The sequence below is a fragment of the Streptomyces sp. NPDC047917 genome (assembly GCF_043204345.1).
GTDB lineage: Bacteria > Actinomycetota > Actinomycetes > Streptomycetales > Streptomycetaceae > Streptomyces > Streptomyces sanglieri.
The window spans coordinates 480077-533273 of sequence record NZ_JBIDCA010000006.1; the positions used below are offsets into that span (position 1 = coordinate 480077).

Consider the following 53197-nt stretch of genomic DNA (forward strand, 5'->3'; position numbering starts at 1 on the left):
CAGGGCGGCCAGTTCGGGTCCTGCCGGGTCGGCGGCGGCGTACTTCGCCTCGAAGTCCGCCCAGTCGCCGGTGGTGCGCCCGGGGTGGGCGGTGAAGAGGCGGTGGTAATGGGCGTGGCCGAGCTCTTTGTCGACATGTGGCCACACATCGCGCCGGAAGTCGACCGGCCGGTCCGCCGCGAGCAGCGCCCCGGTCCGCTCCGGGCCGAGGAAGCGCGGCAGCGGCGGCCGCTCGCCGTCCCAGGTGTAGCCGATCTTGGAGTGGTACGGGACGCCCCGGCGCGATCCGACGTGGAGCACGGGTTCCCGGCCGGACGGCACGTACTCGCCGTCCTCGTACCGTCCGCCGCGGCCCTCGGTGAGCAGCACCATGAGGTCGACGAAGGCGAGCCCGAAGCCCCGTACGACGACCGGTTCGCCCGCGGGCACCGCGGTCAGGTCGTTGTCGGCGGTGAAGTCCGGTGGCAGGTGGAGGAGTCCGTGCCGGTCGGCGAAGTCGGCCAGCCGGAGGTGTTCCGGCTCCGGTTCGGCTTCGAGGTGGCCGATGGTCACGGCGACGGCATCGGCGAGCAGCGGCGTGCCGCGCCCCGCCAGCCAGACCCGCTGGCGGCCTTCGCGCGGGCCGGTGACCCGCAGGGCGCTGCACCGGTGCCAGTGCACGGTGATGCCCTCCGGGAGGGCGGCCACGGCCTGCCCGTACACCCAGCGCAGATAGCCGCTCTGCAACCGTCTGCTGGGGAAGTCGGTGCCCTCCAGCGCCTTGATCTCGTCGAGGAGTCCGGGGTCGGTGCCGGCCCCTTCGGGGAGGTCGAGCAGGCCGTCCCGGACGCCGGCCGCCCAGGTGTGCAGCGCGGGGCCCGGGCGGGTCGGCCCCTCCTGGCGGACGGTGTCGTCGGTGAACATCGTGACGTCCTCGGCCATGGAGTTCATCCGGAGCAACGGCGACTGGTCGTGCCGCCAGATCCGCCCGCCGCCGGGCGGGTACGGATCGACGAGGTGGATGGTCAGCGGGCGGTCCCCGTACAGGGCGGGGGCGTTGGCGGCGATGCGCTCGATCAGGCCGGTGCCGCGGGGTCCGGCGCCTATGACCACGAGCGTCGGCGTCCCGCTCACCGGGCATCCGCCGTGCCGCGTGCGTAGTGCCGCTCGACGTAGTGCTGGCCGACGCTCAGCAGTGAGGTGACCACGGCGTACCAGATGGTGGCGACCAGCAGCAGCGGGATGACCTGATAGGTGCGGTGGTACACGAGCTGCACGGAGTACAGCAGGTCCTGCACGGCGATGACGCTGACGATCGAGGTGCCCTTGAGGGTGCCGATCAGCATGTTCCCGGCGGGCGGGACGATGGAGCGCATCGCCTGCGGGAGGACGATGCGGTGGAACCGGCGCCAGGGTCCGAGGCCGAGCGACTGGGCGGCCTCGATCTGTCCGCGTTCGACGGAGAGGATGCCGCCGCGGACGACTTCGGCGGCGTACGCGGCCTCGTGCAGGGTGAGTCCGACGACGGCGACGGCGACGGGGCCGAGGAGATTCACCGTACGGACCCCGAGGATCTGCGGGTAGAGCGCGCCGATGTTGAACCAGAACAGCAGCTGGACCAGGATCGGGGTGGATCTGAACAGCCAGACGTATCCCCAACCGACCGCCCGCAGAACGCGGTTGGCGGAGAGTCTGAGGACGGCCAGCAGGGTGCCGAGGGCGAAACCCAGCACCATGACCAGCGCTGTGAGCCAGAGGGTGAGGCCGAGGCCGCGCAGCACCGCGGCGGTGGTGAAGTAGTCGGCGACGACATCCCACTGGAAGGCGTCGTTGCGGATGACGGAGTTCAGCACCAGGGCGAGCAGCGTCAGTACGGCAACGGCCGCTGTCCACTGGCCCGTTCGGCGCACCGGGACGATCCGGAGCCGGTCGGTTCCGTCGCTCTTCTCGGGCGGGACGGGGGAAGACTGAAGGAGGGTGTCTGTCTGCGCGGACATGCGAGGGCTCCGTGGATGCAGAGATCGAACACGGGGCGTGCCTTCGGCCCGGAACACAACACGGACCGAGCCCCTCAGCACCGGTCCGCCTCCGAGACAACCGCTGTCCGCCGCGCGTTGTCAAGCCCGTCCACACTGTGAGCCGTGCGCCGGGAGCCGGTTGACGGACCACCGGATGCCTGTTCCACTGGGGCCATGCATTCGCAGCAGTGGCTGGTCAAGCGCTCCCACATCGACTTCGGTCGCGTGTGGTCCGCCTCCTGTTGAGCCGACCCCCTGCCTTTCCGCGTGTCTTCGCCCGGCGTCGTGTGCGGCGCCCGGGCGCCTTTCCCCGCGTGCCCTCCCCCGTGCACAACACCGTTCTCCCCTCCCCTCGCTCCGCCGCCCTTCGCCCCGACCGTGGGGTCGCCGTGTGCTGCCCCGGCATCGGCACGACCGCTCACGGCCGATGACTCTGGAGAACCACACCTCATGCCCCGGACCCGGCACACCGCTGCCTTCGCACTGATCACCGTCGCCGCTCTCGCCCTCACCGCGTGCGGGTCCGGTGATCCGGCGACCGCACCGGCCGGCGCCGCGGCCGCCGAGGGGAAGGTGCCGACGACCGATGTCGTCTCCTCGGTGCGCAAGGACGAGGCGGCGGCGAAGCTGCTGCCCGCCGGTGTCCGCGCCGCCAAGACCCTGACCATCGCCGCGAGTGTCGGCAACCCGCCGGGCTCCGCCTACCTCGCCGACGGGAAGACCGTGGCCGGCACGGACATCGACTTCGCGGACGCGGTCGCCCGGAAGCTCGGACTGCGCCTCGATCGCGAGGTGGCCTCCTTCGAGGCGATCCTGCCGGCGCTGGACAGCGGGAAGTACGACGTGGGCACCGGGAACTTCGGGGTGACCGAGGCGCGCCGCAGGACGATCGACTTCGTCACGTACATCAATGACGGCCAGGGTTTCGCTGTCCGTGACGACAGCAAGCTGAAGGAGGTCACCGATCTCACCCAGCTCTGCGGCCTGACCGTGGGCACGGGCGCGGGCACCACCTTCGAGGTGACCCTGGAGGAGAACCGGCACCGGTGCACCGACGCGGGCCGCGAGCCGTACGACGTGAAGACGTACAACGACCAGGGCGCCACCTGGGCCTCGCTCCAGCAGGGCCGCAGCGATGTGGTCATGTCCACCATCAACGGACTGCGGTACGCGGTGGGACAGCAGGAGGGCGTGCGCTTCCTCAACGAGTTCAAGCGCCTCGACGTCGGCTTCGCCTTCAAGAAGGGCACCCCGCTGGCGCCCGCCTTCCAGGCCGCTGTGAACGGCCTCAAGGCGGACGGCACCTACGACCGGATCCTCAAGAAGTGGGGCATCGGCGCATCCGCGATCACGACCTCGCAGATCTCGCCGCCCGAGATCAAGTGATCCGCTCCCCCGTCCTCGCCCGCTCCCCCGTCCTCGCCCGGTCCCCCGTCCGGTCCTCCGCCTCCGCCCGGGTCCCCGTCCTCAGCAGCTGCAGTCGCAATCGCAGCAGTCGCACCCGTCGCAGCAGTCCCCGCAGTTGCTGCAGCAGTCACACGCATCGCAGCAGTCACCGCAGTCGCACTGGCTGCACAGACCCTCGCGGCGCTGGTGGCTCCACGGGTCCTCGAACGTGCCGCAGCACATCTGGCAGGTGCAGGCCAGCCCCGCCCACACCAGGCAGCCCATGATCAGGCCGCGCCGGTCGCGCGGGGGCTCGGGCGGCGGCTGCGGCGGACTGCCCGGACCACCCGGACCCGGGGCGTACGGGTTGCCCGGCACCGGCCCGAAGGACCCGGCCGGCCGGGCGGCTGACGGACCGGCAGCTCCGTCCAGGAGCACGGCGCCGGCCCGGTGCGAGCACGCCGTGGTGCCGAAGGCCCGGTCCACCGACTGGCGCAGTTCGTGCGCCAGCAGCACATGGGCCAGCTTGCCGTCGGTGAATTCCGCGTCGCGCAGCGCCAGCCGTACACCGTGCAGCGCGTCGTCGCACAGCCGCCGGGCCTCGTCCCGCGAGGTGCCGGTGGCGGTGAGCGGGTTCCAGGCACCCGACACGGCGTCAGCTTCCTGGTCCTCCACGGCGTCCAGCAGATGCGCCAGGCGCCCGAAGAGACGGCCGGCCTCGGCGAGCGGCGCCGCGTTCTGCGGCCTGCCGGCCAGCACCGCGGTGTGGGCGAAGGCGGCCGCGGTGGCGGTCTCGGTGGGTTCGGTGACGGTGAGCAGCGGAGTGCCGGGCCCGGCGATCAGCTCGATGCCGGTCTGCCGGTCGACGGCGTCCACGAGCAGCGCCGTGTCGAAGCCGAGCTGCGCGCCGGTGCGCGCCCCCGCCCGGTCCCAGCCCGCGGCGACCCGGCGCGCGGCGGCGGCGACCGGGCGGCGCCTCAACAGGCCGTCCCCGTCGGCGACGTGGTCCCGGACCTTGGCCGAGGCCAGCACCAGGGAGACGGCGGCGGCCAGTCTGGCGCCCTCGCCGCGGGCGACCGGCGCGGTCCGCATGGCGCGCAGCGGGCAGGGCCCCGCCGTGCGCCGCCACCCGGTGGTGCGCTCGGACTGAGCCTCCGTCAGAACGGAAACAATCAGACCGTCATAGTTCGTGACGATCCGGGCGAATTGCCCGTGATCCGAGCGAAGTGCGAGGCAGAGCCCGCAGAGATGGGCCATCCACTCGGTCCGGAGCCCCTCGGACAACCGATGGGCACAGGGCCTGACTATTCCGAACACGACGGTCCCCCGAGAGTCGTTCACCTTCGCGCCGCACCCCTGCGGCCGCGCGAGGGGCATCGTATCGAGCGGCCCGTTCACCCGTACGTCCCCCATGTCACCCGTACGGCCCGGGGCATCATATTTTCTTTCTTTCCGACCCCTTATGCGGGAGGAACCCTGACATACCGCCACATCTTCTGCATCAGTACCGTCACGAACACCCTGCGCGCCGACTATCCACTTGGCGCACGATCCGCATCATGGACGACCATAGGGATACGAAAGAGATGCGGAACGCCACGGAACCGCGGTGAGAGGAGGCGTCCATGGGATCGGTGCGCAAGGCGAGTGCCTGGCTGGGCCTCGTGGAGGACAACGACGAGCGGTACTACGACGACGAGTACGCCGAGGGCGCGCAGACCGGGACCGGTGGCCACGCCTGGGTGACCGACCCCCGGGTACAGGTCGCGTCCGAGGCGGCCGAGGAGACGGGCCGCCGGATCGCCACCGTCACCCCGGACAGCTTCCGGGACGCACGGGCCATCGGAGAGCTCTTCCGGGACGGCGTCCCGGTGATCGTCAACCTCACGACCATGGACCCCACCGACGCGAAGCGCGTCGTGGATTTCGCCGCCGGGCTGATCTTCGGACTGCGCGGCTCGATCGAGCGTGTGGCCACCCGGGTCTTCCTGCTGACCCCGGCCGACACCCAGGTGGTGACCGAGGCCGTCGGCCGGCCGGCCGACGGCTTCTTCAACCAGAGCTGAGCAGGGCGCTCGCCGGACGGTCTAGCGGAACGCGTCGAAACCGGTGAGCGCCTTGCCCAGTACCAACTGGTGCATCTCCACGGTTCCCTCGTAGGTGAGCACCGACTCCAGATTCGTCGCATGGCGCATCACCGGGTACTCCAGCGAGATCCCGTTGGCGCCGAGGATCGTGCGCGAGGTACGGCAGATGTCGATCGCCTCCCGCACGTTGTTGAGCTTTCCGAAACTGACCTGCTCCGGGCGGAGCCTTCCGGCGTCCATCCGCCGGCCCAGGTGGTGGGCGAGCAGGATGCCCTTGTGCAGTTCCACGGCCATGTCCGCGAGCTTGGCCTGGGTGAGCTGGAAGCCGCCGATCGGCCGGCCGAACTGCTCCCGTGTCCTCGAATAGTCCACGGCCGCCTCGAAGCTGGCACGGGCCGCGCCCATCGCTCCCCAGACGATGCCGTAGCGGGCATGGCTGAGGCAGCCGAGCGGGCCGCGCAGACCGGTGACGCCCGGGAGCACCGCGTCGGCGGGCAGCCGCACCTCGTCCAGCACCAGCTCGCTGGTGACCGAGGCGCGCAGCGACCACTTGTGCTTGATCTCGGGCGCCGAGAAGCCCGGAGTGCCGGTCGGCACCGCGAACCCGCGGATTCCGTCGTCGGTCTGCGCCCAGACGACGGCGACCCCGGCGACCGAGCCGTTGGTGATCCACATCTTGCGGCCGGTGAGAACCCAGTCCCCGCCGTCGCGCCTGGCGTGGGTGCGCATCCCGGCCGGGTCGGAGCCGTGGTCCGGCTCGGTGAGGCCGAAGCAGCCGATGATCTCGCCGGCCGCCATGCCCGGCAGCCACCGCTGCCGCTGCTCCTCGGAGCCGAAGCGGTGGATGGCGTACATGGCGAGCGACCCCTGCACGGAGACCAGGGAGCGGATCCCGGAGTCCGCCGCCTCCAGCTCCAGGCAGGCCAGTCCGTACTGGACGGCGGTGGCGCCGGCGCAGCCGTACCCCTGGAGGGACATGCCGAGCGCGCCGAGCGAACCGAGTTCACGGGCCAGCTCCCGGATCCCGGGCAGTTCGCCGCTCTCGTACCACTCGGCGATGTGCGGCAGGACGCGGTCGGCGGCCCAGTCCCGGACGGTCCCGCGGATCGCGAGGTCCTCGGCGCTGAGCAGATCGTCGATGCCGATCGGGTCGGCGGGGTCGAAGGGCGGGAGCTTCGAGGACTCGGTGGTGGACATGAGGGTGCCTCCGGCGGCTCGCACGATGCTAAAACTAGCAGTGGTAGTTATGGCGTCGCACCGACGTTACGGCTCAGTGTGCCGCTCGTCCAGAGCCCGTCGCCTCGGCGGGTCGGCGCCGGGCCGGGCGCGACAGGGGCCGCCGCGCACGGTCCGGTGCGGGCACCTCGTGCGGCGCGCGGTGCTCCCGTGCCTCACCCACGTCCGCCGTCCGCTCCGCCTCGTCGGACACCGGCGCCGGACAGTCCATCGCCCTCGGCAGCCGCAGCGCGGCCAGCGCCCCGGCCAGCAGCAGCGCGGCACTGACCAGCAGCGTGACATGCAGCCCGGTGATGAATGAGTGGCGCGCCGTGGAGCGCAGCACTGCACCCAGCGGGCCGCCCAGCCGGTCGGCCACCTGGTAGGCCTCGCCCAGCGAGCGGGCGGCGGCCGCGTGGGCCCCGGCCGGGACACCCGCCCCGGGAAGCTTCGAGAGTCCGGGGGTGTAGGCGGCGTTCATGACACTGCCGAGCAGCGCGATCCCCATGCCCGCACCCAGCTGGTACGAGGTCTCGCCGATGGCCGCCGCCCCGCCCGCACGGTCGGCGGGGGCCTCGCTGAGCATGGATTCGTACGCCCCGAAGAGCGTGGTCTGCAGTCCGAAGCCCAGGGCGACGAAGGCCGCCGTCAGCAGTGCGGGCCGGTCGTGCTGCCCCATCGCGGTCAGGATCAGCACCGAGACCGCCGTGAGCACGAAGCCCCAGCCGACCATCCGGCGCGGGCCGATGCGGCGCAGGGTGTACGAGCCGGTGGCGCCCGCGGCCATGGCCGCGAAGGTGAGCGGGAGGAGCCGCAGGCCGGTGTGCAGCGGGCTCAGGCCCAGGACGAGCTGGAGGTACTGCACGGCTATGAGCTCAAGACCGACCAGGGCCAGCATGGCGATGATGATGCAGCCCACCGCGGTGGAGAAGGCGGGCTTGGCGAACAGCCCGATGTCGATCAGCGGATGCGTACGCCGCTTCTGCCGGCGCACGAACACCACGATCAGTGCCGCCCCGATCAGCAGCGGAGCGAGCGTGGCCGGGCTGAGCACGCCCTCGCCGGTGCCCGCCCGCTTGACCCCGAGGACCACCCCGAGCACCCCGGCGGCGGCCATCAGCGCGCCCAGCACGTCCCACGGGCCGTCGTGGCTGCCGCGCGACTCGGGCAGCAGCAGCCGTCCGACCGGCAGGATCAGCGCCATCAGCGGGACGTTGATCAGGAAGACCGAGCCCCACCAGAAGTGCTCGACGAGGAAGCCGCCGATGACCGGACCGGTGGCGGCGCCCACCGCGGCGACCGCGGTCCAGATGCCGATCGCGACGGCCCGTTCCCGCCGGTCGGGGAAGACCTGCCGCAGGATCGACAGCGTCGCCGGCATGATCATCGCGCCGCCGACCCCGAGCAGGGCGCGCGCCACGATGAGCACGGCGGGGCTGTCGGCCATCGCGGCGATCGCGGAGGCGACCCCGAACAGGACGTAGCCGAGCAGCAGGACCCGGCGGCGGCCCACCCGGTCGCCGAGGGTGCCGAAGAGAATCAGCAGCGAGGCGCAGACCAGCGGGTAGGCGTCGACGATCCAGAGCAGACCGACCGCGCTGGGGTTCAGGTCCTCGGTGACGGCGGGCACGGCGACGTGGAGCACCGTCGAGTCGAGCGCCACGAGCAGGAGGCTGAGGCAGAGGACGACGAGGACGACCCATCGATTGGCACCGTCGGCCGCCGTGCGCAGCCGGAGTCGGGCTGCCGTCGTCCCTGACATGCATGTACCTCCCAAAGGTTCCTCGCGCTCGGCGGGCCAACCGGGGACGCGGCGGTTCGCCGCTCCTCATGGCCCGGCATCGACGGGCGAGTGGCCGTCAGCGTACGCGAGTTCGGACCCCTCACACGTGGCCCACCTCATACCCGGTCGGGCCGCGGGGTGTGGCGTACGCCACGCCGACCCGCCGCCCGGACCTGCGAGGACACCTGGCACACCCGGAACGGGACGGTACCCGGCCGCCCCCGCGGAGCACCCGCCGGGCCCGCACCGAAAGCGGCCAGTAACCGGATCGGCACGTTCCGTTTGACCTCCTCCCGGGCCCGGATAAATTCATACCGGCACCTCCTGCGCTTTTCTGTCCGGGCCCAAACACCCTTCCGAAATGCGTGCGAAATCAATAGCTCGAAGTGTCGCCGAGACGCTTACGCGGATCAGGAATTAAGACCCCGCTGAGACATAGTCCACATCACATCGTCATCACAAAGAGACCGGATCGACCTGGCCGCTCACTAACGCGCTGTAACGTCGATTGGGTGCGTACCGACATCTTTGCCCGGCTGGACCGGGAGCCGGAGCCGCCGAAGATAGAGCCACCGCGGATGAGCCGTCACCGCATCGCGCTCTTCGGCGGGACGTTGGCGTTCTATCTCGCCATCGTCATTGCCGTGCTGGTCTCGTCCTGGCTGGTGACCCTGGACTGGAAGGTCATGCTCTTCCGGCCGTATCAGCAGTGGCCGGAAATCCATGCCTTCCTCGACTACTACATCGTGCTCGGCCAGCGCGGCCCCACCGCCACGATGGTGGCCTGCTGGCTCGGCTGGCGCTCCTGGCGGCAGCACACCCTGCGCCCCCTGCTGACGCTGGGCGCGGCGCTGCTGCTGCTCAATGTGACGGTCGGCGCGGTCAAGATCGGCCTGGGCCGCCTCGGCCCGCACTACGCGACCCAGATCGGCTCCGCCGAGCTCTTCGCCGGCGGCGACATATTTCCCTCCGGGCACACCGCCAACGCGGTTGTGACCTGGGGAATCCTCGCCTATCTGGCCACCACCCCACGGGCCCGGCGCTATCTGTCGGCCATGTCGGCGATCGTGTCGCTGGGCGTCGGCCTCACCACCGTCTATCTCGGTACGCACTGGCTCAGCGATGTCCTGCTGGGCTGGGCCGCGGGCCTGCTGATCATGCTGGGCCTGCCCTGGGCCGAGCCGCTGATCACCCGGGCCGAGGCCTGGATCTTCGCCCAGCGCGAGAACCTGCGGGGATTCGGCCGCCCCGTTCCCTCGGCGCCCGTCGCGACCGGAGGCCCCCGGCCCGTGCTGCTGCCGCAGCCGGACGGCGGCGAGGCCCCGGCCCGGGAGCCGGTCGTCTCGGCGGCCGCGGGCAGCACCGGCACCCGGCCCCGGGCGCACGCCTCGCATCCGGCGCACGTGGTGCGCTCGGAGCGGACCCCGGTCACCCCGGCCGGCAGCCGGCGCCCGCCGCACGCCGATCGCACACCGCGCGGCGGCTCGACGACCCCGGCCCGCCCGGTGGCCGGCGGCTGAGCCACGGCCGGGGAGCCGGTACGCACAGCCGCTCCCCGGACACGAGTGAAGGCCCCGACCGGCGTCGGGGCCTTCACTCGTGTCCGGGTCCGGGTTCTCGCGCCGCGGGGGCCTCAGCCCACCCAGCAGCGGGTGACGACGGCTCCGTCGACCTCGAAGTTGATCCGGCCGCCGCGGAACTCCATGGTGATGATCGCGCCCGGCGGCAGCGATCTGACGGTGGTCCAGCCATGGCTGCGGGCCCGTCGTTCGGCGGCGTCGGCGGCGAGGCCGACGTACTCGTCGGTCGCGTCGTCGGGCTGGGCGGAAGGAGTCGGTATGGGTGCCATGCCCCTCACCGTAGGCGGCCTCGGGCGGCGGCGGAAGCCGGGGCGCCCACCGTCGCAGGGCATCCTCACGTTCCCCGCCGGTCACACTTGTGTCACAGGATCACGACACGTGCGCGGTATGAATCACGCCAGCCGAACAGGCCGCCCGAGACCCGACGCACAGTAATCACACAACCCGGATAATGATCATTCGGAAAGCCCGGAATCGGAGCGGAATATCCCGTATCGAGCGGTTGTAATTCCCGCACCGAATAACCCGCGTAAATGAGCATGTCGCCGGGAATTCACGCTTCCTTATGGCAGCCTTATCCTTTGGTCACAATATTCACTCCGTGGTACGGGACAGCCGTCGACCACCACTGGTATAGCGGGCGGCCCCGGCTGTCCGTATGCCGTCGCCGCGGCCGGCGCTCAGTCCAGCGCCCTGGTCAGCCGGTCCCTGGCGACCTTGATCGCGTCCTTCAGCTCCGGCGGTTCGACGACCTCGAAGTCGAGGCCCAGCAGCATCACATGGACGACCATCACGTCCAGGCCGGTCGCCCCGGTGCGCAGCAGACAGGTGTCGGCGTCGACCGCCTCCAGCACCCCGGCGGCGGGCGAGATCCGCTCGGCCACGTGCTCGATCCCCGCCTTCAGCCGGATCACCGCGCGCATCGGGTAGGCGCTCGTGGAGATCCCCTTGGCGACATAGGCGGCCAGGTCCTCGGCGGGTGGCTCGCGGGGGACGAACCTCGGGCCGTGCGGCGGCGTGGGGGTGATCCGGTCCGCCCGGAACGTACGCCAGTCCGCGCGGCCCAGGTCCCAGGCGACGAGGTACCAGCGGCGCTCGGTGCACACCAGCCGGTGCGGTTCGACGGTCCGCCGCGAGACGGAGCCGGAGTGGTCCCGGTACTCGAAGCGCAGCCGCTCACCGTCCCGGCAGGCCCCGGCGAGTTCGGTCAGGACACCCGCGTCGGCGACCGAGGCGCCGGGCCCGCGGAGCAGCGGCACGGTGAAGGTGTTCAGCGCGTTCACCCGGCGCCGGAGCCGGTCCGGCAGCACCTGTTCGAGCTTGCTCAGGGCGCGTACGGAGGTCTCGCCGATGCCCTCGACCCCGTTGCCCGCCGCGGTGCGCAGGCCGACGGCGACGGCGACGGCCTCCTCGTCGTCCAGGAGCAGCGGCGGCAGCTGGGCCCCGGCGCCGAGCTGGTATCCGCCGCCGGTGCCGGGGCTGGCGTTGACCGGGTAGCCCAGCTCGCGGAGCTTGTCGACGTCGCGCCGGACGGTCCGCGGCGTGACCCCGAGCCGGTCGGCGAGATCGGCGCCGGACCAGTCGCGGTGTGCCTGGAGCAGTGAGAGCAGACGCAGCAGTCGTGCCGAGGTCTCCAACATGACGGCGAGTCTGCCAGGGGTTGCGGACAGCCCGGGTCCGCAACCGCCCCGGCGGCCCTCAGGGGGCGGGTTCCGGTTCGAGCCGTACGCAGAGGTCGTTGTCGGTGGTGTAGCAGGGCGTGGCCCGGCTGCCCTCCCCGGTGCTGCGGCCCGGGTAGACGAAGATCTTCTTGCGGTCCCAGATGTCGTCGAGGATGCGGGAGATCCGTACGCCGCCGGCCGGTCCGTCCTCCGTCGCGCCGGGGATCAGCCAGAGCGTCCACAGCCGGGGCTCGGTGACGGCCCCGTCGGCCAGTTCGTCGAGGGGGAGCGTGAAGGCGAAGCTGCCCTCCTTCCCCGTGACCGGCACCCGCAGGACCCGGCCCTGCGCGCCGGGCGCCCGTGCCTCGACACGGGCGCCGGCGCCGAGGCCGGTGCCGTACAGCGTGCCCTCGACGGTCATCCCGTGCCCGTCGAAGGTCACCGGCCCGGCCTCGGCATGCGGTGCGCGGAGCCAGCAGCGCACGGCGAGCCGGCCGTCGAGGGTCGGGTACGGGATCCGGACCGCGATCCGCCCGCTCTGCGGGACCTGCTCGACGAGCAGCCGCAGATCCCGGATGCCGGGCTCGACGGCCACCTGCGTACCGTCCTGCGCGCCGGGCTCCCGCAGGTAGACGTCCCAGCGGCCCTCCGCGGGCTCCAGGGTGCCCGGCAGCACCGCGCGCAGCCGCCCGTCGCGCAGCGGGCTCAGCGGCAGCCGTACGGTGTCGCCGTCGCCGCCCTTGCCCTTGGCGCCGCGCAGCCGGAGCAGCAGTTCGGGCGCCTCCTCGTCCTCGCGGCGGCCGAGGTCGAGATCGAAGGTGATCCCGCCGCCCGGTCCCACGGTGCAGTCGGCCCTCGGCGTCCTTCGCCCTGTGGAGACGGTCATGCGGTCTTCCCCTTGCGGATCACGGCGGCTGCCTTGTAGCGCAGGGCGTACGCCCCGTCCAGCACGGTGCCCCTGGCGCGGTGCAGTGTGGTGCTCAGCGCGCCGTGCGAGCGGTCGCGCGGGCCCCGCGAGGCGAGTTCGGTGAAGAGCCGTTCATGGCGTTCGGCGATCCGTGCCGGGTCGAACCGCTGCGACGCGGCCAGCGCGGCGCGTCCCGCGCGGCGCCGTGCCTCGTCGTCGCCGATCAGGCCGAGCAGGGCCTCGGACACGGCCGCCGTGTCGCCGACGGGCACCAGCCGTCCGTCGGTGCCGTCGTCGATGATCTCGCGGGGGCCGTGCGGGCAGTCGGTGGCGACGACCGGCAGGCCGCAGCGCATCGCCTCGACGATGGTCATGCCGAAGGACTCGCGGTCCGAAGTGACCGCGGCGATCGACCCCTTGGGCCACTCGGCCTCCAGCGGATTGACCGGCCCCATCAGGAACACGTGGTTGTGCAGCCCTAGTTCCTCGATGAGCGCGAGCAGCACCGCCCGTTCGTTCCCGGTCGCGTCACCGCCGCCGTAGATGCGCAGCCGCCAGTCAGGGCGGACCGCGACCACGTCGGCGAACGCCCGGACGAGCAGGTCGTACCGCTTGACCTTGTGCAGCCGGCCCGCGGCGATCACCCACTTGCTGTCGCCGTCGGCGGCCGGGACGGCCGGTTCGGGCACACTGTTGGCGATGGCCTCGATCCGCACGCCGGGGAGTTTGAATCCGGCCCGGTAGGCCTGGGCGTCGGCCTCGGTGACGGTGGTGATCGCGTCGAGCAGGGGGTAGCGGTGCGCGATCTCGCGGCGGAGCCGGTAGCTGTGGCTGTCGAGGGTGAGGTGCTCCTGCCCGATCCGGACCGGGCCGCGGCGTGCCTGCCTGCTGATGTGCACGTTGAGACCCGGCCGGGTGCCGACCACGACGTCCGCCTCCAGCGACCGCAGATGGTCCGCCACCCGTGCGTCGGACAGCCTGCTGTACTGCCGGTACCTGCTGTCGCCGCGCGGGAACACCGTCGCCGGGCGGGCGTACTCGGCGGCGTCGCCGTCGTACGCCGGGCTCTTCTTCCGCAGGTCGACGAGGTGGCTCATGCGTACCCCCTCGGGGGCGCCCAGCGCGGGAACGTCACGGTGCCGGAAGACCGACACGATCTCGATGTCGTGGTGCCCGGCCAGTGCCCCGGCGAGATTGAACGTCGTGCGGATCGTGCCCCCGACTCCGTAGGCGTTGTGGAGCAGGAAAGAAATGTGCATGAAACGCCATGTCTCCCGGTTCGGCTGATCAGCGGCAGGCTGCACTTGCCATGACGGCACAGGCCGGTCCGCGGTTCACTCCATGTACGGGCGAATTTCGGCCAGCGGTAAACCCGCTCACTTTCCCGCTTTGTCGCTTTGTTGCCGTATTCGGTGCGCCGCCGCACCGTCGAGTCGACCACATCGCGGGCCCCCGGACCGGCCCGAACGGCCCCCAAGTGCACTCCCGGGCCCCGGGATTCACCCTCTGGGCCGGTTGGTTCGATTACGTTCCCTTTCTCGCGTGACCCCGGCCGCGGCTCGCCCGTTGTCATTTCCATGAGCCGGGAACCGCCCGGCGCACGTACCGAGTTCGAGGAGCCACCCGTGCCGCGCATGCTCGACGTCAGCGAGGACGTACGCGCCGAGATCGGCGATGCCGAAGCCGACCGGCTGCTCGTCGGCGACAACGCCCCGGGCAGTTACGACTGCACTTCCTGCCGCACCCCCGGAGACTCCGAGCAGGAACGCACCAGCACCGTGCTCTTCGTCGGCGACGAGACCGCCGTCCTCGCCTTCGCCCACGCGACGTGCATCCCCTCGCAGGTCGTCCAGGTCGCCGAGGAGCAGCTCCAGGGCGCCGTACGCAGCATCACCGGCGGCGAGGGCCCGCACATCGACGGTGCCGCCTCCGGCGCCGACCGGCCGCAGGACGCCCCCACCGAACAGGCCGTCCTCGGCATCACCAGCGGCCTCGTCCTGATCGACGACGAGCTGCACCCGGCCCTCGTCGTGGAGCCGACCGGCGCGATCGCCCGGCCGGGCACGGACGGCAGCCGGGGCGACGAATTCCTCCAGCTGCTGCTGGAGCAGGGCTTCCATCCGGTCCACCGGACGGACCAGGTGCCCGCCGTGCTGCACGGCTGGTCGATCCTGCTCGCCATGGGCCAGCTGCACGCCGTGCTCCAGCCGGGCGCCGGCGGCGGCGCGCCGGTCGCCTGGTGGCAGGCGCACGCGCCGCTCCAGGTCACCGAGGGCTGGCGGACCGCGGCCAACAAGTCGCAGACCGTTCTCGTCTTCGCCGCCCCGGCCGGGTCGATCGGCCAGCAGCCCCGCGAGGACCTGCTGCGCGACGCCCTGGACAGGGCCGCGGCCAAGGGGCTCCTGGTCGCCGCAGCGATGCCGCTGGCCGGTACCTGATCGTGGCCGCCGGCCGCTCGCACCAGCGGCGAACAGCTAATTCTCCGCCGCGCCCGCATCCGACCGACACCGGTGTCGTTGGCACATACGTGCACTCATACGACTCCTCCCACCAGCGCCCGAGCCCGATCCCTGCCATGCGGCCCTCGCAGGAGCCATCGGGCGGTCAGTCCCACACGCCGATCTACGACGCGCTGTACTCCGAGTACCGCCGCTCGTTCCGGGCGCTGCCGGGTGATCGGAGCGGCGAGGAGAATCTCGGCTTCCTGGCCTTCGGCTCCGGGCTCTTCGGCAGCCGCCTCCCGCTGAGCGGCCACTCGGGCCACTCCGCCGGTTTCTCCACCGGCCTCGCCGTGACGGGAGGCGCCACCGGACACAGCACCGGGACCGGCAGCGGAGGCCTCGGTTCCTGGCAGCGGATGGGCCGGCACTCCGGACGCACCCAGCCGGCGGCCCTGCCGCCGGGCTCGCGGGGCGCCTGACCGTACGTCCGCGGGGCACCCGGCCCGTGACTGAGCCCCGGGCCGTCTCTCGTCGGGGACGGCCCGGGGCTCTGTCGTGCGCCCGTGGGTGCTACTTGTTGCGGCCGCGCTTCTCGCGGACCCGTACCGAGATGTGGATCGGGGTGCCCTCGAAGCCGAACTCCTCACGCAGCCGGCGCTCGACGAACCGTCGGTAGCCGTGCTCCAGGAAGCCCGAGGCGAACAGCACGAAGCGCGGCGGCTTGGTACCGGCCTGGGTGCCGAAGAGGATCCGGGGCTGCTTGCCGCCGCGGACGGGGTGCGGGTGGGAGGCGACGATCTCGCCGAGGAAGGCGTTCAGCCGGCCGGTGGGGACACGGGTCTCCCAGCTGGCGAGGGCGGTCTGGATCGCCGGGACGAGCTTCTCCATGTGCCGGCCGGTGACGGCCGAGACATTGACCCGCGGCGCCCACGCGATCTGCGCGAGCTCCGTCTCGATCTCGCGCTCCAGGTAGTAGCGGCGCTCCTCGTCGAGGGTGTCCCACTTGTTGAACGCGATCACCATGGCCCGGCCCGCCTCCACGGCCATGGTGATGATGCGCTGGTCCTGGACGCTGATGGACTCGCCCGCGTCGATCAGTACGACGGCGACCTCGGCCTTCTCCACGGCGGCGGCGGTACGCAGCGAGGCGTAGTAGTCCGCGCCTTCCTGGAGGTGGACGCGGCGGCGGATGCCAGCCGTGTCGATGAACTTCCAGGTGATGCCGCCGAGCTCGATCAGCTCGTCGACCGGGTCGCGGGTGGTGCCCGCGAGCTCGTTGACGACGACGCGATCCTCGTTGGCGACCTTGTTCAGCAGCGAGGACTTGCCGACGTTGGGACGGCCGATGAGCGCGATCCGGCGCGGGCCGCCGATCGCGGTGCCGAAGCGCTGCGCCGGGGCCTCGGGCAGCGCTTCGAGCACGGCGTCGAGCAGATCGCCGGTACCGCGGCCGTGCAGCGAGGAGACCGGGTGCGGCTCGCCGAGGCCCAGCGACCACAGGGCGGTGGCGTCCGCCTCGCCGCTCTGTCCGTCGACCTTGTTGGCGCAGAGCACGACGGGCTTGCCGGCCCGGCGCAGCAGCTTGACGACGGCCTCGTCGGTGTCGGTCGCGCCGACGGTCGAGTCGACCACGAAGACGACCGCGTCGGACGCCTCGATGGCGTACTCGGCCTGGGCGGCGACGGAGGCGTCGATGCCCAGCACGTCCTGCTCCCAGCCGCCGGTGTCGACGACCTTGAAGCGGCGGCCGGCCCACTCCGCCTCGTAGGTGACGCGGTCGCGGGTGACGCCGGGCTTGTCCTCGACGACGGCCTCGCGGCGGCCGATGATCCGGTTCACCAGGGTCGACTTGCCGACATTGGGCCGGCCGACGACGGCGAGCACGGGCAGCGGCCCGTGACCGGCCTCGTCGATGGCGCCCTCGACCTCTTCGAGGTCGAAGCCCTCCTCCGCGGCGAGCTCCATGAACTCCGCGTACTCGGCGTCGCCAAGCGCTCCGTGCTCGTGGTCCGAGCCGTCGGAGTGAATCTGGTCGTTCATGAAGTCCGTTCCTCTTTGCATCATCATCGATGGACCACTACTGCGCGGCCCACTACTCAAGTCTTACTTACCCGGCCGCCCGGTGAAGCGCCTGGCCTCGTCCAGGTGGGCGGTCAGCCGCGCCTGGATCCGTACCGTCGCCTCGTCCAGCGCCTTGCGCGTGCGCCGCCCGCTGCCGTCGCCCGCCTCGAAGGCGTCGCCGAAGACGACATCGACCCGGCTGCGCAGCGGCGGCAGTGCCGATATCAACCGTCCGCGGCGCTCGGTGCTTCCCAGGACGGCCACGGGCACGATCGGCGCTCCGCTGCGTACCGCGAAGTACGCGAGCCCGGCACGCAGGGAGGCGAAGTCGCCCTCGCCCCTGGTGCCCTCGGGAAAGATCCCGAGGGCCCCGCCCTCCTCCAGCACGCCGAGGGCGTGGGTGATGGCGGTGCGGTCGACGGTCGTGCGGTCCACCTTCAGCTGACCGATTCCGCGCAGGAACGGGTCGAGCGGGCCGACGAACGCCTCCTTCTTGATCAGGAAGTGGACGGGCCGGGGCGCGGTGCCCATCAGCATCGGACCGTCGATGTTGTGCGAGTGGTTCACCGCGAGTATGACGGGTCCGGAGGCGGGAACCCGCCACGCGCCCAGGACCCGGGGCTTCCACAGCCCGTACATCAGCCCGATACCGATCCCGCGCCCCACCGCCGCTCCGCGCGGTGAGGGGCGGTCCGTGGCCTGGGTCACTTCGTGGCCCGCTTCTCCTCGACGAGGGTGACGACACACTCGATGACCTGCTGAAGGGTCAGCTCGGTGGTGTCCACCTCGACGGCGTCGTCCGCCTTGGCCAGCGGGGAGGTCTTGCGGCCGGAGTCGGCCGCGTCCCGCTTGATCAGCGCTTCCCTGGTGGCGGCGAGGTCGGAGCCCTTGAGCTCTCCGCTGCGCCGGGCGGCGCGTGCCTCCGGGGAGGCGGTGAGGAAGATCTTCAGGTCGGCGTCGGGCAGGACCGTGGTGCCGATGTCGCGGCCCTCGACCACTATGCCCCGCTCGGCCGCGGCGGCGATGGTGCGCTGCAGCTCGGTGATCCGGGAGCGCACCTCGGGGACGGCGCTGACGGCGCTGACCCGGGAGGTGACCTCCTGGGTGCGGATCGGGCCCGAGGCGTCCTCGCCGTCGACGGTGATCGTCGGGGCGGCCGGGTCCGTACCGGAGACGATGACCGGCTTGGCGGCCGCGGTCGCCACCTCGACCGCGTCCTGGACGTCGATGCCGTTGTTCAGCATCCACCAGGTGATCGCCCGGTACTGAGCGCCGGTGTCCAGGTAGCTGAGGCCGAGCTGCGCGGCGACGGCCTTGGACGTGCTCGACTTGCCGGTGCCGGAGGGCCCGTCGATGGCGACGATCACTGCGGCCGGGGCCGTACGGGTTTCCACGGTGGTGGACACCTTCCTGGTACACGGGGTGGGCGGGACGGGGACGTGTGCGAACCCGCCCCGCACAAGGTTACCGAGTGTCGGAGCGGGCCTGAGCACCCCTGTGGACAACGGCCTCCCGGTCCCGGCCCGCCTACTGCCGTATCGACCAGCCGCGCTCGTGCAGTGCCGCGCTCAGCGCGGGGACCGCGCTCGGCTCGACCATCAGCTGGACCAGGCCGGCCTGCTGCCCGGTGGCGTGCTCGATGCGCACGTCCTCGACGTTGACCCCGGCCCGTTGGGCGTCGGCGAAGATCCCGGCCAGTTCGCCCGGCCGGTCGCTGATCAGCACCGACACCATCTCGTACGCGGTGGGAGCGGTCCCGTGCTTGCCGGGCACCCTGACCCGGCCCGCGTTGCCGCGGCGCAGGACGTCCTCGATGCCCTCGGTGCCCTCGCGGCGCTTGTCGTCGTCGCCGGACTCCAGGCCGCGCAGCGCCCGTACCGTCTCGTCCAGGTCGGCGGCCACCCCGGCCAGCACGTCGGCGACCGGGCCGGGGTTGGCGGAGAGGATCTCCACCCACATCCGGGGGTCGGAGGCGGCGATCCGGGTGACGTCCCTGATGCCCTGGCCGCAGAGGCGTACGGCGGTCTCGTCGGCCTCCTCCAGGCGGGCGGCGACCATCGACGAGATCAGCTGCGGGGTGTGGGAGACGAGGGCGACGGCCCGGTCGTGCGCGTCGGCGTCCATGACCACCGGGACGGCACGGCAGAGCGCGACCAGTTCCAGGGCGAGGTTGAGGACCTCGGTGTCGGTGTCCCGGGTCGGGGTGAGCACCCAGGGCCGCCCCTCGAACAGGTCCGCGGTGGCGGCGAGGGGGCCCGACCGCTCCTTGCCGGCCATGGGGTGCGTACCGATGTAGGGCGTGAGGTCGAGGCCGAGGGCCTCCAGCTCGCGGCGCGGGCCGCCCTTCACGCTGGCGACGTCCAGGTAGCCGCGGGCGATGCCGTCCCGTATGGCGGTGGCCAGCACCGTGGCCACATGGGCGGGCGGTACGGCGATGATCGCCAGGTCCACCCGCTCCTCGGGCGCCTCGTCCGTACCGGCGCCCAGCGCGGCTGCGGTACGGGCCGACCCGGGGTCGTGGTCGACGAGGTGGACCCGGATACCGCGCCCGGCGAGGGCAAGGGCTGCGGACGTGCCGACGAGGCCCGTTCCGATGACGACGGCGGTTCTCACTGGGCGATGTCCTTGCGGAGTGCGGCGGTGGCACCGAGGTACACGTGGGCGATCTCGGACTTGGGAAGGTAGGTCTCGACATGCGCGAGGATGCGCACCACGCGGGGCATGGCGCCCGCGATGTCCAGCTCCTGGGCGCAGATCAGCGGTACGTCGACAATACCGAGCCCGCGCGCGGCGGCGGCCGGGAAATCGCTGTGCAGGTCCGGGGTGGCCGTGAACCAGATGCTGATCAGGTCGTCCGCGACGAGGCTGTTGCGTTCGAGGACGGCGGTGAGCAGGGCACCGACCTGCTCGTCCATGTGTCCGGCCTCGTCCCGCTCCAGCTGGACGGCTCCGCGGACCGCTCGTACCGCCACGTCGTGCTCCTCGGTTCTTCGTGCTCGATCTCTGCCCGATCAGCCTAGATGGGTGGCGGGTCGCGCGGTCCGGGGTGCTCTGTCCGTGAGACGGGACGGGCACACGATCGCGGCCCGAGCGCTGCCCGGCCGTGGTCTGCCGGACGGCCCTCGGGCCGCTTCCGCCGTCAGAGCTGCTGCTCGCGGACCAGTTCCTCGATCGAGCGGCCCTCCGGCACCTCCCCGGACGGGGTCAGCCTGTCGACCGCGGTCGGCAGCGAGCGGGCGATCTGGTCGGCCGCCTGCTCCGTGCTGACCCCTGTCTCCTGGGCGACCTTCCGGAGTGTCTCGTCCGGCAGCGCCTCGGCGATCTGGGCGCCGCTGACCGCCTGGTTCTCCCCGGTGCCGACCCAGGAGTGCGCCTGGTCGACGAGGCCGGATCTGGTGAGCATCCCGATCAGCCCTTCGAGCGCGTTGCCGCCGCCCGTACCGCCCTGACCGCCCTGACCGCCGCCGAGCGCGCCCAGCAACGCGCCGAGGATGTTCCCCGCGCCGCCCTGGCCGCCGCTCTGGCCACCGCCGCCCTGGCCGCTGCCGCCCAGCAAGCCGCCGAGCAGGCTGCCGAGATCGTTTCCTGCCATGGTTCTGCCTCTCCAGAGGGGATGATTTATCGACAATGTCGATCAGAACCCGGGCTTCTGCCACTTGAGCGGGGCACTCCGTGCCGGGGCCCCGGCACGGGGTGCCCCGGTGCGGACCGCCGCCGCTCACGTAGCCTCGCCGGCATGACGACCCCTGATCCCGAGGCCCTCGTACGCGATCACACGGTCTACTCCTGTGTGATGGGCTCGCGTGCCTTCGGGCTCGCCACGGAGGGGAGCGACACCGACCGGCGCGGCGTCTTCCTCGCGCCGACCCCGCTGTTCTGGCGGTTCGAGAAGCCGCCGACGCATGTCGACGGCCCTGCACCGGAGCAGTTCTCCTGGGAGCTGGAACGCTTCTGCGAGCTGGCGCTGCGCGCCAACCCCAATGTGCTGGAGTGCCTGCACTCCCCGCTGGTGGAGCACATCGACGACGTGGGCCGGGAACTCCTCTCCCTGCGCGGCGCGTTCCTGTCCCGGCTGGCCCACCGGACGTTCGTCCGTTACGCCTGGGGCCAGCGCAGGAAGCTGGAGGCGGACGTACGGCAGTACGGGGCGCCGCGCTGGAAGCACGCCATGCATCTGCTGCGGCTCCTGGGTTCCGGCCGGGACCTGCTGCGCACCGGTGAACTCACGATCGGAGTGGGCGCGGCCCGCGACGGACTGCTGGCGGTGAAGCGGGGCGAGGTCCCGTGGGAGGAGGTCGAACGCCGCATGAACCGCCTCATGGAGGAGAGCGAGGAGACGGCGCGGAACTCCCCGCTCCCCCAGGAGCCGGACCGGGCGCGGATCGAGGACTTCCTGATCCGCACCCGCCGGGCGTCCGTGGACCGGCCCTAGTCCCCCGGCTCAGGAGACCGGGAGACCGCCCGTCAACCGCGTACGCACCACGAGGTCGTGCAGCGCCTCGAACCCGCCGGCCGCCGTGGGCAGCGCCGAATCCGCCTGGGCGTCGTCCAGCACCCTGTGCAGCGCCTCGACGTCCCGCGACACCGCCTCCCCGTCCACGCCCTGCGCTCCCCCGTGCTCGGCCTCGGCCTTCGCCTCGATCAGTCCGGGCAGGTACGCGGGCGCCGCCACCTCTCCGAGGAGGGTCGGCAGATGTGCCCGCACCTCACCGCTGCGCATCAGGTGGATCCCGGTGAGCAGTGCCCGGAACGTGTACAGCAGCGGCTTCAGCTCACCGGTCCTCCCGAAGAGCCGCCACTGGGTGCCGGCGAACCCCCGGTAGTGGTGGGCGTGGTTGCGGGTGACCACGCCCGGTGCCAGCTCCACCAGTTCCGCGTGCGTCTCGCCGGTGTGCACGACCAGCGGCGAGAGCAGCTGCTCCAGCACGTAGCCGTTGGGCTTCAGCATCAGCCGGACGAACTTCCGCAGGTCGTGCGTGACGAGATCCATCTCGGTCCCGTCCCGGTCCCACATCCGCGAGCGGGTCTCCTCGGCGTCGCGCAGTCCCACGAGGTCGGCCGCGGGCAGGAGATGGACCCCCCGAAGGTCCACATCCGAGTCCCTGGAGGGGAACCCGTACAGATGCGCCCCGGAGACCGTGGCGAAGAGCAGCGGGTGGCGCTCGCCGGCGAGGACCGGGCCGAGGTCGGTGACCGGCAGACCGGCTTCCCTGAGGTGCTTGGTGTCCGTACGCATGGATCAAGAATCCCAGAGCGCCCCCAGCGACAGCAGATCGCTCCGGTACTCGATCCGCTCCGCCCACTCCTTGGGCCAGGCCGTCGCCCCCAGGTGCGCCCCGGCGAACGCGCCGGTCAGGCAGCCGAGGGAGTCCGAGTCGCCCCGGGTGCAGGCGGCGCGGCGGAGTGCGGTGACAGGGTCCTCGGGGAAGAGCAGGAAGCAGTGCAGGGCGGTGGCCAGGGCGTCCTCGGCGATCCAGCCGTCGCCGGTCACCTCGCAGGGGTCGGTCTCCGGCGACGGGTCGCGCAGCGCGTCCTGGACGCGGGCCAGGGCGGTGAGGCACTCCTCCCAGCCGCGCTGGATGTACAGCTCGGGCGAGGCGTCGCCCGCGTACCGCCAGAGGTCGCCGAGCCAGCGCGTGAGGTACCGGCCGCTGTTCTCGTACGCGTAACTGCGCAACTGGCCGACCAGGCCCATGGGTTCCGCCCCCTGCGCCAGCAGGTACACGGCGCGGGCCGTCAGGTCGGACGCGGCGAGCGCGGTCGGGTGCCCGTGGGTGAGGGCGGCCTGCAACTGGGCGGCGCCGGAGCGCTGTTCGTCGCTGAGTCCGGGGACGAGACCGATCGGAGCGACCCGCATGTTGGCGCCGCAGCCCTTGGAGCCGGTCTGGCTGGCCTCCTGCCAGAGCCGGTCGCTGTCGAGCAGCCGGCAGGCGGTCATGCAGGTGCGGCCGGGCGCGCGGTTGTTGTCGGGCGAGTGGTACCAGTCGACGAACTCCTCGCGCACCGGGCGGGCCAGCCGCAGCGGGGTGAGCAGTCCGCGGTCCATGGCGGTGCGGATGCCCCGCCCCAGGGCCAGCGTCATCTGGGTGTCGTCGGTGACGATCGCCGGCTTCGGCAGCCGCATCGTGCGCCACGGCCCGCACTTGGCGAGGATCGACGGAACATTGTTGAACTCGGTCGGGAAGCCCAGTGCGTCGCCGAGCGCGAGCCCGGTCAGCGCACCGGTGGCGGCCTGTTTGGTAATGGTCCTGGTCACGATCACTTGCTTCTTCCTTCCGGTCTCAGCAGTGGTGGGTGCAGGGCGGTAGCGGCACCCGCCCGGTAGAGCGCGGCCGGTTTTCCCCGTCCGCCGGTGCGGCGCGGCGATCCCTCCACGGCCTGGACGAAGCCGGGCGTGGTGAGGACCTTGCGCCGGAAATTGGGCCGGTCCAGCTCGACGCCCCAGACCGTCTCGTACACCTGCTGGAGTTCCCCCAGGGTGAATTCGGGCGGGCAGAAGGCGGTGGCCAGACAGCTGTATTCGAGCTTGGCGCCGATCCGGTCGTGCGCGTCGGCGAGGATCCGGTCGTGGTCGAAGGCGAGCGGGCCGGCCCGTCCGGCGTCCCACCACCGGGCGCCGGCCGCGTCGCCGCCGCCGCGCGGTTCCGGAAGGTCCGGTACGAGCGCGGCGTAGGCGACCGAGACGACCCGCATCCTGGGGTCGCGGTCCGGGTCGGTGTAGGTGCGCAGCTGTTCCAGGTGGAGGGCGCCGGCGGTGCCCCCGGTCAGTCCGGTCTCCTCGGCCAGTTCCCGGCGGGCGGCGGTCCCGGCGGACTCGCGGGGCAGTACGAAGCCGCCGGGCAGTGCCCAGTGGCCCTTGTACGGATCGGCACCCCGTTCGACGAGCAGGACGTGCAGCCGGCCGTCGCGGACCGTGAAGACGGCGAGGTCGACGGTGACCGCGAAGGGTTCGAAGGCGTACGGGTCGTACCCTTCGGGCACCCCGGTGCTCATCGGTGCTCCGGCAGGGGCGCGGCGAAGTTCCAGCTGTCGGACAGCAGCGCGTCGACGGCGGCGACCGCGGCGGCCAGGCGTTCCTGACGGGTGCCGGTGATTTCGATGAACTCCCTTCCCGTGCGGGTTAGTTCGGCGCGGAACCGGTCGGTCATCCAGGGCCGCAGCTCTTCGCCGTCGCGCAGCCCGTCATCCTCGAAGGCGACGCCCTCGTGGTCGGTGAGCAGCCACAGGTGGTGGGCGACCCGGTCGGCGGTCTCCTCGACGAGCGGGTTGCGTCCGCCGATGTACCGCTCGTGCCAGACGGTGGTGGCGAAGGAGTCGGTGTCGCAGATGAGCACCGGCGAGCCGGTGCGCGCGGCGGCCTCCTCCTTCGCGTTCTGCGCCTCGGCGATCAGCGGGAAGTCGCCGGTGGTGAAGCTGACGTCCTCCCACTGGGCACCGGGCCACCGCTCGCGCAGCTCGGCCAGCTTCCGTTCGCTGAACTCCCGTCCGTACTCGGCGACGTACCCGGTCCGCGCCCAGACGCCGCCGCGTGCGCGGTAGTGGTCGGCGAGGGAGCGGGCCAGGGTCGTGGTGCCGGTGGATTCCGCGCCGAGGACGACGACCCGGCGGGCGAGGGCGGCCCGTACCGGCGGTTCCAGGAAGTCCCAGCAGCCGACCGGATCCTTGCGGACGGCGGTGCCGGAGACCGGGAAGACCGTGCGGTCGGGGTCGACGCAGACGGATTCGGCGCCGAACCGGCGGGCGAGTTCGTCCCCGTAGGACTCGGAGGTGAAGACGGCGTCGACCGGCTCGGGCACGGCCCCGGTGAAGACGGCCATGTGCGCGTCCCAGATCACCGGGTCGTGGAGGTCCATGCGGACGTCGTCGACAGCGCCGACGACCCGTACGTCCGGGTGCACCTCCCGCATCCAGGCCACCCGGTCCGCGAGCGGGACGGACTCCACGGAGGCGGCGCAGACCAGGACGGTCAGCCGTTCGCAGCGGTCCTGGGCGGTGCGGACGAGGTGGTGGTGGCCGGCGTGCGGCGGATAGAACTTGCCGAGGACCAGCCCGTGGCCGAAGCGCTTCATGCCGCCACCCCCACCGGCCGGGGCCGCTGCCCCGCGAGATCGCGCCTCCAGTTGCGCAGGCCGATCAGGCAGAGCGTCAGGAAGCCGACGTACAGCAGCGAGGTCAGATAGAGCTCCTTGTACGCGTACAGCGGGATGTACACCACGTCGGCGGCGATCCAGAGCCACCAGGACTCGACGAGCTTGCGGCACTGTCCGTACGTCGCCGTCAGGGACAGCGCGGTCGTCAGGGCGTCCCAGAAGGGCACGGTCGAGTCGGTCGCGTGGTCGAGCAGGACGGTGAGCGCGACGGTCCCCACCGCCCCCGCCGCGAGCAGCCAGGTCCATTCGGTGCGCGTGGTGCGCCGCACCGGCAGGTCCGGTGAGCCCGGTCCACCCCCGTGGGTCCAGGTCCACCAGCCGTACGCGGCAAGGGCGATGAAGACGATCTGGAGGCCGGCGTCGGCGTACAGACCGGACTGGGTGAACAGCAGGATGAAGAAGAGGTTGTTGGCGATGCCGATCGGCCAGTTGGCGAGGTGCTGGCGGGCCACGAGCCAGACGCACAGCGCCCCGCTTCCGAAGCCCAGCACCTCGGTCCAGCTGACCGGAGTGTCGAGCACCGTCACCAGGGGTTGTTGCAGTGGATCGAGGAAATCCGCGAGACTCACGCCCGCCTCCTTAATAGTCACTCTGACTATAAAGGCGGAGCAGGCACAGGAAAAGGCCCGCGGCCGGTTCCTGTTCGAAAATCGAAGACAGGAACCGGCCGCGGGCCTAAGGGCTGTCCCTACAGACCGACCTCGCGCATCAGCATGCCCACCTCGGTGTTGGTGAGGCGGCGCAGCCAGCCGGACTTCTGGTCGCCCAGCGGGATCGGCCCGAAGGACGTCCTCACCAGACGCTCGACCGGGAAGCCGGCCTCGGCCAGCATCCGGCGGACGATGTGCTTGCGGCCCTCGTGGAGGGTCACCTCGACCAGGTAGTTCTTGCCGGTGTTCTCGACGACCCGGAAGTGGTCGGCGCGGGCGTACCCGTCCTCCAGCTGGATGCCGTCCTTGAGCCGCTTGCCCAGGTCGCGCGGGAGCGGTCCCTGGATGGCGGCCAGGTAGGTCTTCTTCACCCCGTACTTGGGGTGGGTCAGGCGGTGGGCCAGCTCACCGTGGTTGGTGAGCATGATGATGCCCTCGGTCTCGGTGTCCAGCCGGCCGACGTGGAAGAGCCGCGTCTCACGGTTGGTGACGTAGTCGCCGAGGCACTGGCGGCCGTCCGGGTCCTCCATCGAGGAGACGACACCGGCGGGCTTGTTCAGCGCGAAGAAGAGGTAGGACTGGGCCGCGACGGTCAGACCGTCGACCTTGATCTCGTCCCTGTTCACATCGACGCGCATGCCCTGCTCGACGACGATCTCGCCGTTGACCTCGACACGGGCCTGCTCGATCAGCTCCTCGCACGCCCGGCGCGAGCCCATGCCGGCCCGGGCGAGGACCTTCTGCAGCCGCTCACCCTCCTGCTCGGCACCCGGGTGGGTCTTGGGCGTCCTGATGTCGGCCTTGCCCGCGTACCGGTCCCGGTTGCGCTGTTCGATCTTGGCGTCGAGCTCACGCGGACGGGACGGGGCGCCGTACGGGGCACGGCGGCCGCTGCTCCTGGAGCCGCCGGTCGCCGCCTTCGGGCCGCCCTTGGCACCGCCGCGGGCGGCCGCGCCGCGGCCCTTGCGGGTGCCGCCGTCGCCGCCGGGCTTGTCGTTGCCCACGTCGTAGCGGCGCTCCTCGGGGCGGGGCCGGCGGGGGCGCTGCTCCTGCTTGTCGTCGCGCTCGGAGCTGGAAACCCGGGGGTTCGGATTGCTGTTCCTGCCGCTGCCGGTGTTGTTCCTGCCGCCGCCGCTGCCGCCGCTCCTGCCGCCGCCGCTCCTGGCTCCGCCGCCGCTTCCGCTGTTCCTGCCACTGCTTCGCATCAAAAATCCGTCTTGTCGTCTGCGTGAGTATCCGGGGTGTCCGGTGCGTCCGGATCGAACGACGGCACACCCTCTAGCGTCTCAGCCTCGATCGCGTCCGCCTCGGGGAGGAAGGGCGCGAGCTCCGGGAGCTCATCCAGGCCGCGCAGGCCCATCCGCTCCAGAAAGTAGTTCGTCGTCCTGTACAGGATCGCACCTGTTTCGGGTTCCGCGCCCGCTTCCCCCACCAGCCCCCGCTGCAACAGGGTCCGCATGACCCCGTCACAGTTCACGCCGCGGACGGCGGAGACCCTGGAACGGCTGACCGGCTGGCGGTACGCGACCACCGCGAGGGTCTCCAGCGCCGCCTGGGTCAGCCGGGCCTGCTGGCCGTCCAGGACGAAGCCCTCCACGGCCGCCGCGTACTCGGGACGGGTGTAGAAGCGCCAGCCGCCCGCCACCAGCCGCAGCTCGAAACCGCGCCGCTGCACGGTGTACTCGTCGGCCAGCTCCCGCAGCGCGTCGGCGACGGCCCTGCGGGGCCGCTCCAGCACCTTGGCGAGGTGTTCCTCGGTGGCGGGCTCGTCCACGACCATGAGGACGGCCTCCAGCGCGGGCCTGAGATCGAGATCCGCGACGCCGGTGTTCTCCTGCTGGCTCATGCCTTCACATCCTTCTGGACGTCCTGCGTCTCGGGGTCGAACTCGTCCGTGACGACGGGCCCGGCCCCCTCGCCCCCGGCCCAGCGCACCAGCAGCTCCCCGAGCGCCTCGTCCTGGTCGAGCGCGACGGCCTTCTCCCGGTACAGCTCCAGCAGCGCGAGGAAGCGGGCGACGACGGTCAGGGTGTCCGGGGCGTCCTCGGTGAGCGTACGGAAGCTGATCTCGCCCGCCTCCCGCAGCCGCGCCACCACGATCCCGGCCTGTTCCCGCACGCTGACCAGCGGTGCGTGGATGTGGTCGACGTACACCTGCGGCTCGGGCTTCGGCTGCATCGCCTTCACGGCCAGCGCGGCGAAGCCCTCCGCCCCGATGCTGATCACGACCTCGGGCAGCAGCTCGGCGTGGTGCGGCTCCAGCCCCACGGTCCGGGGGAACCGCCGCCCCTCGGACGCCAGCCGCTCGCTGAGGATCTCCGCGATGCGCTTGTACGCGCGGTACTGGAGCAACCGGGCGAAGAGCAGGTCCCGCGCTTCGAGCAGCGCCAGGTCCGCCTCGTCCTCCACCTCGGCGGTGGGCAGCAGCCGGGCCGCCTTCAGATCGAGCAGGGTCGCCGCGACGACGAGGAACTCGGTGGTCTGGTCCAGGTCCCAGTCCGGTCCCATGGCGCGGATGTGCGCCATGAACTCGTCGGTGACCTTCGACAGGGCGACCTCGGTCACATCCAGCTTGTGCTTGGCGATGAGCTGGAGCAGCAGGTCGAACGGCCCCTCGAAGTTCGCCAGCCGGACGGTGAACCGCCCGTCGTCGGCGGGCCCGGAAGACCCGGCGGCCTCGACCGGCGCCTCGGGCACCTCGGGGTTCTCCGGCACCTCGGGCACCCCCGGCACCTCGGGCGCTTCCGGCACCTCGGGCGCTTCGGGAGCCTCCGGCACCTCGGCGCCGGCACCTTTGTCGTCCACCGGTCCCGGCGCGGTCCCGCCGCCAGGGCCGCGCCCCAGGGGGCGGCGTGGGGTGCGGGCGGGCTCGTCGGTCGTCGGCATGAAGGTCCAGGGGCAGCGGGATGCGGGCGGCGGGCCGTGGCCCGTACGGAAGGGGCCGGACCACTCGTCCGGCGGCCGCCCCCACCGGGCAGGCTACCGGCGCCTCGCCCGTCAGCGGCCGCGCAACCGCCGTACGAGGATGCTCGCGTCGCCCCGCGACTCCAGATCCGCGAGCACCACCGCGACCGCCTCGCGGACGATCCGCCCGCGGTCCACGGCGAGCCCGTGCTCCCCGCGCAGCACCAGGCGGGCGTGCTCCAGGTCCATCAGTTCCTCGGCCGAGACGTAGACGGTGATCTTCTCGTCGTGGCGCTCGCGGCCGCTGGGCCGCCGGTTGGCCCCGCGCCCGCCGCCGCGCCTGCGCTGCTGCTGGACGGCAGGGGCGGGAACCGCCTCCTGCGCGGCCGGGGACGTGGCGGGCGACCCCGCCGGGGGCGCGGCCGTCGGTGCGGACTGCTGGGGCCTGCGGCCCGCCTGAGCGGCCACCGCGACCCGGTCGGCGTCGCGGCTGCGCGACTCCCCCGCGTCGGCTTCCGCCGCGGAGTGCTCCTCGCGCGAGGAGCTGTCGGCCGGCTGCGCCGCTTCCGTCCCGGAACCGTCCGCCCCGGAATCGCTCTCCCCGGCCGGACCGGGCACCCGGGCCTCACCGTTCGCCTTGCGTCGCCGGTCCGCGGGGGACGAGGCCTGGAGCCCCATTCCTCCGGTGGTACGGAACAGTTCGTCGGCCCCGGGCAGACTCACTCGGCGTGACACCGGGCGAGCACCTCCCTGGCGAGCTGGCGATAGGCGGCGGCACCGACCGAGTTGGAGGCGTAGGTGGTGATGGGCTCACCGGCGACCGTGGTCTCCGGGAAGCGCACGGTGCGTCCGATGACCGTGTGGTAGACGTGGTCGTCGAATGCCTCGACGACGCGCGCGAGGACCTCACGGCTGTGCACCGTACGGGAGTCGTACATGGTGGCGAGGATGCCGTCGAGCTCCAGATCGGGGTTCAGGCGCTCCTGGACCTTCTCGATGGTCTCGGTGAGCAACGCCACACCACGGAGCGCGAAGAATTCGCACTCGAGCGGCACTATGACCTTGTGGGCGGCGGTCAGGGCGTTCACCGTGAGCAGGCCGAGCGACGGCTGGCAGTCGATCACGATGTAGTCGTAATCGGCCATCAGCGGCTTCAGGGCACGCTGCAGCGTGGACTCCCGGGCCACCTCGCTCACCAGTTGCACCTCGGCGGCCGACAGGTCGATGTTGCTGGGTAGCAGGTCCATGTTCGGGACCGCGGTCTTCAGCAGCACCTCGTCGGCCGACATGCCCCGCTCCATGAGCAGGTTGTAGACCGTGAGGTCGAGCTCCATCGGGTTGACGCCGAGCCCGACCGACAGGGCACCCTGCGGGTCGAAGTCGACGAGCAGGACGCGTCGTCCGTACTCCGCGAGCGCCGCACCCAGGTTGATGGTCGACGTGGTCTTGCCGACGCCGCCCTTCTGGTTGCACATCGCGATGATCTTCGCGGGGCCGTGATCGGTCAGCGGGCCCGGGATCGGGAAGTAGGGCAGGGGCCGGCCGGTCGGGCCGATCCGCTCGCGGCGCTGACGGGCAGCGTCGGGCGCGAGGGTGGCCGCGTACTCCGGATCGGGCTCGTACTCGGCATCGGGGTCGTAGAAGTGCCCCTGGGGCACCTCGTCGAAGTCGGCGAAGTGGGCGGTGTCCCGGCCACTCTCGTTGCCGGCCATGGCGTTCACGTGTAGGCCGTCCATCATCTGGGGGGCTGTCGTCATGTGCTGTTGGGTGGCGAAGGTGCGGACAGCGACGGAGCCGACAGCCTCCAGCCCGTTCGGGCTCTGGCCCCGCGCAGGCATCCCTGGATGAACACCCCCGGGAGTAAATGTCGACTCATTCACAAGTCGTCTTACCTCCTTGGACGTGACCAGGAAACTTATCGATAGGTCAGCGTGGCACCATGCCGACGATTGGCGACTCTATGGCGTGTCACCGCTCCGCAGCAACACAATCCGCCGGACCCGGCCCGATGTGTCGGCAATCGAACACGTCCCTGTCAAGGGCGTGCGGCCACCGGGGCGCAGATTTAACGGGTGTACGAATCGGTTAAAGGGTTACGTTCGAGACGAGTTGAACGGGACCGCCGAGGGGGCCCGACACGCGTACGGCCGGACCTTGCTCGGCAAGGTCCGGCCGTACGCACGAGGTTGACGAAAGGGGTTGACCCGTCAGCCGAGGAGCGAGCTCAGCTCCACGTGCTCCAGGCCGTGCGCCTCGGCCACCTCGCGGTAAACGACCTGCCCGTCATGGGTGTTGAGGCCCTTGGCGAGCGCGGCGTCGCGGCGCAGCGCCTCGGCCCAGCCGCGGTTGGCGAGCTCCACGATGTACGGGAGCGTGGCGTTGGTGAGGGCGTACGTCGAAGTGTTCGGGACCGCGCCAGGCATGTTCGCGACGCAGTAGAACACCGAGTTGTGGACCATGAAGGTCGGCTCGGCGTGCGTCGTCGGGTGCGAGTCCTCGAAGCAACCGCCCTGATCGATCGCGATGTCGACAAGTACACTTCCAGGCTTCATCTTGGCGACGAGCTCGTTGGCGACCAGCTTCGGCGCCTTCGCGCCGGGGATCAGCACGGCGCCCACGACGAGGTCGGCCTCGATGACGGCCTTCTCCAGCTCGAAGGCGTTGGAGACGACGGTCTTCACCCTGGTACCGAAGACCTTGTCGGCCTCACGGAGCTTGTTGATGTCCTTGTCGAGCAGCGTGACGTGGAAGCCGAGACCGACGGCGATCTGCGTGGCGTTCCAGCCGGAGACACCGCCGCCGATGACAACGGCCTCGGCGGGCGCCGTGCCCGGGACGCCGCCCGGCAGCACACCGCGGCCGCCGACCGAGCGCATCAGGTGGTAGGCGCCGACCTGCGGGGCCAGCCGGCCCGCGACCTCGGACATCGGGGCGAGCAGCGGGAGCGCGCGGCTGGCGGTCTCGACCGTCTCGTAGGCGATGGCCGTGGTGCCCGACTCGATCAGCGCGTCGGTGCACTCGCGGGAGGCGGCGAGGTGCAGGTAGGTGAAGAGCGTCTGGTCCTTGCGGAGGCGGTGGTACTCCTCGGCGACCGGCTCCTTGACCTTGAGCAGCAGGTCGGCGGTGGCCCAGACCTCGTCGGCGGTGGGGAGGATCTGCGCCCCGGCGGCGACGTACTCCTCGTCCGTGATGGAGGAGCCGGCCCCGGCGTTCTCCTCGACGACGACCTGGTGGCCGTGGCGGACGAGCTCGTGCACACCGGCAGGCGTGATCGCCACGCGGAACTCGTTGTTCTTGACTTCGCGGGGGATGCCGACCTTCACGTCGATCACGGTCCTTGGCTCAGAGGGTTACCCGGGCATAGCTATACATACCCGGATAGACACTACGTAAATGGAGACACCGCGAGCACACGCGGCAGAGCCAGTCTAATGAAGGGTTTCGCGCTGTCTAGCCTTACAAAGCATTAATTTTCAGTCGCCGCACTACGGATTTCGCAGGCCACACCCTCCTGGCCCAGCAATCTGTCGGCCAGACCCCGGTGCAGCCCGGCCGCGGCCGGGTCGCCGAGCCTGTCCAGCGTGTCCGCCAGCCGGAGCTCCAGCGCCGCCTGGAGCCGTACGTCACCGGCCCGCCTGGCCCACTCGACGGCCTCCTGGCAGGTGTGCAGGGACTCGTGCGGCCGGCCCGCGTACTCCTGCACCCGCGCCGCCTCGCTGAGCGCCCGCGCCTGGGCCGGCACGTCGCCGAGCCTGCGGTACCCGGCCGCCGCGGCTCGCCAGTTCCGCAGCGCCTCGCCGTACCGCCCGGCATAGGTGTGGACGGCGCCGAGCCGCCCGTACAGCCGCGCCTCGTCGGCCCGCTCCCCCTGGGTCAGCCGCTGCGCCAGCGCGCGGCCGTACCAGTCGGAGGCCCGCTGGAAGTCCCCCAGCTCGGCATAGGCACCGCCTACGGATTCCATCGCGCGGCCGGTGGCGTACGGGTCCTTCGCCGCCCGCCCGGCGTCCAGCGCGGCCCGGTAGCGGTCCAGCGCCTCCCGGGTGCGGCCGGTCCTGGCGTCGAGGTCGGCGAGGTTGAGCAGCGCGGCGGCGCGCTCGCGCGGCAGCTCGCGCCGCTCGGCGACGGCCAGCACCAGCCCGTGCAGCCCGTACAGCTCGGGGGCGGCGGCCTCGGTGCCTTGGTGCACGGCCAGCGACCGCACCAGCGCGGACACCAACCGCCGTGCCAGGGTGTCGAGTTCACCGTCCTCGACGGCGATCCGGGCCGAGGCCAGCAGGGCCGGCCGGCGGATCCGCAGCCATTCGGCGGCCGCCTCGGGGCCCGGGAAACGCAGCGACCGCGGAAGCCCGGCGAGCTTCCGGCGGGCCGGTGAGCCCTCGGGTTCGGTGACCGCCCGGCAGGACTGCAGCAGGCGTACGGTGCGCTCCAGCATCCGGGCCCTGGCCAGCTGGACCTCCGCCGGCCTGTCCCTGGTCCCCAGCAGCGCCCGCAGCAGCGGTGCGAGGCAGCCGGGCACCTCGTACTGCGGCTGGTCCGCCCCGTTGGTGTGCAGCAGCCCCAGGGCCACGAAGTCGTCGAGGGTCGTCTGGGCGGCCGAGACGGAGCAGCCGGCCAGCGCGGACGCGGTGTGGGCGTCGGCGAGTCCGGCGGGGGCGAGGGCGAGCAGTCGCAGTATCCGGGCGGCGGTCGGCGGCAGCGATTCGTGGACCAGCCGGAAGGCGCGCGCCAGCGGCCGGGAGCCGGTGGACTGCTCGGTGTCGTCCGGCAGTTCGCGCAGCTGCTTGGTGACATCGGCGACCGACGCCATGGGTCGGGCGGCGAGCCAGCCGGCGACCATCGCCAGGGCGGCCGGCAGTCCGCCGCACTCCTCGGCGAGGGTCTCGGCGGTCCGAGGATCGACGGTGATCCTGACCTCGCCGATGGTGCGGGCGAGCAGCCGCACGGCGGAGCCCGCGTCCAGGCCGCCGATGGTGCAGGGGCGGACGCCCGGGATGCCGGTCAGCGGGCCCTCGGAGGTGGCGACGACCAGGCAGTCCGGGTTGTCGGGGAGCAGCGGGTCCACCTGTTCCGCGTCCACCGCGTCGTCCAGGAGCAGCAGGGCGCGGCGCCCGGCGAGCTCGTCGCGGACCATCCCGGAGAGCTCGTCCCCGTCCGCGCCGGGCGGGCCGGTCACCCCCATCCGGTCGAGCAGCTCGCGGGCGGTGCGCTCGGTGGGCACCGGCACGCCGCCGGGGTCGGTGAGCCTGACCCGGAACAGTCCGTCGGGGTGGTCGCCCTCGGCGAGCAGCCTCCGGGTGAGCTCGCCGGCGAGCGCGGTGCGTCCGGAGCCGGGGCGTCCGGCGATCAGCAGGACCCGGGCGCGGGCGGCCTTGCGGCCGGCCAGGGTGTCCAGGCCGGCCCGTTCGATGTCGGCCCGCAGTGCCTTCAACTCACGTGCGCGCCCGAAGAATTGGGGTGGAGCGGTACCTGACGGCTCCTCGGTTCCCGCTGCCTCGGCCGGGCCGCTGGTGTCCACCGCCTGATCCGTCACGGGCCACGCTCCACTTCGCTGCACGCGTCGCCCGCCGGGACTCCGGTCAGGGCATTGTGAGCGTAGTTCAGGCGTGCGGGCGTTTTCCCTGGAGCACGGCTGAGCACGACACCGAGGTCCCCCGATCGGATCAGCATCTTGTCCGATCGAAGGACCTCGGGGTGCGCCGTTCGGTGGTTCCGGGGCCCGTCAGGCCTCGAACGGACGGGCCGGCCACGGCGCGCCCGCCGGGCGCAGCGAGTCGATCCCGTCACCGGCGAGCACCGCCGCGAGCGAGAGGACGCCCACCACGAGGCAGTTGTTGTGCAGCTCCCCCGCGAGCACGCCCCGCACCAGCTCCTGGAGCGGAACCCGGGCCAGCTCCATGTCGGCCTCCTCCTCGGAGACCTCGAAGCGCTCCCCGTCGGCCTCGGAGAGACTGCGGGCCAGGAAGATCCGTACGGCCTCGTCGCAGCCGCCCGGTGTGGTGTAGACGTCGGTCAGCACCCGCCAGTCCTCGGCCTTGACGTACGCCTCCTCGTAGAGCTCGCGCTGCGCCGCGTGCAGCGGGTTCTCCCCTGGGACGTCGAGCAGTCCGGCCGGGATCTCCCAGAGCTTGTGGCGCACCGGGTGGCGGTACTGCCGCAGCACCACGACCCGGTTGTCCTCGTCGAGCGCGAGCACGGCGACCGAGCCCGGGTGGACCTGGTAGTCGCGGCGTACGACCGTGCCGTCCGGCATCACCACTTCGTCGGTGCGGACGCTGGTCTTGTTGCCGGCGAAGGGCGTCTCGGTCGAGGTGACCTGCCACTCCTCGGGCGTGTCCTGGAAACCCATCTACGTCCTCCCACGAAAAACAGAAACCGGGGTACGCGCCCTTCGAAGGACGCGTACCCCGGTCAACGTTAACGCCTGTGCGGCGCCGGACTACTTGCCCGACTGCTTGCCCTTGCCGTCACCGGCCGCGGCGCCCGTCTTGCGCGCGACGGCCGCCTTCACCAGGCCGGCGAAGAGGGGGTGCGGGCGGGTCGGCCGGGACCGGAGCTCCGGGTGCGCCTGGGTGGCGACCAGGTAGGGGTGGATCTCGCGCGGGTACTCGACGTACTCGACGAGCTTGTTGTCCGGGGAGGTGCCGGAGAAGACCAGACCGGCCTTCTTCTCCAGCTCCGCACGGTAGGCGTTGTTGACCTCGTAGCGGTGACGGTGGCGCTCCTCCACGTACGGCTCGCCCTCGTACGCCTCACGGACCAGCGAGCCCTCGGCGAGCTTCGCCGGGTACAGGCCGAGCCGCATGGTGCCGCCCAGGTCGCCCGCGCCCTCGACGTACGCCAGCTGCTCCTCCATCGTCGAGATGACGGGGTGCGAGGTGGCGGCGTCGAACTCGGTGGAGTTGGCGTCGGGGATCTCGGCGAGGTTGCGCGCGGCCTCGATGACGATGCACTGGAGGCCGAGGCAGAGGCCGAGCAGCGGCACCTTGTTCTCGCGGGCGTACTGGATGGCGCCGATCTTGCCGTCGACTCCGCGGTCGCCGAAGCCGCCGGGGACGCAGATCGCGTCGACGTCGCCGAGCTGCTTCGCGGCACCCGCCGGGGTCTTGCAGTCGTCCGAGGCGACCCACTTGACCTTGACCCGCGCCTTGTTGGCGAAGCCGCCGGCCCGGATGGCCTCGGTCACCGAGAGGTAGGCGTCGGGCAGGTCGATGTACTTGCCGACGAGCGCGACGGTGATCTCGTGGTCGGGGTTGTGGACGCGGTCCAGCAGGTCGTCCCACGTCCTCCAGTCGACGTCGCGGAACGGCAGGTCGAGCTTGCGCACGACGTAGGCGTCCAGACCCTCGGTGTGCAGCACCTTCGGGATGTCGTAGATCGACTTGGCGTCCACGCAGGCCACCACGGCGGCCTCGTCGACGTCGCACATCAGCGAGATCTTGCGCTTGATGGCGGTCGGTACGTCACGGTCGGCACGCAGCACGATGGCGTCCGGCTGGATACCGATGTTGCGCAGCGCGGCCACCGAGTGCTGGGTGGGCTTGGTCTTGAGCTCGCCGGACGGGCCGATGTAGGGCAGCAGCGAGATGTGCACGACGAAGACGTTGTCCCGGCCGACCTCGTGGCGGACCTGGCGGACGGTCTCCAGGAAGGGCAGCGACTCGATGTCGCCGACCGTGCCGCCGACCTCGGTGATGACGACGTCGACGTCGTCGGTGGCCATGCGGCGGATGCGGTGCTTGATCTCGTTGGTGATGTGCGGGATGACCTGCACGGTGTCGCCCAGGTACTCGCCGCGCCGTTCCTTGGCGATCACCTGCGAGTAGACCTGGCCGGTGGTGACGTTGGCGGAGCCGTCGAGGTCGACGTCGAGGAACCGCTCGTAGTGGCCGATGTCCAGGTCGGTCTCGGCGCCGTCGTTGGTGACGAACACCTCACCGTGCTGGAACGGGTTCATCGTGCCCGGGTCGACGTTGAGGTAGGGGTCGAGCTTCTGCATGGTGACCCGAAGGCCGCGCGCCTTGAGCAGGGCACCGAGGCTGGAGGCAGTCAGACCCTTGCCGAGGGATGAGGCGACACCCCCGGTGACGAAGATGTGCTTGGTCGTCGTGGATGTGGGCTGCATAGCCAAAGGGGGCTCCCGTGGTCGCGATCGTGAGGTGCGTACCGGCGTTTTCGTCCGGAGACTCCGGAGGCGCCGTCGCTGCGGTTCGGGGGCCTCGTCTGCGGTTGCGGACGACCACCGGTCCACGGGCTACCAGGGTATCAGCGCCGAAGGGAGCCCGCTTCCGGCAGCATCCGGGCACTCACCTCGCATGATCACCACGAGTGCCCGTACACACACCCGTTCGGGTCAGACCTGTTGCTGAGACGGTCGCGCGGATCATCCGGGTGCGTCGTATCCTGCTCGGACACTTGCCCCGGGCGAGGTGACTTGTTCGCAGGATCCCCCACAACAACCCCTTGCGACGACCTCTTGACCCGCAGTAATGCCCTACGGGGCGACAAGGCCGTTCGACTGGAGATGCACGTGGCCGGGCGCATCGAGGATTACGCACTCATCGGAGACATGCAGACCGCCGCCCTGGTCTGCCGGGACGGCACAGTGGACTGGCTGTGCCTTCCCCGCTTCGATTCGCACGCCGTCTTCGCGGGACTGCTGGGTACCGAGGAGCACGGCTTCTGGCGCCTGGGTCCGGCGCGGGCGGACGGGACGCAGCCGCCGGCCGCGGACCGCCGCCGCTACCGCGGGGACTCCCTCATCCTGGAATCGGAGTGGGACACACCGCGCGGAACGGTCAGAGTGACCGATTTCATGCCGCCGCGTGACGGCGCGCCGCAGGTGATCCGCATCGTGGAGGGGATCAGCGGCCGGGTGCCGATGCGCTCCGAGCTGCGCATGCGGTTCAGCTACGGACGGGTCACCCCGTGGGTGCACAAGGTCGACGGCCGCACGGTCGCCGTCGCCGGCCCCGACTCCGTCTGGCTGGACACCCCCGCCGAGACCTACGGCGAGAACCTCACCACGTACTCCGACTTCACGGTCGCGCCGGGTGACCGGATCGCGTTCACGATCAGCTGGCAGCCCTCGCACCACGAGCCGCCCGGTCTGCCGGACCCGGAAGGTTCACTGGACGCGACGGCGGACTTCTGGCGCGAATGGGTCGAGCAGTGCACGTACCACGGGCCCTACCGCGAGGCCGTGGTCCGCTCGCTGATCACCCTCAAGGCCCTGACGTACGCGCCGACCGGCGGCATCGTCGCCGCGCCGACCACCTCCCTGCCGGAGGACATCGGCGGCTCCCGGAACTGGGACTACCGCTACACCTGGCTGCGCGACGCCGCGATCACCCTCTCCTCGCTGCTGCGCACCGGCTACCGCGAGGAGGCCCGCGCCTGGCGCGAGTGGCTGCTGCGGGCGGTCGCCGGCGACCCGGAGAACCTCCAGATCATGTACGGCATCGCGGGCGAGCGCGAGCTGGGCGAGGCCGAGCTGGACTGGCTGCCCGGCTACGAGAACTCGGCCCCGGTCCGGGTCGGCAACGGCGCGGCGGGCCAGCTCCAGCTGGACGTGTACGGCGAGGTCACCGAGGCGCTGCACCTCGCCCACATGACCGGCCTGACCCGCAACGACTACGCGACCGGCCTCCAGCTCAAGCTGATCGAGTACCTGGAGAAGCACTGGGACGAGCCGGACGAGGGCATCTGGGAGGTGCGCGGTCCGCGCCGTCACTTCGTGCACTCGAAGGTGATGGCCTGGGTCGCCGTGGACCGCACCATCAAGCTCATCGAGTCCGGGGACGCGGAAGGGCCGCTGGAGCGCCTGCACGAGCTGCGCGACGACATCCACCGCGACGTCTGCGAGCGGGGCTACGACCCGGAGCGCAACACCTTCACCCAGTCCTACGGATCGAAGGAACTGGACGCCTCGCTGCTGCTGATCCCGCAGATGGGCTTCCTGCCCCCGGACGACAAGCGCGTGATCGGCACGATCGAGGCGATCCAGCGCGAGCTGTCCACCGAGGACGGCTTCGTGCTGCGCTACCCCACCTCGGGCGAGGACGCGGGGGTCGACGGCCTGGAGGGCGACGAGGGCGCGTTCCTGGCCTGCTCGTTCTGGCTGGCGGACGACCTGGCGATGATCGGCCGGGTCGACGAGGCCCGCCAGCTCTTCGAGCGGCTGCTGTCCCTGCGCAACGACCTGGGCCTGCTCGCGGAGGAGTGGGACTCCCGGCTCCAGCGCCAGGTGGGCAACTTCCCGCAGGCCTTCAGCCATGTGCCGCTGATCGACACGGCGCTGCGCCTGACGGCGAGCGGGGCGTACGTCGGCTGAGCCCGGCTCACGGGGCGGGCGCCGGCCCGTCCGCCCCGGTCACCACGGGCCGCCCCGACGGCAGCCCCCATTCGCTCCAGGACCCGTCGTACACCGCCAGTCCGCGGTACCCCGCCAGTTCGGCCCCCAGGGCCAGTACGCACGCGGTGACGCCCGAGCCGCAGCTGACGACCAGCCGCTCGCGCTGCCCGGCGAGGGCGGCGAACACGGCGCGCAGCTCGTGCGCCGGGCGCATCCGCCCGGCGTGCTGGAGCTCTCCGAAGGGCAGGCTGACCGCCCCCGGCATGTGCCCGGCGCGCAGTCCGGGCCGGGGTTCGGCGACGGCGCCGGTGAACCGCTCCCGGGCCCGGGCGTCGAGGACCACCGCCGCGGGGTCGGCCAGCGCCGCCGCCACCTCCTCGGCCCCGACGAACATTCCCGGGCGCGGCCGCGCGGTGAAGTCGCCGGGCGCGGCGGCGGGCCCGGGCCGGGTGTCCTCCAGCGGCAGTCCGGCGGCGGCCCAGGCGGGCAGGCCCCCGTCGAGCACCGCTACCCGGTCGAAGCCCATCGCCCGCAGCATCCACCAGGCCCGCGCGCTGGAGTAGATTCCCGCGTTGTCGTAGACGACGACGGTGTCGGTGCCGTTCACGCCGAGGGCGCGCAGTTCCTCGGTGAACCGGTCGGCCCCGGGCATCGTGTGGGGCAGCGGGCCGGAGTGGTCGGACAGCGCCCCGTCGATGTCGAAGGCCCGCGCTCCCGGGATCCGCCGCTCGCCGCCCCGGTGCGCGCCGACCGAGGCGTCGAGGACCACCAGTCCCGGCCGGCCGAGCCGCCGCGCCGGCCAGTCGGCCCCGACCAGCGGGCCGGGAAGTTCCGGACCGTCCTGGTGTGCCTGTTCGTCGTCGCCCATGTCTGCTCCGGGTCCGGTCGGATGTGGGGCCGCCCGGTACGCCGGGCCGGGTCGGCCCGGACCGCGCGGCGTCCACAAGATCGCAGCGGCGATCGTCCGATGTCAACGGCTGCCCCGGTGGCTCCCCCGACGACGCCTCGGGCGCTGCGGGCCGGTACCTTCCTGATCAGGGCGACCGCCGTCCGATCCGAGTGGAGACGCGAGACCAGTGCCAGTGGAGACGCAAGGCGGAATCACCGTGCAGCGAGCCCTCGAACTGCCGGGGCTGCGCGGCGGGCTCCCGGAGGTGGTGGCCGGTGCGGACCGGCTGAACCGTACGGTGCGCTGGGTGCACGCGGGCGAGGTCCCGAACATCGCCTCGCTGCTCAAGGGCGGTGAACTGCTGCTCACCACCGGCCTCGGGCTCGGCACCCGTCCCGCCGAGCAGCGTGCCTTCGTCCGCAGGCTCGCCGACCGGGGCATCGCCGCCCTGGTGGTGGAGCTCGGGCCGCGCTTCAGCAGACTGCCCGCGTCGATAGTGGACGCCGCCCGCGCCGCGGGGCTGCCGCTGGTGCAGCTGCACCGCGAGGTGCCGTTCGTGACGGTGACCGAGGAGATCCACACCGAGATCGTCAACGGTCACTACGCACTGCTGCGGCAGGCCGAGGACGTGCACCGCAGGTGTACGGAGGCGCTCCTGGGCGGCGGCGGGGTGCCCCAGGTGCTCGGCATCCTGGCGGACTTCGCGGCCAATCCGGTCTTCCTGGAGACGGCGGACGGCCAGCTGCTGTACGCGGCGGGCCCCGGCTCCGGCCCGGTCTGCGCCGATCCGCTCCAGGTGTGGGACGGGATGCGCGGCGGGCGGGCGGCGCGCGAGACCCCGCCCACCGGTTCGGTGCTGGTGGATGTGCCGGGCGGCGGCCCCGGCTCCGGTTCGGTGCGGGCCAGGCTGGTGCTGCTGGCCGTGGCCGGGCCGCTGGTGACGGTGCACCGGATGGCGGCGGAGCGGGCGGCGGGCATTCTCGCCGTCGTGCTGATGCAGGCCCGCCAGGAGGAGGAGCTCGCGGCCCGCGGCCGGGGCGACTTCCTGACCGATCTCGCCGAGGGCCGGATCACGCCGGAGGACGCGCCCGCGCAAGCCCGCGTACTGGGCTTCAAGCCGGCCGAGATGCCGCTGCTGCCGGTGGTGATGCGGCTGGCCCCCGAGCTTTCGGTGTCCGGGAACTGGGCGTTGCTGGCGCGGGCGGTGCTGGAGGAGCTCTCGTCGGTGGGGGTGCCGGTGCTGCTGGGCGTGCGCCCCGTGGAGGGCAGGGTTCCGGTGCTGCTGGGGCTGCGGTCCGAGACGGAGCGCACGGCGGTCGCGGACCGGGTCGCTGCGGCGCTGCGGGCCGGTGTGGAGCGCGCCGGGCTGGAGCGCGCCGGGTCTCATCCGCCGGTCGTGGTGGTGGGGGTGGCGGGCGGCTGGGCGGCGGCCGGCGCGGGGCTGCGGCACGCCGCCGAGACGGCGACGGCCGCGCACGGCCTCAGCGACCGGCCCTGGTACGACGCCCGGCGCCTCGACATCGATCTGCTGCTGTGGCGACTGCGGGACCACCCGGACCTGGCGGCGTTCGTGGACCGGGCGATCGGCCCGCTGCGCGATCACGACCGCACCTCGCGCCCGGCGCTGCTGCCGACGCTGGAGACGTATCTGGCCCACGCGGGGCGCAAGGCGGAGACGGCGCGCGAGCTCCATCTGAACCGTCAGACGCTGTACAACCGGCTGGCCCGCATCGGCGAGCTGCTCGGCACCGACCTGGACGACCCGCAGGCGGTACTGGCCCTGAGCCTGGCTCTCCGGGCCCGCCGCCACACCTCGTAGCCGGACGGCGGCTCACCGCGTCCGTGCCGCCAGCGGCTGGGTCAACTCGTCGTACACGCTGAGCACCTGGGCGATCGTGTCGTCCTCGGTCGGCCAGCTCTCGGCCTGCGCGAGCCCGGCGGCCGCCATCTCGGCGCGCCGCCCGGGATCCCCGAGCAGCCTGGCCACCGTCCGCGCGAGCGCCTCCGCGTTGCCGTACGGCACGAGTTCCGCCGCGTCACCCACGAGTTCGGGCACTCCGCCGACCGCGGTGGCGACCAGCGGGACACCGAGCCGGAGCGCTTCCTGGGCCGACACCGAACGCGCCTCCCAGCTGCTGCACAGCACGGCCAGATCCGCCGCGGCGAGCAGTTCGGCGTGGTCGTCGCGGCTGCCGATGAGCCGTACGGGCAGCTCCTCGTTCCTGATCCGGCGCTGGAGGGCGGCCCGTTCACGTCCCTCGCCCACGATGACCAGGAGGGGCGCGGGGTCCAGCTCGCGCCACAGCCGTGCGGCGTCCAGCAGTGCCCCGTACCCGTGATGCGGTACGAGACTTCCGCGGGCGATGATCAACGGCCGTTCCACCGAACCGAGTTCGGCCCGCGCCTTGCCCGCGTGGGCGGTGGCGGGAAGTCGGGGTACGGGGGCGGAGACCGGTGCGAGCCGCGCGTCGCGCGCGCCCCGGTGCCGGGCCCGGTCGACCAGGTCGGAGGTCGTGCCGAGCACAACTGCCGCCGCCCGGGCGGCCCTTCGCTCCATCAGCCCGACCAGCCGGCTGCGGGCCCCTTCGACGTGCGCGCGGGCGTGCCAGGTGACGACCAGCGGGACGCGCCGGCCGCCGAGCGCGAGGGCCGCGCGCACGGCGGCGTGCGGTCCGTGCGCGTGGACGACGTCCGCGGTCAGGCAGGCGGCGCGCAGGGCGGCGACGGCGGCGGGATCACTGCGCCGGGGTACCGGCGCGAAAGCGGCGCCCGTGCCGGAGTAGTCGTAGGCGCGGTCCAGTTCGGCCGGGGCGCAGACGGTGACGTGCACGCCCCTCGCCACGAGTCCCGCGGCGAGCGAGCTGACGTGGGCACTGCTGCCCGCGCTGCCGCCGCCCAGGACTTGGACCGTACGCAGCTGTGACACGTTGATTGGCTCCCGGGGTTCCCGAGTCGGCGGATTTGGCACCGTCAAGGATGCCAGTCCGTACGCGCGTTCCGGCACAATCGAGCCGCCGTTGCGGCCCGCACCGCAACAACCGGACCCGGCCTGTCACCCGCCCGGGTGAGAAACCGGCCTGTCGTTGCCGCGCCCGCCGCCGTGACCCCTCCGTCAGCGGTCCACCGGCGTCCGGGCGATCCGGCGGCTGATCCGGTCCCCGTACACCGCCGCGGCGACCAGCCCCGCGGCGTGCGCGGCGAGTCCGGCCCGGCCGCGGCCCGCGACGATCGCGACCCCGAGGCCGGCCCCCAGGGCATGGGCCCCGGTGTCCCCGAGCATGGTCCGCTCCCTCAGGTCGTCGGCGCCGAGCGCGGCCACGGCACCCACCGGTGCGGCGGCAAGCCCGCCCGGCAGGCCGGGCGCCCCGAGGGCGAGTACGGTGACGGCGGCCGCCGCGGGCCGCACGTCGGTCAGGTTGACGAGATGGGCGGTCCCGGCGATCACGACCGCGGCGAGCACCCGGTCGACGGGCCGCTCCTCGATCAGCGCACCGGCCGCGATCCCGGCGGCCCCGATCCCCAGGAGCTTCACCATCCCGGAGGTCACCTCGCCGTCCCGCAGCGCCCCGAGGTGGGCGCGGAACCCGCGGCGGGGATCGTCCGCCCCGGCGAGATCGTCGTACGCACCGCAGCCGCCGGCCGCCAGCACGGCGAGCACGGCGGCGCACCGGGTGCGGGCCGGCAGCGGGAGGACGGCCGCTCCGGCCGCGGTGCCGAGGACGGCGGCCGGACCGGCGTACAGGTCGACGGTCCGGCCCACGTGGTTGGTGCGCTGCCAGTAGGGGCGCGGCCGGGCCCGCAGCGCCCGGTACACACCCCCCGCGACGGCGGCGGCGACGGCACCGGACTTCACGGCCCTGCTCAACGCTGCTCCCATGCGCGCCACCCTACGCAGCGGCCCTCCGGGGCCTCCCGGCGGGCGGGGCCGCTAGGTTCTGTCTTCAAACTGCCGCCTGCCGTGCGACGCCTGGCACGCACGCTCGCCGCGTTGTCGGAGTCGTCCTCGTACGCCCAGTACGAGGACGATCCTCCGCCTTGCGATCGCACGCACCAGACGCCGCACGGCCCGGCCTCCGGCCGGACGACGGCAGTTTGAAGACAGGCCCTAGCCGTCGGCCCGGGCCGCGGCCAGCAGCTCCTCCGCGTGGGCCCGTGCCGTCTGGGAGTCCTCCTGGCCGGCGAGCATCCGGGACAGTTCCCGCACCCGGTCCTCGCCCTCCAGGACCGTGACCCCGCTGCTGGTCACCGATCCGTCGACGGTCTTCTCGACCAGCAGCTGCCGGTCCGCGAAGGCCGCCACCTGCGGCAGGTGCGTGACGACGACGACCTGGGCGGACCTGGCGAGCTTGGCGAGCCGCCGACCCACCTCGACCGCGGCCTTGCCGCCGACGCCCGCGTCGACCTCGTCGAAGAGGTACGTGGGTACGGGGTCGGCGCCCGCGAAGACCACCTCGACGGCGAGCATCACCCTGGACAGCTCACCGCCCGACGCCCCCTTGGCGATCGGCCGGGGCTGGGCGCCGGGGTGCGGGGCCAGCAGCAGCTCGACCTCGTCGGCGCCGGACGGCCCGTAGAGCACGCTCCGCCCGTCGATCTCGATGCCGGACGCCTCGTCGGCCGCCTCGGTCTGCCGGATGTCGAAGGAGACCCGGGCGTGCGGCATGGCCAGCGAGGCCAGCTCAGCGGTCACCGCCTCGGCGAAGAGCGCGGCCGCCCGGTTGCGCGCGTCGGTCAACGCCTGTCCGAGGGCGGAGAGTTCGTCCCGCAGTGCGTCGCGTTCGGCGGTCAGCTCGCCGATCCGGTCGTCGTCGCCCTCCAGCTCGGTGAGCCGGGCGGCGCCCTCCTGGGACCAGGCGAGCACGGCGCCGATGTCCTCGCCGTACTTCCGGGTGAGCGCGGTGAGCGCGGCGCGGCGCTCCTCCACCGCGGCGAGCCGCAGCGGATCGGCGTCCAACTGGTCGGCGTATCCGGCCAGTTCACCGGCCACGTCGGACAGCAGGATCGAGATCTCGCCGATCCGGTCGGCGAGCGCGGCCAGTGCCGGATCGTGGGCGCGCACGGCGTCCAGGGACCGTCCGGCGGCGGCGACCACGGTCGTGGCGTCGATGCCCTCCGGGTCCTCCGGATTGCCCGCGAGCGCGGTGTGCGCGAGAGCCGCGGCGGAGGAGAGCGCCTCGGCGTGGCCGAGCCGTTCGGCCTCGGCGGCGAGGTCGGTGTCCTCGCCGGCCAGCGGTTCGACGGCGGCGATCTCGCCCAGCCCGAAACGCAGCAGATCGGCTTCCTGGGCGCGTTCCCGGGCCCGCGTGGTCAGCTCGTCGAGCTCCGTGACGACGGCCCGCAGCCGCCGGTAGGCCGCCGCGTACTTCGCGTGCGGCCCGGCGACGCCGTCGCCCGCGTAACGGTCGAGCGCCTGCCGCTGCCGGGCCGGCTTGAGCAGCCCCTGCTGATCGGTCTGGCCGTGCACGGCGACGAGTTCGTCGGCGAGTTCGGCGAGCACCCCGACCGGCACCGACCTCCCGCCCAGATGCGCCCGGGAGCGCCCCTCGGCGGAGACGGTACGGCTGATCAGCAGCGCACCGTCCTCGATCTCGGCCCCGGCCTCCTCGGCCCGCAGGGCGACGGTGTCGCCGCCGGACACCGTGATCCGCCCCTCGACGACGGCGGCCTTGGCCCCGATCCGTACCAGGGCGGGGTCTGCACGCCCGCCGAGCAGCAGCCCGAGGCTGGTGACGACCATGGTCTTGCCCGCGCCGGTCTCACCCGTCACCGCGGTGAAACCGGGTGACAGCTCCACCACCGCGTCGTCGATGACTCCGAGCGACCGTATCCGCATCTCCTCCAACACGGACACGACCTTACGAGGTCCGGACGCCGATGTGCGACGGACCCCGCCTCCCCGACCTCACTCTCCCGTGTGCTCACGGCCCTTTCGCCACACCTCCGGGGGAATGTCCGACGGTCAGTGCGGGGCGCCCCGCCACCCCGAGACCGGCAGGGCGAATTTGGCGACCAGCCGGTCGGTGAACGAGGCGTGGTGCAGCCGCGCCAGCCTTACCGGCACCGCACCGCGCCGCACCTCGACCCGGGCGCCGGCGGGCAGTTCCACGGTCCTGCGGCCGTCGCACCACAGCACCCCGTGCGGGGTGTGCTGCTGGACCTCCACGGCGAGCACGGACGTCGGGGAGGTCACCAGGGGCTTGGCGAACAGCGCGTGGGCGCTGATCGGCACCATCAGCAGCGCCTCGACCTCGGGCCAGACAACGGGACCGCCCGCCGAGAAGGCGTAGGCGGTCGATCCGGTCGGGGTCGCGCAGACGATCCCGTCGCAGCCGAACCCGGTCACGGGGCGGCCGTCGATCTCCAGCACGACCTCCAGCATCCGCTCGGGCGACACCTTCTGCACGGCCGCTTCGTTGAGCGCCCAGTCGGTGTGCACGATGTCGCCGTTGCTGTGCACCAGTACGTCGAGGGTCATGCGCTCCTCGACCTGGTAGGCCCGGGTGACGACCCGGTCGACGACCTTGTCCAGGTCGTCCCGCTCGGCCTCGGCGAGAAAGCCGACCCGGCCGAGGTTGACGCCGAGCATCGGCACCCCGGACGCGCGGGAGAACTCCGCGCCGCGCAGCAGCGTGCCGTCCCCGCCCAGCACGATCAGCAGTTCGCAGCCGTCCACGGCCTGGGGCGTGGTGTCCGTGACCGTCTCGACGGACGGCGGCAGCGGCAGATCGGCCGCCTCGGTGGCCAGCACCCGCACGCCCAGGCCACTGCGCAGCAGCCCCTGTACGACCAGTTCGGCACTGCGGATCGCGGCCGGGCGGCCGGTGTGTGCCAGAAGAAAGACAGTTCGTGCCGCATTCGTCGTCAACGAGGCCCCTCCGCCACTGCACGGTCGACATCTGCGGGATCCAGCTCAGGTGCTCCTGCCCGCAGCCAGAGAAAGTACTCGACGTTGCCGGCGGGGCCGGGCAGCGGGCTCGCCGTCACCCCCCGCACTCCGAGCCCCAGCGCCCAGGCCCGGCGCGCCACTTCCCGTACCGCTTCGGCCCGCAGCTCGGGGCTGCGCACCACGCCGCCGCTGCCGAGCCGTTCCTTGCCCACCTCGAACTGCGGCTTGACCATGAGGACCAGGTCCGCGTCGGGGGCGGTGCAGCGGGCCAGGGCGGGCAGGACGAGTCCCAGCGGGATGAACGAGAGGTCGCCGACCACCAGGTCCACCGGCTGCCCGTCGATCGCCTCCAGCGTCAGTTCCCGCACGTTGGTGCGGTCCTTGACGGTGACGCGCTCGTCGGACCGGAGCGACCAGGCGAGCTGCCCGTAGCCGACGTCGACGGCGACGACATGGCCGGCGCCGGCCCGCAGCAGCACATCGGTGAAGCCACCGGTCGACGCCCCGGCGTCCAGCGCCCGCCGGCCCTCGGTCTCCAGCCCGAGGGGCACGAAGGCGGCGAGGGCGCCCGCGAGCTTGTGCCCGCCGCGCGAGACGTACCCGGGGTCGCTGTCGTCCTCGGTCACGACGACGGCGGCGCTGGTCTCGACCTGGGTGGCGGGTTTGGTCGCGGTGTTCCCCCCGACGGTCACCCGCCCTGCGGCGATCAGCTGGCTCGCGTGCTCGCGCGAGCGTGCGAGCTTGCGGTGTACCAGCTCGGCGTCGAGGCGGCGACGGGCCACTCTTGCCACGTTCGGTTCAGCTCCTGTTGTCGTACGGGGGCATCGGTGCGGGTACCGGTGCGGGTGCGGGCCCGGCGTCCAGCGCGGTCAGCGTTTCGCGCAGCCCACGGTGTACATCCTCGTACACCTCGATGTGTCCGTCCGCCGGGAGGTGGTCCGCGTCCACGAGACGCTCCAGCCCGGCGTCCACCCCGGCGTTGCCGGTGGGGGTGCGTACGACGCCGAGGGGCGCGGGCCCGGCGGGGTCGGGCGGGGCCCCGGCGGCCGGGTCCTCCGCCCCGCTCCCGGGCACTGTTCCGGCTGCCGTCCCCGGTTGCGGCATCGAGTCGCTCATGCGGGAAACGCTACCGCGAAGGGCTGCGGTACCGTCGATCACAATGGCGACCATGGCGGAGTGCCGCAGCGCACTCGACAGACTTTCCGACAACCTCGCGGGGGCCGACGGCGACGTACGCGGCGCGGCCGCGCTCGACCGCTCGCTGAGCTGTCACATCAAGGACCTCGGCATCACCTTCACCGGGCGGCTGACCGATGGCCGGATCCAGGTCCTGGACACGGTCGACGGCCCGCCCCGCGAGAAGGCCGAGATCCGGCTCGCGATGACCGGTGACGACCTGGTGGCCATGGTGGACGGCGAGCTGAACTTCGCCAAGGCGTGGGGTTCGGGCCGGGTCCGGCTGGAGGCCGGCTTCCGTGACCTGCTGAGGCTCAGGTCGCTGCTGTAGGGATCAGCTCGCCGTGGCGGGGACCGGGCGGCCGCTGCCGCCGGCCGGGCGCGGCTTGCGTGCGGCGGGCACCACCAGCGGGGTTCCGGTCTCCGGGTCGTCGATGACCTGGCAGCGCAGCCCGAAGACCCGCTCCACCAGTTCCGCGGTGACCACCTCGCCCGGCGCCCCCTCCGCGATCACCTCGCCCTCCCGCAGCGCGATGAGGTGGGTGGCGTACCGCGCGGCGTGGTTCAGATCGTGCAGGACGGCCACCAGGGTGCGCCCCTGCGTCTCGTGCAGCTCCGCACAGAGGTCGAGGACATCTATCTGGTGCTGGATGTCGAGGTACGTCGTCGGCTCGTCGAGCAGCAGCAGCGGCGTCTGCTGCGCGAGCGCCATGGCGATCCAGACACGCTGCCGCTGACCGCCGGACAATTCATCGACATAACGATCGGCGAGTTCACCGACTCCGGTCGCCGCCATCGATTCCTCGACAATGCGTTCGTCGTCCGGCGACCACTGACGCAGCAGCCCCTGGTGCGGGTACCGGCCGCGCCCGACGAGGTCGGCGACGGTGATCCCGTCCGGCGCGATGGAGGACTGCGGCAGCAGCCCCAGTGTCCTGGCGACCTTCTTCGCGGGCATCGCGTGGATCGCCTGCCCGTCCAGGAGCACCCGCCCGCTGTCCGGTTTCAGCATCCGCGAGAGCGCGCGCAGCAGGGTCGACTTTCCGCAGGCGTTGGGGCCGACGATCACCGTGAACGAGTTGTCGGGAATCTCGACCGAGAGATTCTCCGCGATGACCCGCCGGTCGTAGCCGAGGGTCACCGAGTCCGCGGTGAGGCGCTGCATGGTCGTACTCCCGGAGCCGGAGGTGATCGGGTGCGGGGCGACGACACACCGAACAGGGACAAGTTAGGTAAGCCTACCCTCCTCTGTGTCGGTGTTGTCGGGAGGCTCCGCCCTCGTCGGGAGCCCGCGATCTCGCCGGGCGCCGCGTTTCTCGTCCGGAGCCCGCGATCTCGCCGGGAGTCCCTGCTCTCTCCGGGAGCGCCGCGTCACAGCCCCAGCCTGGCGACCGCCTTGCCGGCGTCCAGCCCGCACGAACCGTCCCCCGCGTACGACCAGGCCGCCCCGCAGAGCGCCCGCAGCCCGTCGAGTACGTCGCCGTCCCCCGCCAGCACCAGCCCCTCCCCGCGCACCGATGCCGTCCAGCCACCGCACCCGAAGCCCTCGCCGCTCTCCGCCACCTCGGGCTGCCCGGTCAGCAGCCCCCGCAGATCCGCGTCGATGTACGTCGGCCGGTGCTCCGGCGGGGCGGCGACCAGTTGCGCCGCGTCCGTCACCCCGGTCAGCACCAGCAGCGAGTCCACCCCGCCGTTGAACGCGCCCTCGATGTCCGTGTCCAGCCGGTCACCGACCACGAGCGGGCGCTCGGCCCCGGTCCGCAGCACCGTTTCCCGGTGCATCGGCGGCAGCGGCTTTCCGGCCACCTGCGGCTGGGCCCCGGTGGCGATCCGAACGACCTCCACCGCCGCGCCGTTGCCCGGTGCGATGCCCCGGGCACTCGGGATCGTCAGGTCCGTGTTGGACGCGAACCACGGCACCCCGCGCGCGATCGCGTACGCGGCCTCGGCGAACCGCCCCCAGGCCATGTCGGGTCCGCCGTACCCCTGTGCCACCGCGACCGGCTCGTCGTCCGCCGACTCCACCGGCACCAGGCCGCGCTCCCGCAGCGCGACCCGCAGCCCCTCACCGCCCACCACCAGCACCCGCGACCCGGCGGGCAGCTGATCGGCCATCAACCGGGCCACCGCCTGCGCCGAGGTGATCACATCGGCGGGCTCCGCGGGCACGCCGAGTTCGGTCAGGTGGGCGGCCACCGCGGCCGGCGTACGCAGGGCGTTGTTGGTCACGTACGCCAGATGCATCCCGCCGTCCCGCGCGGTACCCAGCGAGTCGACGGCATGCACGATCGCGTGACCGCCCGCGTACACCACCCCGTCGAGATCGAGCAGCGCCGTGTCGTACGCCTCGTTCAAGGCGGTGCTGCTGCCGCTGGGCCTGGTCCTGCTCGCCTGACTCATTCTTTGCGCTCCTCGTCCCATGCTTTTCGTTCCGATCATCGCGCATCCCGTCCGCACACATACGATGCAGAAATGAACACATCAGGTCCGGCCGGCCAGGGACTGCGTCTGATTCCGTTCCGTGGGCTGCGGTACGTCCCCGAGCGGGTCGGCAGTCTCGCCGCGGTGACCTCACCGCCGTACGACGTCGTCGTGCGCCCCGACGGTCTGCACCACCTGGAGTCGGCGGACCCGTACAACATCGTCCGGCTGATCCTGCCGCAGGCGGACACGGCCGCGGCCCGCCACCAGCAGGCGGCACAGACCCTGAAGCACTGGCTGGCCGAGGGCGTCCTCGCACCGGACAGCGAGCCCGCGCTGTACGTCTACGAGCAGCGCAACGCCGAGATCCTGCAACGCGGCGTGGTCGGGGCGCTGGCGCTGTCCGAGCCCGCCGACGGCATCGTGCTGCCGCACGAGGACGTGATGGCCCATGTCGTCGAGGACCGGGCCGATCTGATGCGCACCACCGCCGCCCATCTCGAACCACTGCTGCTCACCTACCGCAGCGACGAGGACGGTCCGGGAGCGACCGCCGTCATCGAACGGACCACGGACCGCCCGCCGCTGCTCGCCACCACGACCGAGGACGGCTACCACCACCGGCTCTGGGCGGTCACCGAACCGGCCGACCGGGCCGAGATCGAGACCGATCTCGCCCGCCACCAGGCCCTGATCGCCGACGGCCACCACCGCTGGGCCACCTATCTGCGCCTCCAGCAGGAACACACCACCCCCGGCCCCTGGGACTTCGGCCTGGTCCTCCTCGTCGACACGTCCCGCTACCCGCTCCGGGTCCGGGCGATACACCGGCTGCTGCACCGCCTTCCGGTCGCCGACGCCGTCGCGGCTCTGGACGGCCGGTTCCGCGTCCGCGACCTGGACGTGCCGCTCCCCCGGGCCCTGGACGTGCTCGCCGAGGCGGCCGCCGAAGGCAACGCGTTCCTGCTCGCGGGCGACGGCGGTTTCCATCTCGTCGACCGTCCCGACCCCGGTCTGCTGTCCCGCACGATTCGCGCCGACCGTCCGGCCGCCTGGCGGAGCCTCGACGCGACGGTTCTGCACTCGGCCCTGCTCGACCACATCTGGCGGATTCCCGACGCCCCGGAGCACATCGCGTACATCCACGACACCGCAGCCGCCGTGGAACAGGCCGAACGTCACGGCGCGACGGCGGTCCTGATGCATCCGGTACGCGAGGAGGTCGTCCGGGACCTCGCCCGGCAGGGAGTCACCATGCCCCGCAAGTCGACCTCCTTCGGCCCCAAGCCGGCCACCGGTCTGGTCCTGCGGAGCCTCGACCTCGACTGACCCGCAGCAACAAAAAAGAGGGCGGCACCCCTCCCGGGATGCCGCCCTCTCTCATGCGTTACGCCTCCGACGGACGGTCCTCGTCGTTGTCGTCGCTGTCGCCGCCCTTCGCGGTGGCAGTGGACCCGGAAGCCACGTCGGTACCGATCGCGGCCGGGTCCTCGTCCTCATCTTCGTCGAGGGCATCGACGAACTCGACGCCGTCCATCTCGGCGAGCCGGTCGGACGCGTCGGTGGAGCCGTCCTTGTCGGCCTCCAGGGCCTTCCCGAACCACTCACGCGCCTCGTCCTCGCGCCCGGCCGCCAGCAGCGCGTCGGCGTACGCGTAGCGCAGCCGGGCCGTCCACGGGTGCACGGCGTTCGAGGCGAGCTCGGAGCTCTGCAGCGTGACGATGGCCGCGTCGAGCTGCCCCATGTCCCTGCGGGCCCCGGCAGCCACCAGCCGCATCTCGACCTGTCCGGCCTTGTCGAGCTTCTGCACCTCGGGCTCGCCGGCCATGGCCATCGCCCGCTCGGGCCGTCCGAGTCCGCGCTCGCAGTCGGCCATGACGGGCCACAGCTCCACGGACCCGGTCATCCGCTTGGCGGCCCGGAACTCCGCCAGCGCCTCCGAGTACTTCTGCGTGGCGTACGCGGCGAACCCGGCCGCCTCACGCACCGCGGCCACCCGCGAGGCAAGCCGGAGAGCGATCCGCGAATACGCGTACGCCTGCTCCGGGTCCTCGTCGATCAGCCGGGCCACCATGACGAGGTTGCGCGCGACGTCCTCGGCCAGGGTCTTCGGCAGGCTCATCAGCTCCTGCCGCACGTCCTTGTCGATCTCGTCACCGGTGACGTCCTCGGGAATCGGGAGTCGCTTGATCGGCTCACGGTCCCGGTCGTCCCGGCGCTCGTACCCACCACGGTCATCGCGCCCGCGGTAGCCACCCCGGCCCCCACGATCGTCCCGCTGCCCGCGATATCCCCCACCCCGGCTGTCGTCCCGACGGAAGCCACCACCGGACGCACCCCCACGGCTGTCATCGCGGCGGAAGCCGCCACCGGAACCGCCGCCACGGTTGTCGTCGCGGCGGTAGCCGCCACCACGGCTGTCGTCGTCCCGACGAGGACCACGCGGCCGGTCGTCCCGACGCTCGAAACCACCCGAAGGACGCCCACCACGGTCATCGTCCCGGCGCGGCCCACGATCCCGGTCACGGTCACGGTCGTCCCGACGGAACCCACCACCGGACCCACCGCCACGGCTGTCGTCACGGCGGAACCCACCACCGGACCCACCACCACGATTGTCATCGCGACGGAACCCACCACCGGACGCACCGC

The 53197-nt window shown here is 72.2% G+C and carries 49 protein-coding genes and 1 pseudogene (1 of these 50 only partly in view); 10 read left to right on the plus strand and 40 right to left on the minus strand.

The features are described from left to right. Both ACGF8B_RS17440 and ACGF8B_RS17445 read right to left on the minus strand, forming a co-directional pair. Positions 1–1113, minus strand: partial view of an FAD/NAD(P)-binding protein gene (locus ACGF8B_RS17440; RefSeq protein WP_392739193.1) — the 5' portion only. The gene continues 732 nt to the left of window position 1, outside the view; 1113 of the gene's 1845 nt are visible here — the first part of the coding sequence; its start codon is at positions 1111–1113; its stop codon lies beyond the left edge, outside the window. Continuing rightward, positions 1110–1976, minus strand: a complete 867-nt coding sequence (locus ACGF8B_RS17445; protein ID WP_392739194.1) for an amino acid ABC transporter permease — start codon at positions 1974–1976, stop codon at positions 1110–1112. Before ACGF8B_RS17445 ends, ACGF8B_RS17440 begins: the two co-directional genes overlap by 4 nt. 471 nt (positions 1977–2447) lie before the next feature. Between ACGF8B_RS17445 and ACGF8B_RS17450 the strand changes: the two genes are divergently transcribed. Then, a complete protein-coding gene (locus ACGF8B_RS17450; protein WP_392739196.1) occupies positions 2448–3383 on the plus strand; it encodes an ABC transporter substrate-binding protein in 936 nt (311 codons plus the stop codon). A gap of 81 nt (positions 3384–3464) precedes the next feature. Here the strand turns inward: ACGF8B_RS17450 and ACGF8B_RS17455 are convergent, their stop codons facing one another. Beyond that, entirely contained in the window at positions 3465–4700 is a 1236-nt protein-coding gene (locus tag ACGF8B_RS17455; RefSeq protein ID WP_392739198.1) for a DUF5685 family protein, read from the minus strand. A gap of 308 nt (positions 4701–5008) precedes the next feature. Between ACGF8B_RS17455 and ACGF8B_RS17460 the strand changes: the two genes are divergently transcribed. Continuing rightward, on the plus strand, positions 5009–5449 hold the full coding sequence (locus tag ACGF8B_RS17460) for a cell division protein SepF (protein ID WP_384774204.1): 441 nt from the start codon (positions 5009–5011) through the stop codon (positions 5447–5449). 21 nt (positions 5450–5470) lie between these two features. On the opposite strand, the gene ACGF8B_RS17465 is transcribed toward ACGF8B_RS17460, so the two are convergent. Both ACGF8B_RS17465 and ACGF8B_RS17470 read right to left on the minus strand, forming a co-directional pair. Beyond that, positions 5471–6667: an acyl-CoA dehydrogenase family protein gene (locus ACGF8B_RS17465; RefSeq protein WP_392739200.1), complete on the minus strand. Its 1197-nt coding sequence runs from the start codon at positions 6665–6667 to the stop codon at positions 5471–5473. Positions 6668–6740: 73 nt separating this feature from the next. Beyond that, positions 6741–8447, minus strand: a complete 1707-nt coding sequence (locus ACGF8B_RS17470) for an MFS transporter (protein WP_392739202.1) — start codon at positions 8445–8447, stop codon at positions 6741–6743. A 533-nt stretch (positions 8448–8980) separates the two neighbouring features. Between ACGF8B_RS17470 and ACGF8B_RS17475 the strand changes: the two genes are divergently transcribed. Continuing rightward, on the plus strand, positions 8981–9988 hold the full coding sequence (locus tag ACGF8B_RS17475; protein WP_392739204.1) for a phosphatase PAP2 family protein: 1008 nt from the start codon (positions 8981–8983) through the stop codon (positions 9986–9988). 113 nt (positions 9989–10101) lie between these two features. On the opposite strand, the gene ACGF8B_RS17480 is transcribed toward ACGF8B_RS17475, so the two are convergent. From ACGF8B_RS17480 to ACGF8B_RS17495, 4 genes are all read right to left on the minus strand, one after another. After that, positions 10102–10317 carry an I78 family peptidase inhibitor gene (locus ACGF8B_RS17480; RefSeq protein ID WP_392739206.1) on the minus strand — a complete coding sequence of 72 codons (216 nt, stop codon included), beginning with the start codon at positions 10315–10317 and terminating at the stop codon, positions 10102–10104. A gap of 411 nt (positions 10318–10728) precedes the next feature. Further along, the gene (locus ACGF8B_RS17485) at positions 10729–11688 is read right to left on the minus strand and encodes a helix-turn-helix transcriptional regulator (protein ID WP_392739208.1); all 960 of its coding nucleotides are present in this window, start codon (positions 11686–11688) and stop codon (positions 10729–10731) included. Between the two features lie 58 nt (positions 11689–11746). Further along, positions 11747–12595, minus strand: a complete 849-nt coding sequence (locus ACGF8B_RS17490; RefSeq protein WP_392739210.1) for a transferase — start codon at positions 12593–12595, stop codon at positions 11747–11749. After that, complete coding sequence (locus ACGF8B_RS17495) at positions 12592–13875, minus strand: glycosyltransferase family 4 protein (RefSeq protein ID WP_392739212.1); 1284 nt, start codon at positions 13873–13875, stop codon at positions 12592–12594. The genes ACGF8B_RS17490 and ACGF8B_RS17495 overlap by 4 nt, the downstream gene beginning before the upstream one ends. Positions 13876–14241: 366 nt before the next feature. Here ACGF8B_RS17495 and ACGF8B_RS17500 point away from each other — a divergent pair, with 366 nt between their 5' ends. Both ACGF8B_RS17500 and ACGF8B_RS17505 read left to right on the plus strand, forming a co-directional pair. Then, positions 14242–15054: a hypothetical protein gene (locus ACGF8B_RS17500; RefSeq protein ID WP_392739214.1), complete on the plus strand. Its 813-nt coding sequence runs from the start codon at positions 14242–14244 to the stop codon at positions 15052–15054. Positions 15055–15191: 137 nt separating this feature from the next. Further along, on the plus strand, positions 15192–15536 hold the full coding sequence (locus ACGF8B_RS17505; protein ID WP_392739217.1) for a hypothetical protein: 345 nt from the start codon (positions 15192–15194) through the stop codon (positions 15534–15536). A gap of 91 nt (positions 15537–15627) precedes the next feature. Here ACGF8B_RS17505 and der read toward each other — a convergent pair whose 3' ends face one another. The 6 genes from der to ACGF8B_RS17535 form a co-directional block, all read right to left on the minus strand. Further along, positions 15628–17097 (minus strand): ribosome biogenesis GTPase Der, encoded by a 1470-nt coding sequence (gene der, locus ACGF8B_RS17510; protein ID WP_392739219.1) that lies wholly within the window; start codon positions 17095–17097, stop codon positions 15628–15630. Between the two features lie 63 nt (positions 17098–17160). Beyond that, a complete protein-coding gene (locus ACGF8B_RS17515; RefSeq protein ID WP_392739221.1) occupies positions 17161–17826 on the minus strand; it encodes a lysophospholipid acyltransferase family protein in 666 nt (221 codons plus the stop codon). Continuing rightward, a complete protein-coding gene (cmk, locus tag ACGF8B_RS17520; RefSeq protein WP_392739223.1) occupies positions 17823–18524 on the minus strand; it encodes a (d)CMP kinase in 702 nt (233 codons plus the stop codon). The genes ACGF8B_RS17515 and cmk overlap by 4 nt, the downstream gene beginning before the upstream one ends. A gap of 121 nt (positions 18525–18645) precedes the next feature. Next, positions 18646–19731 (minus strand): prephenate dehydrogenase, encoded by a 1086-nt coding sequence (locus ACGF8B_RS17525; protein ID WP_392739225.1) that lies wholly within the window; start codon positions 19729–19731, stop codon positions 18646–18648. Then, on the minus strand, positions 19728–20090 hold the full coding sequence (aroH, locus tag ACGF8B_RS17530) for a chorismate mutase (protein WP_384759137.1): 363 nt from the start codon (positions 20088–20090) through the stop codon (positions 19728–19730). Before aroH ends, ACGF8B_RS17525 begins: the two co-directional genes overlap by 4 nt. Positions 20091–20257: 167 nt before the next feature. Then, the gene (locus ACGF8B_RS17535; protein WP_392739227.1) at positions 20258–20710 is read right to left on the minus strand and encodes a YidB family protein; all 453 of its coding nucleotides are present in this window, start codon (positions 20708–20710) and stop codon (positions 20258–20260) included. A 144-nt stretch (positions 20711–20854) separates the two neighbouring features. Between ACGF8B_RS17535 and ACGF8B_RS17540 the strand changes: the two genes are divergently transcribed. After that, positions 20855–21550, plus strand: a complete 696-nt coding sequence (locus tag ACGF8B_RS17540; protein WP_392739229.1) for a DNA polymerase beta superfamily protein — start codon at positions 20855–20857, stop codon at positions 21548–21550. Between the two features lie 9 nt (positions 21551–21559). On the opposite strand, the gene ACGF8B_RS17545 is transcribed toward ACGF8B_RS17540, so the two are convergent. The 14 genes from ACGF8B_RS17545 to ACGF8B_RS17610 form a co-directional block, all read right to left on the minus strand. Then, the gene (locus tag ACGF8B_RS17545) at positions 21560–22354 is read right to left on the minus strand and encodes a DNA polymerase beta superfamily protein (RefSeq protein ID WP_392739230.1); all 795 of its coding nucleotides are present in this window, start codon (positions 22352–22354) and stop codon (positions 21560–21562) included. Positions 22355–22357: 3 nt separating this feature from the next. Continuing rightward, on the minus strand, positions 22358–23380 hold the full coding sequence (locus tag ACGF8B_RS17550) for an ADP-ribosylglycohydrolase family protein (protein WP_392739232.1): 1023 nt from the start codon (positions 23378–23380) through the stop codon (positions 22358–22360). Next, positions 23377–24111, minus strand: a complete 735-nt coding sequence (locus tag ACGF8B_RS17555; protein WP_392739234.1) for an NUDIX domain-containing protein — start codon at positions 24109–24111, stop codon at positions 23377–23379. Before ACGF8B_RS17555 ends, ACGF8B_RS17550 begins: the two co-directional genes overlap by 4 nt. Then, the gene (locus ACGF8B_RS17560; RefSeq protein ID WP_392739236.1) at positions 24108–25187 is read right to left on the minus strand and encodes an AAA family ATPase; all 1080 of its coding nucleotides are present in this window, start codon (positions 25185–25187) and stop codon (positions 24108–24110) included. The genes ACGF8B_RS17555 and ACGF8B_RS17560 overlap by 4 nt, the downstream gene beginning before the upstream one ends. Then, complete coding sequence (gene pnuC, locus ACGF8B_RS17565; protein WP_392739238.1) at positions 25184–25837, minus strand: nicotinamide riboside transporter PnuC; 654 nt, start codon at positions 25835–25837, stop codon at positions 25184–25186. The genes ACGF8B_RS17560 and pnuC overlap by 4 nt, the downstream gene beginning before the upstream one ends. Positions 25838–25956: 119 nt before the next feature. Further along, entirely contained in the window at positions 25957–27123 is a 1167-nt protein-coding gene (locus ACGF8B_RS17570; protein ID WP_392739239.1) for a pseudouridine synthase, read from the minus strand. Then, positions 27123–27764 carry an SMC-Scp complex subunit ScpB gene (gene scpB, locus ACGF8B_RS17575; RefSeq protein WP_124718561.1) on the minus strand — a complete coding sequence of 214 codons (642 nt, stop codon included), beginning with the start codon at positions 27762–27764 and terminating at the stop codon, positions 27123–27125. The genes ACGF8B_RS17570 and scpB overlap by 1 nt, the downstream gene beginning before the upstream one ends. Continuing rightward, positions 27761–28804 (minus strand): segregation and condensation protein A, encoded by a 1044-nt coding sequence (locus ACGF8B_RS17580; RefSeq protein WP_392739241.1) that lies wholly within the window; start codon positions 28802–28804, stop codon positions 27761–27763. The genes scpB and ACGF8B_RS17580 overlap by 4 nt, the downstream gene beginning before the upstream one ends. A 111-nt stretch (positions 28805–28915) precedes the next feature. Continuing rightward, the gene (locus ACGF8B_RS17585) at positions 28916–29545 is read right to left on the minus strand and encodes a hypothetical protein (RefSeq protein ID WP_392739309.1); all 630 of its coding nucleotides are present in this window, start codon (positions 29543–29545) and stop codon (positions 28916–28918) included. Beyond that, positions 29542–30660: a ParA family protein gene (locus ACGF8B_RS17590; protein WP_124718559.1), complete on the minus strand. Its 1119-nt coding sequence runs from the start codon at positions 30658–30660 to the stop codon at positions 29542–29544. The genes ACGF8B_RS17585 and ACGF8B_RS17590 overlap by 4 nt, the downstream gene beginning before the upstream one ends. A gap of 369 nt (positions 30661–31029) precedes the next feature. Next, positions 31030–32145 (minus strand): alanine dehydrogenase, encoded by a 1116-nt coding sequence (gene ald / locus ACGF8B_RS17595; RefSeq protein WP_392739310.1) that lies wholly within the window; start codon positions 32143–32145, stop codon positions 31030–31032. A 143-nt stretch (positions 32146–32288) separates the two neighbouring features. Next, positions 32289–34352, minus strand: a complete 2064-nt coding sequence (locus tag ACGF8B_RS17600; protein WP_392739243.1) for a tetratricopeptide repeat protein — start codon at positions 34350–34352, stop codon at positions 32289–32291. A 189-nt stretch (positions 34353–34541) separates the two neighbouring features. Further along, positions 34542–35168 (minus strand): NUDIX domain-containing protein, encoded by a 627-nt coding sequence (locus ACGF8B_RS17605; protein ID WP_392739245.1) that lies wholly within the window; start codon positions 35166–35168, stop codon positions 34542–34544. A gap of 90 nt (positions 35169–35258) precedes the next feature. Beyond that, a complete protein-coding gene (locus ACGF8B_RS17610) occupies positions 35259–36944 on the minus strand; it encodes a CTP synthase (protein WP_392739247.1) in 1686 nt (561 codons plus the stop codon). Positions 36945–37349: 405 nt separating this feature from the next. Here ACGF8B_RS17610 and ACGF8B_RS17615 point away from each other — a divergent pair, with 405 nt between their 5' ends. Beyond that, on the plus strand, positions 37350–39152 hold the full coding sequence (locus ACGF8B_RS17615; protein WP_392739248.1) for a glycoside hydrolase family 15 protein: 1803 nt from the start codon (positions 37350–37352) through the stop codon (positions 39150–39152). A 7-nt stretch (positions 39153–39159) separates the two neighbouring features. Here ACGF8B_RS17615 and ACGF8B_RS17620 read toward each other — a convergent pair whose 3' ends face one another. Then, positions 39160–40041, minus strand: a complete 882-nt coding sequence (locus ACGF8B_RS17620; RefSeq protein WP_392739250.1) for a sulfurtransferase — start codon at positions 40039–40041, stop codon at positions 39160–39162. A 214-nt stretch (positions 40042–40255) separates the two neighbouring features. On the opposite strand from ACGF8B_RS17620, the gene ACGF8B_RS17625 reads away from it, so the two are divergent. Continuing rightward, a complete protein-coding gene (locus tag ACGF8B_RS17625; protein ID WP_392739252.1) occupies positions 40256–41881 on the plus strand; it encodes a PucR family transcriptional regulator in 1626 nt (541 codons plus the stop codon). A gap of 12 nt (positions 41882–41893) precedes the next feature. Here ACGF8B_RS17625 and ACGF8B_RS17630 read toward each other — a convergent pair whose 3' ends face one another. The 6 genes from ACGF8B_RS17630 to ACGF8B_RS17655 all read right to left on the minus strand — a co-directional run bounded on the left by ACGF8B_RS17630 (position 41894) and on the right by ACGF8B_RS17655 (position 48064). After that, positions 41894–42988 carry a glycosyltransferase family 4 protein gene (locus ACGF8B_RS17630; protein WP_392739253.1) on the minus strand — a complete coding sequence of 365 codons (1095 nt, stop codon included), beginning with the start codon at positions 42986–42988 and terminating at the stop codon, positions 41894–41896. Positions 42989–43174: 186 nt separating this feature from the next. Further along, the gene (locus ACGF8B_RS17635; RefSeq protein ID WP_392739257.1) at positions 43175–43939 is read right to left on the minus strand and encodes a hypothetical protein; all 765 of its coding nucleotides are present in this window, start codon (positions 43937–43939) and stop codon (positions 43175–43177) included. A gap of 228 nt (positions 43940–44167) precedes the next feature. Next, positions 44168–45913: a DNA repair protein RecN gene (gene recN / locus ACGF8B_RS17640; RefSeq protein ID WP_392739259.1), complete on the minus strand. Its 1746-nt coding sequence runs from the start codon at positions 45911–45913 to the stop codon at positions 44168–44170. Positions 45914–46021: 108 nt separating this feature from the next. Then, complete coding sequence (locus ACGF8B_RS17645; protein ID WP_392739261.1) at positions 46022–46927, minus strand: NAD kinase; 906 nt, start codon at positions 46925–46927, stop codon at positions 46022–46024. Further along, positions 46924–47739, minus strand: a complete 816-nt coding sequence (locus ACGF8B_RS17650) for a TlyA family RNA methyltransferase (RefSeq protein ID WP_392739263.1) — start codon at positions 47737–47739, stop codon at positions 46924–46926. The genes ACGF8B_RS17645 and ACGF8B_RS17650 overlap by 4 nt, the downstream gene beginning before the upstream one ends. A gap of 7 nt (positions 47740–47746) precedes the next feature. Continuing rightward, positions 47747–48064 carry a hypothetical protein gene (locus tag ACGF8B_RS17655; RefSeq protein ID WP_392739265.1) on the minus strand — a complete coding sequence of 106 codons (318 nt, stop codon included), beginning with the start codon at positions 48062–48064 and terminating at the stop codon, positions 47747–47749. A gap of 43 nt (positions 48065–48107) precedes the next feature. Here ACGF8B_RS17655 and ACGF8B_RS17660 point away from each other — a divergent pair, with 43 nt between their 5' ends. Beyond that, the gene (locus ACGF8B_RS17660) at positions 48108–48455 is read left to right on the plus strand and encodes an SCP2 sterol-binding domain-containing protein (protein ID WP_124718549.1); all 348 of its coding nucleotides are present in this window, start codon (positions 48108–48110) and stop codon (positions 48453–48455) included. Between the two features lie 3 nt (positions 48456–48458). Here the strand turns inward: ACGF8B_RS17660 and ACGF8B_RS17665 are convergent, their stop codons facing one another. Beyond that, positions 48459–49289: an ABC transporter ATP-binding protein gene (locus tag ACGF8B_RS17665; RefSeq protein WP_392739267.1), complete on the minus strand. Its 831-nt coding sequence runs from the start codon at positions 49287–49289 to the stop codon at positions 48459–48461. 206 nt (positions 49290–49495) lie between these two features. Then, positions 49496–50524, minus strand: coding sequence for an HAD hydrolase-like protein (locus tag ACGF8B_RS17670; RefSeq protein ID WP_392739269.1), 1029 nt, complete (start codon positions 50522–50524; stop codon positions 49496–49498). A gap of 72 nt (positions 50525–50596) precedes the next feature. On the opposite strand from ACGF8B_RS17670, the gene ACGF8B_RS17675 reads away from it, so the two are divergent. Then, on the plus strand, positions 50597–51874 hold the full coding sequence (locus tag ACGF8B_RS17675; RefSeq protein ID WP_392739271.1) for a DUF1015 family protein: 1278 nt from the start codon (positions 50597–50599) through the stop codon (positions 51872–51874). Positions 51875–51932: 58 nt separating this feature from the next. Here the strand turns inward: ACGF8B_RS17675 and ACGF8B_RS17680 are convergent, their stop codons facing one another. Both ACGF8B_RS17680 and ACGF8B_RS17685 read right to left on the minus strand, forming a co-directional pair. Then, positions 51933–52667, minus strand: a complete 735-nt coding sequence (locus ACGF8B_RS17680) for a tetratricopeptide repeat protein (protein WP_392739272.1) — start codon at positions 52665–52667, stop codon at positions 51933–51935. Next, positions 52667–53197, minus strand: a pseudogene (locus tag ACGF8B_RS17685) (hypothetical protein); the annotation flags it as partial. The pseudogene ACGF8B_RS17685 and the gene ACGF8B_RS17680, both read right to left, overlap by 1 nt.

Coding starts and splice junctions, on each gene's coding strand:
- ACGF8B_RS17445 (WP_392739194.1), bottom strand. CDS start 1,976: ATGTCCGCGCAGACAGACACCCTCCTTCAGTCTTCCCCCGTCCCGCCC.
- ACGF8B_RS17450 (WP_392739196.1), top strand. CDS start 2,448: ATGCCCCGGACCCGGCACACCGCTGCCTTCGCACTGATCACCGTCGCC.
- ACGF8B_RS17460 (WP_384774204.1), top strand. CDS start 5,009: ATGGGATCGGTGCGCAAGGCGAGTGCCTGGCTGGGCCTCGTGGAGGAC.
- ACGF8B_RS17465 (WP_392739200.1), bottom strand. CDS start 6,667: ATGTCCACCACCGAGTCCTCGAAGCTCCCGCCCTTCGACCCCGCCGAC.
- ACGF8B_RS17470 (WP_392739202.1), bottom strand. CDS start 8,447: ATGTCAGGGACGACGGCAGCCCGACTCCGGCTGCGCACGGCGGCCGAC.
- ACGF8B_RS17480 (WP_392739206.1), bottom strand. CDS start 10,317: ATGGCACCCATACCGACTCCTTCCGCCCAGCCCGACGACGCGACCGAC.
- ACGF8B_RS17485 (WP_392739208.1), bottom strand. CDS start 11,688: ATGTTGGAGACCTCGGCACGACTGCTGCGTCTGCTCTCACTGCTCCAG.
- ACGF8B_RS17490 (WP_392739210.1), bottom strand. CDS start 12,595: ATGACCGTCTCCACAGGGCGAAGGACGCCGAGGGCCGACTGCACCGTG.
- ACGF8B_RS17495 (WP_392739212.1), bottom strand. CDS start 13,875: ATGCACATTTCTTTCCTGCTCCACAACGCCTACGGAGTCGGGGGCACG.
- ACGF8B_RS17505 (WP_392739217.1), top strand. CDS start 15,192: ATGCGGCCCTCGCAGGAGCCATCGGGCGGTCAGTCCCACACGCCGATC.
- der (WP_392739219.1), bottom strand. CDS start 17,097: ATGAACGACCAGATTCACTCCGACGGCTCGGACCACGAGCACGGAGCG.
- ACGF8B_RS17535 (WP_392739227.1), bottom strand. CDS start 20,710: ATGGCAGGAAACGATCTCGGCAGCCTGCTCGGCGGCTTGCTGGGCGGC.
- ACGF8B_RS17540 (WP_392739229.1), top strand. CDS start 20,855: ATGACGACCCCTGATCCCGAGGCCCTCGTACGCGATCACACGGTCTAC.
- ACGF8B_RS17545 (WP_392739230.1), bottom strand. CDS start 22,354: ATGCGTACGGACACCAAGCACCTCAGGGAAGCCGGTCTGCCGGTCACC.
- ACGF8B_RS17555 (WP_392739234.1), bottom strand. CDS start 24,111: ATGAGCACCGGGGTGCCCGAAGGGTACGACCCGTACGCCTTCGAACCC.
- ACGF8B_RS17560 (WP_392739236.1), bottom strand. CDS start 25,187: ATGAAGCGCTTCGGCCACGGGCTGGTCCTCGGCAAGTTCTATCCGCCG.
- ACGF8B_RS17570 (WP_392739239.1), bottom strand. CDS start 27,123: ATGCGAAGCAGTGGCAGGAACAGCGGAAGCGGCGGCGGAGCCAGGAGC.
- scpB (WP_124718561.1), bottom strand. CDS start 27,764: ATGAGCCAGCAGGAGAACACCGGCGTCGCGGATCTCGATCTCAGGCCC.
- ACGF8B_RS17580 (WP_392739241.1), bottom strand. CDS start 28,804: ATGCCGACGACCGACGAGCCCGCCCGCACCCCACGCCGCCCCCTGGGG.
- ACGF8B_RS17590 (WP_124718559.1), bottom strand. CDS start 30,660: ATGCCTGCGCGGGGCCAGAGCCCGAACGGGCTGGAGGCTGTCGGCTCC.
- ACGF8B_RS17605 (WP_392739245.1), bottom strand. CDS start 35,168: ATGGGTTTCCAGGACACGCCCGAGGAGTGGCAGGTCACCTCGACCGAG.
- ACGF8B_RS17610 (WP_392739247.1), bottom strand. CDS start 36,944: ATGCAGCCCACATCCACGACGACCAAGCACATCTTCGTCACCGGGGGT.
- ACGF8B_RS17620 (WP_392739250.1), bottom strand. CDS start 40,041: ATGGGCGACGACGAACAGGCACACCAGGACGGTCCGGAACTTCCCGGC.
- ACGF8B_RS17635 (WP_392739257.1), bottom strand. CDS start 43,939: ATGGGAGCAGCGTTGAGCAGGGCCGTGAAGTCCGGTGCCGTCGCCGCC.
- ACGF8B_RS17655 (WP_392739265.1), bottom strand. CDS start 48,064: ATGAGCGACTCGATGCCGCAACCGGGGACGGCAGCCGGAACAGTGCCC.
- ACGF8B_RS17660 (WP_124718549.1), top strand. CDS start 48,108: ATGGCGACCATGGCGGAGTGCCGCAGCGCACTCGACAGACTTTCCGAC.
- ACGF8B_RS17665 (WP_392739267.1), bottom strand. CDS start 49,289: ATGCAGCGCCTCACCGCGGACTCGGTGACCCTCGGCTACGACCGGCGG.
- ACGF8B_RS17670 (WP_392739269.1), bottom strand. CDS start 50,524: ATGAGTCAGGCGAGCAGGACCAGGCCCAGCGGCAGCAGCACCGCCTTG.
- ACGF8B_RS17675 (WP_392739271.1), top strand. CDS start 50,597: ATGAACACATCAGGTCCGGCCGGCCAGGGACTGCGTCTGATTCCGTTC.
- ACGF8B_RS17680 (WP_392739272.1), bottom strand. CDS start 52,667: ATGAGCCTGCCGAAGACCCTGGCCGAGGACGTCGCGCGCAACCTCGTC.